The 49,736-nt window shown below is 40.1% G+C and carries 42 protein-coding genes (1 of these 42 only partly in view); 9 read left to right on the forward strand and 33 right to left on the reverse strand.

All coding sequences use genetic code 11. The annotated features are described in order from the left end of the window. A protein-coding gene (locus ABES03_RS07735; protein ID WP_430116575.1) for a DNA alkylation repair protein crosses the window boundary here: on the reverse strand, window positions 1-423 show its 5' portion. 246 nt of this gene lie to the left of the window's left edge; 423 of the gene's 669 nt are visible here — the first part of the coding sequence; the start codon lies at window positions 421-423; the stop codon falls past the left edge of the window. Window positions 424-528: 105 nt separating this feature from the next. Between ABES03_RS07735 and ABES03_RS07740 the strand changes: the two genes are divergently transcribed. Beyond that, the gene (locus tag ABES03_RS07740; RefSeq protein WP_430116576.1) at window positions 529-678 is read left to right on the forward strand and encodes a hypothetical protein; all 150 of its coding nucleotides are present in this window, start codon (window positions 529-531) and stop codon (window positions 676-678) included. 58 nt (window positions 679-736) lie between these two features. On the opposite strand, the gene ABES03_RS07745 is transcribed toward ABES03_RS07740, so the two are convergent. The 5 genes from ABES03_RS07745 to ABES03_RS07765 form a co-directional block, all read right to left on the reverse strand. Next, window positions 737-1,840: a PRK06851 family protein gene (locus tag ABES03_RS07745; protein WP_430116577.1), complete on the reverse strand. Its 1,104-nt coding sequence runs from the start codon at window positions 1,838-1,840 to the stop codon at window positions 737-739. A gap of 338 nt (window positions 1,841-2,178) precedes the next feature. Continuing rightward, window positions 2,179-2,655 (reverse strand): Cys-tRNA(Pro) deacylase, encoded by a 477-nt coding sequence (gene ybaK, locus ABES03_RS07750; protein WP_430116579.1) that lies wholly within the window; start codon window positions 2,653-2,655, stop codon window positions 2,179-2,181. Window positions 2,656-2,744: 89 nt separating this feature from the next. Further along, window positions 2,745-5,210 carry a S8 family serine peptidase gene (locus ABES03_RS07755; protein ID WP_430116581.1) on the reverse strand — a complete coding sequence of 822 codons (2,466 nt, stop codon included), beginning with the start codon at window positions 5,208-5,210 and terminating at the stop codon, window positions 2,745-2,747. Between the two features lie 213 nt (window positions 5,211-5,423). After that, window positions 5,424-6,071 carry a response regulator gene (locus tag ABES03_RS07760; RefSeq protein ID WP_430116584.1) on the reverse strand — a complete coding sequence of 216 codons (648 nt, stop codon included), beginning with the start codon at window positions 6,069-6,071 and terminating at the stop codon, window positions 5,424-5,426. Then, window positions 6,046-7,911 (reverse strand): GAF domain-containing sensor histidine kinase, encoded by a 1,866-nt coding sequence (locus tag ABES03_RS07765; protein ID WP_430116586.1) that lies wholly within the window; start codon window positions 7,909-7,911, stop codon window positions 6,046-6,048. The genes ABES03_RS07760 and ABES03_RS07765 overlap by 26 nt, the downstream gene beginning before the upstream one ends. A 470-nt stretch (window positions 7,912-8,381) precedes the next feature. On the opposite strand from ABES03_RS07765, the gene ABES03_RS07770 reads away from it, so the two are divergent. Next, on the forward strand, window positions 8,382-10,190 hold the full coding sequence (locus ABES03_RS07770) for a TIGR04190 family B12-binding domain/radical SAM domain protein (RefSeq protein ID WP_430116588.1): 1,809 nt from the start codon (window positions 8,382-8,384) through the stop codon (window positions 10,188-10,190). A 32-nt stretch (window positions 10,191-10,222) separates the two neighbouring features. On the opposite strand, the gene ABES03_RS07775 is transcribed toward ABES03_RS07770, so the two are convergent. From ABES03_RS07775 to ABES03_RS07810, 8 genes are all read right to left on the reverse strand, one after another. After that, window positions 10,223-10,930 (reverse strand): ABC transporter ATP-binding protein, encoded by a 708-nt coding sequence (locus ABES03_RS07775; RefSeq protein WP_430116590.1) that lies wholly within the window; start codon window positions 10,928-10,930, stop codon window positions 10,223-10,225. A gap of 1 nt (window position 10,931) precedes the next feature. After that, window positions 10,932-11,711: an ABC transporter ATP-binding protein gene (locus tag ABES03_RS07780; RefSeq protein ID WP_430116592.1), complete on the reverse strand. Its 780-nt coding sequence runs from the start codon at window positions 11,709-11,711 to the stop codon at window positions 10,932-10,934. Continuing rightward, complete coding sequence (locus tag ABES03_RS07785) at window positions 11,686-12,660, reverse strand: branched-chain amino acid ABC transporter permease (protein WP_430116594.1); 975 nt, start codon at window positions 12,658-12,660, stop codon at window positions 11,686-11,688. Before ABES03_RS07785 ends, ABES03_RS07780 begins: the two co-directional genes overlap by 26 nt. A 15-nt stretch (window positions 12,661-12,675) precedes the next feature. Beyond that, window positions 12,676-13,557, reverse strand: coding sequence for a branched-chain amino acid ABC transporter permease (locus ABES03_RS07790; protein ID WP_308081730.1), 882 nt, complete (start codon window positions 13,555-13,557; stop codon window positions 12,676-12,678). Window positions 13,558-13,652: 95 nt separating this feature from the next. Then, on the reverse strand, window positions 13,653-14,825 hold the full coding sequence (locus tag ABES03_RS07795) for an ABC transporter substrate-binding protein (protein ID WP_430116596.1): 1,173 nt from the start codon (window positions 14,823-14,825) through the stop codon (window positions 13,653-13,655). 318 nt (window positions 14,826-15,143) lie between these two features. Further along, complete coding sequence (locus tag ABES03_RS07800; RefSeq protein ID WP_430116598.1) at window positions 15,144-16,349, reverse strand: MFS transporter; 1,206 nt, start codon at window positions 16,347-16,349, stop codon at window positions 15,144-15,146. A gap of 196 nt (window positions 16,350-16,545) precedes the next feature. Next, the gene (locus ABES03_RS07805) at window positions 16,546-18,195 is read right to left on the reverse strand and encodes a hypothetical protein (RefSeq protein WP_430116600.1); all 1,650 of its coding nucleotides are present in this window, start codon (window positions 18,193-18,195) and stop codon (window positions 16,546-16,548) included. 140 nt (window positions 18,196-18,335) lie between these two features. Then, window positions 18,336-19,007, reverse strand: a complete 672-nt coding sequence (locus tag ABES03_RS07810) for a hypothetical protein (RefSeq protein WP_430116603.1) — start codon at window positions 19,005-19,007, stop codon at window positions 18,336-18,338. Between the two features lie 237 nt (window positions 19,008-19,244). Between ABES03_RS07810 and ABES03_RS07815 the strand changes: the two genes are divergently transcribed. Further along, window positions 19,245-21,011: a metallophosphoesterase gene (locus ABES03_RS07815; protein WP_430116604.1), complete on the forward strand. Its 1,767-nt coding sequence runs from the start codon at window positions 19,245-19,247 to the stop codon at window positions 21,009-21,011. Window positions 21,012-21,081: 70 nt separating this feature from the next. On the opposite strand, the gene ABES03_RS07820 is transcribed toward ABES03_RS07815, so the two are convergent. From ABES03_RS07820 to ABES03_RS07850, 7 genes are all read right to left on the reverse strand, one after another. Then, complete coding sequence (locus ABES03_RS07820; RefSeq protein ID WP_430116606.1) at window positions 21,082-22,935, reverse strand: ABC transporter ATP-binding protein; 1,854 nt, start codon at window positions 22,933-22,935, stop codon at window positions 21,082-21,084. 1 nt (window position 22,936) lies between these two features. Next, a complete protein-coding gene (locus ABES03_RS07825; protein WP_430116608.1) occupies window positions 22,937-24,664 on the reverse strand; it encodes an ABC transporter ATP-binding protein in 1,728 nt (575 codons plus the stop codon). Between the two features lie 135 nt (window positions 24,665-24,799). Further along, window positions 24,800-25,147, reverse strand: coding sequence for an ASCH domain-containing protein (locus tag ABES03_RS07830; protein WP_430116610.1), 348 nt, complete (start codon window positions 25,145-25,147; stop codon window positions 24,800-24,802). Window positions 25,148-25,222: 75 nt separating this feature from the next. Continuing rightward, window positions 25,223-26,020 carry an ABC transporter permease subunit gene (locus ABES03_RS07835; RefSeq protein ID WP_430116612.1) on the reverse strand — a complete coding sequence of 266 codons (798 nt, stop codon included), beginning with the start codon at window positions 26,018-26,020 and terminating at the stop codon, window positions 25,223-25,225. Between the two features lie 21 nt (window positions 26,021-26,041). Continuing rightward, on the reverse strand, window positions 26,042-26,839 hold the full coding sequence (locus ABES03_RS07840; RefSeq protein WP_430116614.1) for an ABC transporter permease subunit: 798 nt from the start codon (window positions 26,837-26,839) through the stop codon (window positions 26,042-26,044). A gap of 6 nt (window positions 26,840-26,845) precedes the next feature. After that, complete coding sequence (locus ABES03_RS07845) at window positions 26,846-27,730, reverse strand: ABC transporter ATP-binding protein (protein ID WP_430116615.1); 885 nt, start codon at window positions 27,728-27,730, stop codon at window positions 26,846-26,848. A 12-nt stretch (window positions 27,731-27,742) separates the two neighbouring features. Next, window positions 27,743-28,366 carry a TetR/AcrR family transcriptional regulator gene (locus ABES03_RS07850; RefSeq protein WP_430116617.1) on the reverse strand — a complete coding sequence of 208 codons (624 nt, stop codon included), beginning with the start codon at window positions 28,364-28,366 and terminating at the stop codon, window positions 27,743-27,745. 198 nt (window positions 28,367-28,564) lie between these two features. Here ABES03_RS07850 and ABES03_RS07855 point away from each other — a divergent pair, with 198 nt between their 5' ends. Together ABES03_RS07855 and pepT are read left to right on the forward strand one after the other, a co-directional pair. Continuing rightward, window positions 28,565-29,527, forward strand: a complete 963-nt coding sequence (locus ABES03_RS07855; RefSeq protein ID WP_430116619.1) for a nuclease-related domain-containing protein — start codon at window positions 28,565-28,567, stop codon at window positions 29,525-29,527. 347 nt (window positions 29,528-29,874) lie between these two features. After that, a complete protein-coding gene (gene pepT, locus ABES03_RS07860; RefSeq protein WP_430116620.1) occupies window positions 29,875-31,110 on the forward strand; it encodes a peptidase T in 1,236 nt (411 codons plus the stop codon). A gap of 34 nt (window positions 31,111-31,144) precedes the next feature. Here the strand turns inward: pepT and ABES03_RS07865 are convergent, their stop codons facing one another. After that, window positions 31,145-32,098 (reverse strand): phosphotransferase, encoded by a 954-nt coding sequence (locus tag ABES03_RS07865; protein ID WP_430116623.1) that lies wholly within the window; start codon window positions 32,096-32,098, stop codon window positions 31,145-31,147. 269 nt (window positions 32,099-32,367) lie between these two features. On the opposite strand from ABES03_RS07865, the gene ABES03_RS07870 reads away from it, so the two are divergent. Then, a complete protein-coding gene (locus tag ABES03_RS07870; RefSeq protein WP_308081715.1) occupies window positions 32,368-32,493 on the forward strand; it encodes a DUF4023 domain-containing protein in 126 nt (41 codons plus the stop codon). A gap of 54 nt (window positions 32,494-32,547) precedes the next feature. Here the strand turns inward: ABES03_RS07870 and ABES03_RS07875 are convergent, their stop codons facing one another. From ABES03_RS07875 to ABES03_RS07895, 5 genes are all read right to left on the reverse strand, one after another. Next, window positions 32,548-33,165 (reverse strand): hypothetical protein, encoded by a 618-nt coding sequence (locus tag ABES03_RS07875; protein WP_430116625.1) that lies wholly within the window; start codon window positions 33,163-33,165, stop codon window positions 32,548-32,550. A gap of 12 nt (window positions 33,166-33,177) precedes the next feature. Continuing rightward, entirely contained in the window at window positions 33,178-34,350 is a 1,173-nt protein-coding gene (locus tag ABES03_RS07880) for a ParM/StbA family protein (RefSeq protein WP_430116627.1), read from the reverse strand. Between the two features lie 440 nt (window positions 34,351-34,790). After that, a complete protein-coding gene (locus ABES03_RS07885; protein WP_430116629.1) occupies window positions 34,791-35,240 on the reverse strand; it encodes a DUF3052 domain-containing protein in 450 nt (149 codons plus the stop codon). 125 nt (window positions 35,241-35,365) lie between these two features. After that, entirely contained in the window at window positions 35,366-37,117 is a 1,752-nt protein-coding gene (locus tag ABES03_RS07890; RefSeq protein WP_430116632.1) for a L,D-transpeptidase family protein, read from the reverse strand. 209 nt (window positions 37,118-37,326) lie between these two features. Then, the gene (locus tag ABES03_RS07895; RefSeq protein WP_430116634.1) at window positions 37,327-38,466 is read right to left on the reverse strand and encodes a 1-propanol dehydrogenase PduQ; all 1,140 of its coding nucleotides are present in this window, start codon (window positions 38,464-38,466) and stop codon (window positions 37,327-37,329) included. A gap of 200 nt (window positions 38,467-38,666) precedes the next feature. Between ABES03_RS07895 and rluF the strand changes: the two genes are divergently transcribed. Together rluF and ABES03_RS07905 are read left to right on the forward strand one after the other, a co-directional pair. Then, the gene (gene rluF, locus ABES03_RS07900; protein ID WP_430116636.1) at window positions 38,667-39,374 is read left to right on the forward strand and encodes a 23S rRNA pseudouridine(2604) synthase RluF; all 708 of its coding nucleotides are present in this window, start codon (window positions 38,667-38,669) and stop codon (window positions 39,372-39,374) included. A gap of 16 nt (window positions 39,375-39,390) precedes the next feature. Then, window positions 39,391-40,017, forward strand: coding sequence for a hypothetical protein (locus tag ABES03_RS07905; protein WP_430116637.1), 627 nt, complete (start codon window positions 39,391-39,393; stop codon window positions 40,015-40,017). Between the two features lie 39 nt (window positions 40,018-40,056). Here ABES03_RS07905 and ABES03_RS07910 read toward each other — a convergent pair whose 3' ends face one another. The 4 genes from ABES03_RS07910 to ABES03_RS07925 all read right to left on the reverse strand — a co-directional run bounded on the left by ABES03_RS07910 (window position 40,057) and on the right by ABES03_RS07925 (window position 47,375). Continuing rightward, the gene (locus ABES03_RS07910) at window positions 40,057-41,700 is read right to left on the reverse strand and encodes a thiamine pyrophosphate-binding protein (RefSeq protein ID WP_430116638.1); all 1,644 of its coding nucleotides are present in this window, start codon (window positions 41,698-41,700) and stop codon (window positions 40,057-40,059) included. 14 nt (window positions 41,701-41,714) lie between these two features. After that, the gene (locus ABES03_RS07915) at window positions 41,715-44,519 is read right to left on the reverse strand and encodes a bifunctional diguanylate cyclase/phosphodiesterase (RefSeq protein ID WP_430116641.1); all 2,805 of its coding nucleotides are present in this window, start codon (window positions 44,517-44,519) and stop codon (window positions 41,715-41,717) included. A gap of 215 nt (window positions 44,520-44,734) precedes the next feature. Next, the gene (locus ABES03_RS07920) at window positions 44,735-46,153 is read right to left on the reverse strand and encodes an NAD-dependent succinate-semialdehyde dehydrogenase (RefSeq protein WP_430116643.1); all 1,419 of its coding nucleotides are present in this window, start codon (window positions 46,151-46,153) and stop codon (window positions 44,735-44,737) included. Window positions 46,154-46,226: 73 nt separating this feature from the next. Continuing rightward, window positions 46,227-47,375, reverse strand: coding sequence for an iron-containing alcohol dehydrogenase (locus ABES03_RS07925; RefSeq protein ID WP_430116646.1), 1,149 nt, complete (start codon window positions 47,373-47,375; stop codon window positions 46,227-46,229). A gap of 253 nt (window positions 47,376-47,628) precedes the next feature. On the opposite strand from ABES03_RS07925, the gene ABES03_RS07930 reads away from it, so the two are divergent. Continuing rightward, window positions 47,629-48,720: an HD-GYP domain-containing protein gene (locus ABES03_RS07930; RefSeq protein ID WP_430116648.1), complete on the forward strand. Its 1,092-nt coding sequence runs from the start codon at window positions 47,629-47,631 to the stop codon at window positions 48,718-48,720. Between the two features lie 137 nt (window positions 48,721-48,857). On the opposite strand, the gene rlmH is transcribed toward ABES03_RS07930, so the two are convergent. Continuing rightward, on the reverse strand, window positions 48,858-49,337 hold the full coding sequence (rlmH, locus tag ABES03_RS07935) for a 23S rRNA (pseudouridine(1915)-N(3))-methyltransferase RlmH (RefSeq protein ID WP_430116651.1): 480 nt from the start codon (window positions 49,335-49,337) through the stop codon (window positions 48,858-48,860). A 100-nt stretch (window positions 49,338-49,437) separates the two neighbouring features. Further along, window positions 49,438-49,596, reverse strand: coding sequence for a CxxH/CxxC protein (locus ABES03_RS07940; RefSeq protein ID WP_309857273.1), 159 nt, complete (start codon window positions 49,594-49,596; stop codon window positions 49,438-49,440). Window positions 49,597-49,736: the final 140 nt, after the last annotated feature.

The following is a 49,736-nucleotide window of genomic DNA, read 5'->3' on the forward strand; positions in this document are numbered from 1 at the left end:
ATGTACTGCCCAGCAGTCAATCACTTCCTCTATGATTTCTGGAAACTTCTCCGCAATTTTACCAACTGGCTTAGCCGCAATGGCATCTACCGTATCCCACCAGGATTTCTCCAATACTAATCTTTCCATTAAGGCTAAATCCTCTTTTTGTAGCTTTTTTAACGATTTTTCCAAATAAGTTAAGGCCGAATATTGATATTCTCGCTCATCCTTTTCCCAAAGCTCAATAATAAATTCTTGATCCAATGGCTCTTTCAACATTCCTGTTTCTTTAAAAAATTCCTTTTCTAGCTCTTTTCTTATAGGGGACTTGATTCCTAAAAAGGAAAAATGATTCTTTAAATACTTCTTCATCGGCTCCGCCTCTTGCTCATTGCGGTTCGCTTCAAACAATTTTGTTAGCTTTTCTATTTTGGTTGGCAAAAAAACGCCTCCTTCCTATTACTGTTTTTTTCCAGTTTACCCTTTATTTATTAGCATGAAAACACACCCAAACAGCAAACTACAAATAACAAGGAGGGATTAACCATGACTAAGAAATATAACAAAGGTAGCAAAAATCAAAATTCCCCTCAAGCAGGGCATGCGGAAGCGGAGTTTTCGACTGAATTTGTAAGTGGCGATAACAGTAAGGGCAATAAAAACAATCATACGCAAAAGAAGAAACAAAAGAAATAAATTGGAAAAGGGGTCAGACCCCACTGTAATGTAGTGAGGTTTGCCCCCTTAGATAAGCTTATAAAACAGTAGAAGCCGCTAAATCTTTTATTTCCCCAGCAATTTTACTTTGAATTTTTTCTACTACCGAGAAGTCCATTGCAGCTACATAAATTTCCTCAAGCTCATCGTGCAGCTCTTTAGCTTTAGCCAGATAGCTGGTTGCCTCAGTCATTTTATTTTTGTATTTGGCAGAAATCTTACTGATAAAATCTGCAAAAATTTCGTCTGTTCCCGGTTCAATCAAAAGCTCATACATGTCGAGGATTTCATCACCATCTCGACTTGGGAAGTATTCATGTGGAGCCGTACTATCAAAAATTGCGATGCCGAGCTCTCTAAAAATACACATATCGAGGCTATTTGGGTCAAAGCCGCAGTGATAAATCTCTACATCCACACCGCGCTCCTCGGCAGCCGCAGCTAGTTTTTTCAACATCGTTGATTTCCCAGAACCAGGTCGGCCTTTAATGAAGTAGCGTTTAGGAATCTCCTCTGTTAAGTTTGGAACGAAATCAACGGCGCCTTTAGGTGTGGCTGCACCTAAGAATCGATGACGAACATCAGGCGTTTTATTCAATTTCATTTTTCCAAAGAAGGTGTCAATTAATTTTTTTGTTAATTGATCGGCCTTTTTAAAATCCATACTATTAATGTAAATTTTTTCCCAATCATCATGAATTTCTAATGCTTCATGAAATGTCGCGTAGGCCTTTTGAAAGGACTGACTAATTTGTCTGGTTAGCTTTTGGATCACATTTTTCTGCACACTAAGTGCACGGGCATTCCAGGCTTCACCAAGGTTAATATATTCCTCCACTGCTCCTGGTGCATTCGGTTCAATAATATGTGGTGCGGTTCCATCAACAATCCCAACCTTTAATGCTGGAATGATCACGCCATCGATGGAATTATTATCAGAGGAACAATGTAAAAACTCCACATCATAGCCTTGTTCCACCCATTCGTTGCCTATTTTTTTCATCAATGAGGATTTACCTGTTCCAGGACCGCCTTTTAGAATAAACAACCTTTCTAATCCTTGAAGATTGGAATCGTAAAGGTTATGGAAACCTCTGGCTGTGTTCCCGCCAGCAAAATAATTTCTAATTTTTCCTACCACTCATCAACACTCCCTTTTAAGCTACTCAACTGCGCCTCATTCATTCTCTAGTCCTATTTAATGGCCAGTTATTAGGTGAGATATTTACACCCTATCATATGCATTTGTGGGCTATAGGTGAGTGCCTATGGAAAAATTCATCTTTTTCTCATTTTGCTCTGTTAAATTTGTCTGTTAATTTCCGCTCCAGGCACTTCGCTTTCCGCGGGGCGTTCCGGGAGCCTCCTCGTCGCTCACTCCTGCGGGGTCTCCCGTGACCGCTACTCCCGCAGGAGTCTTCGCGCCTTCCGCTCCAATCAACAGGTGTGTCAAATCAACTAATGCTTTAACATAGCCTCTTATTTTGTAATATCAATCACCTCTGCCTTTGTTATTTCTTTTAATACTATAGGCTCTAGTACTATTTGCACGCCAATCTTCCCTGCACTAACTACCATTGTGTGAAGCTCTCTGCAGCTTTCGTCCAAAAATGTCTTGTATTCTTTTTTCATCCCGATAGGGGAGCAGCCACCACGGATATAGCCTGTCCACTTTTGAATATCCTTTACTGGAAGCATCTCCATGCTTTTTTCACCAGCCGCTCTTGCTGCCTTTTTCAGATCCAACTCCTCGGCAACTGGAATGACGAATACGTAAATATTTCTGCTTGGGCCTTGTGCCACAAGTGTCTTATAGACTTCCTTTGGCTCCCGTCCGATTTTTCCCGCAACAGAAATCCCATCAATTTTTCCGTCTTTATTATCATATATAAGCATGTCATACTCCATTTTTTTCGCATCCAGTATGCGCATTGCATTGGTTTTAGCCTGTGCCATGATCATCATCCTCTATCAATTTATACTATTTATAGTATATCAATTTTTCCATAAAAAAGGAGAGCAGCTCGTGACTGCTCTCCTTCATTTTATTGAAACCATGCCTGGTAATAACGCGTTACGGCGACCGCATAATCGCCTCTTGTTACCTTTTTACTTGGCTCGAAGCTGGCCTCGACAGTTGGGACTAAATCATACGTTCCTTGTTTCACCTGGAAGGTAGCATTAAGAATATTCAGGTCAAGTGCCAACTGAACATACCCTCTAAGTGATGCCGGAATAGAGGAGCTATCCTTAATTGGAATTCGCTCATCCTTGTATAGGACCGTTACATCTCCTGTTTTTTCCTTGGCTTGTTTTTCTAAACCAAGCGCTTGAACAAGGGAGTATGCTAGTTCTGCGCGGTTGACCTCACCGTTAGGATTAAAATTGCCGTTTGCATCAAGAAGCATAAGGCCGCCCTGCGTTTGAACAGCATCACGTATAGCCGCTCCCTTTGCCACAACAGCTTTCGCGAATGGTCCATCCCCTGCTGACACATCCTTTAAAACTGGAGTCTGACTTTGCCTTACTCCAGTCCCCATGACTAAATAATGGGCTAGCTCTTTTCGTAAAAGATTTTGCTTTGGTTTAAATGTCCCATCCGCATACCCGTCAACTAACCTTTCGCTAACAGCCATTTGGATGGCAGAGGCCGCAGGGTCGCCAGAAATATCCTTCAGGCCGGTGTAGCCGCTCACCTTCGCCATAGAAACCGTCCCTTGAATTGTTTCGGGCAATCCCACTCCAACAGGGTTGGCCTCGTCGCCATGCAGCCCGTCAATTCTAACCTTCCACTCTCCAGCCATTGGTGAATTGACGGAAGCCGTCCTATCAGGATAAAGGGTGAACAATAAACTGATCCCCGAGCTATACTCTGTCCCGTCTGGTGCGACTAAAATAAGATTCACTGGGTTTCCTGTTTGCCCCAGCAATCCTGTTGCATCGATTCGAGCAGAGAGTTGGGAAACTCCTTCTGCCACCGAAAAGGAGTAGGTGTTTGACGATAATAATAATGGATTATACTCCACCTCAAAAGGAGACCTCGTGACTGTTGATTTGACATTACTATTGAATGGTTGATAGGCATTTACGGTTGATCCATATTGGTTTCCAAACAAGACAGCATCAAGTGCTGCATAGGCATTCACATAGCCGGTTCCCACTTCCCATGTTTCATAGCCAGGCATATTTGTGGCCGTATCCTGTAAAATTTTCTTGATTTCATCTGGTGACAACGTGGGCTTTGCCTCTAACATGAGTGCAGTAATCCCAGCCACATGCGGTGTTGCCATGGAGGTACCACTCATGGCTGTATAATATGGCAGGTAGGCTGGTTCAATTAGCTCCGCATCTGTTGTTGCACCTAACGTTGAGACAGGAGCGAGGACTCGAGTTGAAATAATATCTACTCCTGGTGCGGTCACACTTGGTTCATCATTCCATGTCCACGTCTTACCATCCATTTCAAAGGTACCACCGACTCCTTTTGTCCCTCTTGAAGAGAAATCTGCCAGCGATCCATCTTTTTCTCCGGCAGCCACAGAGATGACCCATGGAGCTTTCGCGTAAGGGTTGTGAGTGTTTTCCCCTGGGCCTTCATTCCCTGCTGCGAATAAGACGGTAATGCCACGGTCATGGGCAGCCTTACTAGCAATATTAATCGGATCGTTGGGATCAAAGTCGCCTGAAGAACCCCAGGAATTTGTAATCACTCGAATATTATATTCAGATTGATGGGTGATAGCATAATCGAATCCGCCAATGCCATCAAGAACAAAGAGGGCTGCACCTGAACCATATCCTATTAAGCTAGCACCTGGAGCAACTCCTTCATATTTCCCATTTGAGCTTTCTCCTGTCCCGCCAACAATACCGGCAACATGCGTACCGTGCCCGGAATTAGAGTCCGTGTTTGGGACATTTTCTACATAAGTGATTGGCAGTAAACTAGGTTCCAAGCTGTTTAAATTTGTACTGGCCATCACGTTTTGGACTAGGTGACTGCCAAATTGCAGATCTTTATGCGTTCCATCCACGCCGCTGTCGTTGATCACCACACCAATCCCTTTTCCTGTTATTGGCAATCCTCCATTTACCTTTTGCATTGCTGTATCTGTTCGGACTTTGTCTACCCCTGTTAAACTGGTCGCATCTGCATTGTAATACGTGAGTTTACGATTTAAATAAATTGAGTTTACTCCAGGAGAAGCAGCTAGTTTATTGATTTGATCCTTCGTTGCAAGTATTCCCGCCATTGGTAAAGCTTTCATTGAGAGCCCCTTAGAGATTCCTAGACTATTTAATAGATTAAGCTGGTCTTTTGTAGGCGCTCCCTGTCCATCAAAGGTCACAATGACCTGTAAGGGGTCAACGGCTGTTTCGAGTGCTTTAATCAATTTACTATCGATGAAAGCAGAGGTCCCTTCAGCGTTCGCTTTTGATAGGCCAGGAATTACAATCGATAGTAGTATAACGAGAGTAAGAAAGACTGATAACCACCTTTTCTTTTTCACATTCCATTCCCCTTTTCTACTAATAGTTGTTAGGTCTATTGTCTAAAAAAGGGGACGAAAACACTATTCAGCAAAGGGAGTAATTATGGATAGAATAAGTACTATTTTACTTTCGTACTTTAGTTATAGGACGTAGTCCGTTTAGAAGCAGCAAGGGTGTCAGGCACTATGTGAATTTTTCACACGGTGCCTGACACCCTTTACACTTTCCTTTTATGATAATGGGACGAGCTGGTTTTGGACGGCATAGATGACGACTTGGGAACGACTTTTTACGCCAAGTTTTTTGAAGATGTTGCTGACATGGATTTTTACGGTTTTATCACTGATATATAGACTTTGTGCGATCTCCTTGTTATTCATTCCTTTAACCAGACACAAGAGCACTTCTTTCTCCCGTACGGTCAGCACGGAATCAGTCTTTTCTTCGGCAGGCTCTACCTTCTGCTGGTGGAATCCTAGAAACTTCTTTGTCATAGCAGGATGAATAACCGACTGACCATTAGCAACCGCTCGAATTGCATCAATGACATGCTGTGAAGGAGCATCCTTCAGAAGGTATCCATCTGCGCCTTCGCGAATGGCTGACATAAAGAACTCATCATGATCATGCATGGTCAAAATGAGAATTTTAACAGCCGGATAACGCTCTTTTATCACACTTGTTGCTTCTATGCCATTTTTTTCAGGAATATTAATATCCATTAGAATGACATCCGGTAGAACCTCATCTACCCTCGCAATCGCATCATTCCCATTTACTGCTTCTGCCACTACTTCAATATCGGATTCCATTCCTACTATGTTTTTAAGACCATCACGCAATACCGCATGATCATCGACTAGCATAAGCTTGATCACGTAAGTCACTCCCTTCAATTCCCATTCTTGGTACGGTTAACGTAATCTCTGTTCCTGCTCCTTCTTTACTGTCTACTTGGAGCGAGGCTTGGATTTTCTCTGCAGCCTCATTCATATGCAGAATTCCAAAATGGGGGTGCTGCCTCGCTTTAATCATCGCCTGGAATAAAGAAAACCCCTTCCCATTATCCTTAATTTTTAAGAGAACATGCTCCTTTTGATAGCTTAATAAAATGTCGATCTTCGTTGCCTCTGCATGCTTAAGAGCATTCTGCATACTCTCTTTGCAGATATCGAAAATAATCTTTTCCACCATAGGGCTGAGCTGAAACTCAGGGCCGCGGGTATCAAACGATATATCCATATTTGTATCTCTTTGAATTGCCTTGATTTTTGAGGCAATCGCCGACAGCAGCCCCACGCGTTCCGTTGGATATGGGCGAAGAGCATATATGGATTCCCTGACTTCCTTTAAACTTCTTCTCAGCTTTTCCGTGCTTTCTACCATTAGACGGAACGAATCATCTGGCATTTTGGTAAATTTCCGAGTGGCTGTCTCCAAATTCATGATGGCCCCTGCTAATGATTGAGCCACCCCATCATGAATATCACGCGCAATTCGATTTCTTTCTTCTAAAATCAGCCTTTTCTCCTGTTCAGCAAACAGCCATTTCGTCTTAATTAAGACGGCTAACTGATTGGCAAGGGTAGCCGCTGACTGCATATCCTCTTCCGTAAAGCTTTTTGACCGAATCCTTCCAAAAACAAACATGCCAACCAGCTCATTTTCAAGAACTAATGGAGCATACAATAACGACCCCACTTCTTTTGAAAATATTTTGCCCGCGGGCCCCGCATCTTTTTTTGTATGATGGTAAACGGTCAACTGCCTGGTTTTATCAAACGCCTGGGCCGTTTCGGCAGTTAAAATGATTTCATCCATAACTAACCCTGAGGCAAACCTTAGGTTCCAGCCCTTTTTTTCCCTTTTCCATAAAATCCAGGCATCTACATCTATAAATTCCTGAAGATTATTAGCTAAAAAGGATAACCAATCAGGTGCTGCAATTTTTTTATTAAGTTCAGAAGAGATACTAAATAGTGCCTTTAATTTTGCTTTCTCCTTTTTTAAGTTGGCGATAATGGAACTTAATAACGCAAAACACACTAATGGAGCAAAAAAGAAAAAGAAAGAAAAGACATCGATTTCTCCTCTGTTTTGATTTCCAAGAAAATAAAAAAGGACCAGGTATCCATATGAAAGTAGGAAACTATTCAATTCCTGTAGCGTTTTTCGCTTCCATATTCGTAAGTTATAGAGCTGAGGTCTAATCGTAAGCAACACATCAACAATTAAATTATTAACAAGATAAAAAGGCAGGATGAGCAGGCTAAAGTGAAGAACCCCTTGCAGGAATCTTGACTGAAGCTCAATGGTTAAAAATGATAAAATCCATTGACTGATTAAGTGTGCAGTAAAAAAACTGACAAGTAACAAGGCAGGATTAAAAAACACAATCCGTAACGGCCTTCTTTTATATAAATTAATCATAGCCACGATACATCCATAGGATAGGATTGTATACGAAAGTCCATCCATTACATAAATGGCATACACCAGTGGAAAAGAAATCGTAACAGTGCCTTTCCAAACTGGCAATGGAAAAAACTCGACTATTAGTAAAAAAACAATTAATAAAGCAAGAATCATTGTTTCATTAGGTGCCGTTATTTTTGCTAGTCCAAATTGGATAAAGATCCAAATGCCAATAAGGGAGACGCACAGTAAAAAGTGCCTGGATAACCGTTCCTTTTTTTGCGAATTGGACGAACTATTCATTCATATCTCTCCTTCATCCGCTCACAATTTGATATCTAAATTTTCTGTTAATTACTGTTAGTTTAATGGATATATTCTATAAACACAATAAAAGAGGACCCAAGAGGATAAAAATTAATCTAAAATTTCCCAATAAATACAAAAAGAAACCCAGACCGGTCCAATGAAACACACTGACCGATACTGGGCCAAACCGTCTCCGGCTTGTAAAATGATTATGGCACAATTCCCCTTCCTTTTGTATTTGCTAAAAGGATTATTCTTTTCTACTACCTTTGTATTAATAGAGTACGAGCCAATGGTTTGGGTCCTAAATCCAGCTGGTTTTATCCACAAAATCACCCATATATTGTCACCCGTTTGTCACTCTATCAACCCATGATTATAGTAAACTTAAATTATTAACACACAACTTACATTTTATTGTGAATATATTCACAAACTAACAACCTATTTTAAGAGGTGAAATTATGAAATATGATTTAGTTCTCCTTCACGCACCCAGTGTGTACGACTTTAGGAAAAATTCTTTGCTTGCAGGCCCAATAAGTGATGTTGTCCCATCATCACCTGTGTTTGAAATGTATCCCATTGGACTGACAAGCATTGCGGATTACCTTGAAAGATATGGCCTGCGGGTAAAGATTATCAATATTGCCAATCGGATGCTGATGAATTCATCATTTGATGTCGAAGCAAAATTAAGCAAAATCCAAACAAAAGCGTTCGGGATTGACCTTCACTGGCTCCCGCATGCACATGGAAGTATTGAACTTGCTAAAATAGTAAAAACCCTTCATCCCCAAACACCCATTATTTTTGGCGGGTTATCAGCCACCTATTATCATAAAGAGTTAATTGACTATCCCTTTATCGACTTTGTTATGCGTGGCGACTCTACCGAACAGCTGATGCTTCTCCTGATGAACAAAATAGAGGCAGGGAGCACCCACTATGCTGACATACCCAATTTAACCTGGAAAAAAGGCAGCGAGTACGGTTACAATCCAATTACGTATGTACCAAAGGATTTAGATGATATTGACGTACCTGGCTATCGCTACACCATTCGCTCCGTTTTCAAATACCGAAATTTCCTTGATCCGCTTCCTTATAACGGCTGGCTTCAATATCCTAACACAGCGCTGTTAACGGCAAGAGGATGTACACAAAACTGTTTGATTTGCGGAGGCTCAAGAGAAGCCTATGATCAAAACTGTAACCGCAATTCACTTGCCCTACGATCACCGAAAAAGCTGGTAGAGGACATTCAATTTATTTCGCGGTTTAGCCGGGCACCCATATTCATTCTTCATGATCTTCGGCAGGGTGGTCGTGAATATGTAAAAGAGTTCTTTAAACGTCTTAAAACAATAAACCTAAAAAATGAAATCGTCTTTGAGCTGTTCCAGTATGCTGACGAAGAATTTTTCAAGCAAATGAATGAATGTGTGCCTAAGTATAGTATTGAAATCACCCTTGAAACACATGATGAGAAAATTAGGCGTTACAATGGGAAATTCAGTTGCACCAATGAAAAGGTCATAGACACCCTTAACTTTGCTCTAAAGAATGGCTGCAAAAAAATCGATTTATTCTTCATGGTGGGGATCCCTGGACAGACCTACCAAAGTGCCATAGAAAACATCGATTTCTGTGAAACGATTCATCTTGCTTGCCAAAAGGACCCAAGAGTCTATTACTTTGTGGCGCCGCTTGCTCCATTCCTAGATCCTGCAAGCCCGGCTTTTGAACATCCAGAGCTTCATGGCTATAAAAAATTCTGCCACACCCTTGAAGATCACCGCAAAGCGATCACTCAGCCTTCCTGGAAGCATATGCTTAGCTATGAAACAAAAGATATGACCAGGGATGATATTGTGAATGCAACCTATGAATCTGCTAATAAATTAAATGAGTTCAAACTACAATACAATCTAATTGACCAAGAAGGATATCAAGAAATCAAAGAAAAAATTGAGAAATCAATGGCCTATATAGAAAAAATCGACCATGTGTTAGCCCTACCTAAAAAAGATCAAGCAGCGGAATTGGTTAAAATTCAAAAGGAGATTGAAGAGTTAAATAAGTACAGTATTTGCGGAAAGAATGAGTTAAAGTGGGAAGTTCAAAAGAATTATGCTAATTTCTTTTCACTCGCATTAGTGGGATTAGAGCAGCTTTATCAGGATTACTCTAATATCATTCGAAATAAAGTAAGTCCGAAACAACGGTTTCAATTTAAACTGGATACAGAGCGTCAGAAGTTGAAAGTATAAAGAAAAAAAGGGGATGGTCCCCTTTTTTTCTTTTAATGTCCGCCCAAGTAGGCAGCTCTTATTTGGTCACTTTGACTAAGCTCTTCAGCCGTACCGGAAGCGACAATTTTTCCTGTTTCAATGACATAAGCACGATCGGCAATAGATAAAGCCATATTCGCATTTTGCTCTACTAATAAAATCGTCGTCCCCGTTTGATTAATTTCTTCGATGATCCTAAAAATTGTTTTTACTAACAGTGGGGCAAGCCCCATGGATGGCTCGTCTAATAACAAAAGACGCGGCCTAGCCATTAATGCACGACCCATCGCGAGCATTTGCTGCTCACCACCTGAAAGCGTTCCAGATTGCTGCTTTCGGCGCTCCTCCAGTCGCGGGAAAAGCTGATACACTTTTTCAAAATCCTCGCGAATGCCTTTTTTATCTTTTCGTAAATAGGCTCCTAATTCCAAGTTTTCCTCAACGGACATATTTTGAAATACACGACGGCCTTCAGGAACCTGGGAAATTCCTCGCTTTACGATCGATTGGGCAACCTTCCCAGCCACATGCTCATTTTCAAACACAATTTCTCCGTTTTTTGGCTTCAGGAGTCCTGAGATCGTTTTTAAAAGCGTACTTTTACCAGCACCATTTGCTCCGATCAGTGTAACGATTTCTCCTTGATTGATCTCGAGGGAAACTCCCTTCAATGCATGAATATTCCCGTAATAGACATTCATATCCTTTATTTTCAGCATATTAAGAGACCTCCTCGCCAAGATACGCTTCGATGACTTTTGGATTATTTCTGATTTGTTCTGGTGTACCTTCAGCAATCAATTGACCATGGTCAAGGACATAGATCCGTTCGCAAACTCCCATAACAAGAAGCATATCATGTTCAATTAAAAGAATCGTCAATGAAAATTTCTCACGTATTAAGGCGATTAAATTCATTAATTCTTCGGTTTCTTGTGGGTTCATCCCAGCCGCCGGTTCATCCAACAGCAATAGCTTTGGATTGGCAGCCAATGCCCTGGCAATTTCTAGACGCCGCTGCTGTCCATACGGTAAGTTCTTTGCCTTCTCATGCAATACTTCATCAAGCTTAAAGATTTTTAAGAATTCAATTGCCTTTTCTTCCATCTCCTTCTCACCAGAAAAGTGAGAGGGTAGGCGAAGTATGGAGCTAATAATGGAATGCTTAGACAAAGAATGATAAGCAACCTTAACATTATCAAGTACAGATAATTCACTAAACAAACGGATATTTTGGAAGGTCCGGCTGATTCCCTTTTTTGTAATCCGATAAGGAGCTAGACCGTTCAATTTATCTCCCTCTAATGAAATGCTTCCTTCAGTCGGAACATACACACCAGTTAGCAGGTTAAAGAAGGTTGTTTTTCCGGCACCGTTTGGGCCAATTAAACCGACAAGTTCACCCTGTTTTAATTCTAGGTTTACATCAGACACTGCCTTCAATCCGCCAAATCGGATGCCTGCATTTTCAACCTTAAGCAACTGTGTTTTTGCTGCCATGCTGTACTCCTCCTTTAGCGGATTTACTAGATTTAAAGAATGAAGTAATCTCTTTTGTGCCCATTAATCCTTGTGGACGGTAAAGCATCATTACGATTAAGACTAAACTATAGATGACCATCCTTACCTCTGGATAATTTTGAAGATAGGTAGAGATGATAGTCAACAGGACGGTAGCAATCACTGCCCCAGACATACTGCCCAAGCCACCCAATACAACAAAAATTAAAATATCAAACGACTTTAAGAACCCAAAATTCGTTGGTTGGATAATGTAGAAATTGTGGGCAAATAACGCACCCGCGATTCCTGCGAAAAAGGCACCCAGCGCAAAGGCTGCGACTTTATAATAAGTAGTATTGATTCCCATCGCATCGGCTGCAATCTCATTCTCTCTAATGGAGATACAAGCTCGTCCATGTGTAGAGTTGGTGAAGTTTGCAATCACAATAATCGTTAGTAGGACACAACCAATCACCCATGGCCATGTGGTTAAATGGGAGACAGTCATCCCGCTAGCTCCGCCAACATAATCAATATTTAAAAAGACAATCCGAACAATTTCTCCAAAACCAAGTGTAGCAATGGCTAGATAATCTCCTCTTAACCTAAGTGTAGGGATCCCAATGATGAGACCAGCTACCGCTGCCACTAATCCTCCCGTTATTAATGCGACTGGAAATGGCAGGCTTAATTTCATGGTCATAATCGCAGACGCATAGGCACCCACTGCGAGAAACCCCGCATGTCCAATCGAAAACTGACCCGTAATCCCGATAATTAAGTGAAGACTGACCGCTAAAATAATGTTAATACCCATGAAAAAGAGCGTATTCACATAAAATTGGTTAAGTGTTCCACCCGTAATTAAAAATTGCATCACGACTGAAAAAATAACGGCTAAAACGATAGAAGTCCAAAAAAACTTTGCCCGTTTAAAAATAGTCATCGTAGAAGCCTCCCCCTATACCTTTTCCCTGACATTTTTACCAAATAAGCCTGCTGGTTTGAAAATTAAAATTAAGATTAGGACAATGAATGCAACTCCATCACGCCATAAAGAATAGCCTGCCGCACTAACAAACGCTTCAATTGTACCTAAAACTAACCCGCCTGCCATCGCTCCAGGAATAATTCCAATTCCGCCTAAAACAGCAGCAACAAAGGCTTTCAGTCCTGGGATAATCCCCATCAGCGGTTCAATCTTTGTATAATACATTCCAAAAATAACCCCAGCTGCACCTGCTAGAGCAGATCCGATAGCGAAGGTAGCAGAAATAGTGTTATTTACGTTAATCCCCATCAATCTTGCCGCATCCATATCATGAGAAACAGCACGCATCGCTTTTCCAATTTTCGTTTTATGAACAATGAATTGAAGAAGAATCATTAAGACTATGGATGTTCCTAGAATAAGGATGGATTGTCCACTAATTTTTACACCAAACACATCTAAGCTCTTGATTGGGACCAAATTACTTGGATATGCTTCTGGCTGTGCACCCCGTGCATAAATCGTCCCATATTCGATAAACAAGGACACCCCAATGGCTGTAATCAGAGCTGCAATCCTCGTCGCGTTCCGTAAAGGCTTGTACGCAATCCGTTCAATTAGCACCCCAAAAATTGCACACGCTACCATGGAAATTACTAAGGCAGGAAAAAATCCTAAATCTAAAATAGTAATAGAATAAAAGCCTATAAATGCACCTACCATGAAGACGTCCCCATGGGCAAAGTTAATCAGTTTAACGATACCGTATACCATTGTGTAGCCTAGGGCGATTAACGCATAAATGCTCCCCAAGGAAATTCCGTTGACTAATTGCTGTATAAATTGTTCCATGTTCAAACACTCCCTTAAAAGGACTTCAACTATCTCTTAAAATGGGAATAGGGAGACATCTATTCTCCCTATTCATTTGCCCATTATAAAATTGATTAAGGATTTACCTTTACTTTAAATTGTTGTTCACCATTTACGTATTCAAGGATAACAGCAGCCTTGATTGGATCGTGATTTTTATCAAGCTTCATCTTTCCTGATACAAGCTCAAGTCCATCTGTTTCTGCAAGTGCCTTCTGAATTTTCTTAGAATCACTGCTTCCTGCGCGCTTAATAGCATCCGCAATAAAGTACACAGTATCATAGCCTAAAGCGTTGAAGGCATCTGGTGATTTGCCATCATATTTCGCTTTGAATGCAGTAACAAAGTCTTGTACCTTCTTGTCACTATCACCTGATGAATAGTGGTTAGTAATAAACGTATTCTTTAATGGATCCGCGCCGCCAGCAATTTTTACTAGAGTAGGAGAATCCCAGCCGTCTCCACCCATAAGTGGTACATTTAGACCAATTTCGCGAGCTTGCTTAATGATTAGGCCCACTTCTTCATAGTAACCAGGAATGAAGACATATTCTGGATTCGCCGCTTTGATATTTGTTAAAGTAGCATGGAAATCTGTATCCTTTGCCACGTATGCTTCTTCTTTTACAATTTTCCCACCATTTGCCTTAAATGCCTTCTTGAACGCATCTGCAAGTCCTTTTGCATAGTCACTTGAGCTGTCAATAAGGATCGCCGCATTCTTCACCTTCAATTCTTTTGCTGCAAAGTTCGCTGCAACCGTACCTTGGAATGGGTCAATAAAGCATGTACGGAAAACAAAGTCACTTACTTTTCCATCTTTATTTGTAATAGTAGGGTTTGTACCTGTTGGCGTAATTAATGGAATCTTATTGTCCTGTGCAATTTGTACTTGTGCAAGCGTATTTGTGCTTGTTGCCGCTCCGATAATCGCTGCAACCTTGTCTTGTGTGGCCAATTTAAGTGCACCACTTGTTGCTTCTGATGCCTCTGATTTATTGTCAAACGTAACAAGTTTTAGTTTCTTACCATCAATGCCTTTTTTATTGATTTCTTCAATCGCAAGATCGATACCTTCTTTTTCTGATTGACCGTAAGAAGCTACTCCGCCTGACAGCTCAAGGTTGGCTCCAATTTTAATTGTATCTCCTCCACCATCACCACTAGTAGTAGAGTTACATCCTGCCATTACGCCTGCAGCTACCATAAATGACATAAAAACACCAGCTAATTTTTTCTTTCTCATGGCTTTACCCCCTGTTTTTTTAAAAAATTTTCCCAAGATAGTTATGCTACTGTTTGCAATAAAGATAATATTCTGAAAACATTGTACATAATATTTGGAGGTTCGTCTAGTAGTAAAGTCCATTATTTTAAAATAATTTTGAAAATAAAGAAAATTAATCCGTTCCTGTCCTTAAAGGCTTTATTTCAGTAAAGTGGATAGAAAATTACTTTTAAATTGAAAGTAAAGCAGCAAATGAATTATTTTGTCTAAATATGATTCTTTCCTCTGCTAAAGTGAAAAAGAGATTCCTGTAAGGGAATCTCCTTCTTCTAATTATTATACTAATTCTTTCTTTTTGGTTTCCTTTCCCAAAACGAAAACGGCCAATGCACCAATAAGGATTGAAATACAGAAGATTGTAAAGATCGTGGAAATCGATACTTTTTGTGCAACGAGATTTCCTACTAACAATGGTCCTAAAACGCCGCCAATTCGTCCAAAGGAAGCTGCCATTCCTGTTCCTGTTCCACGAATAACCGTTGGGTATTGTTCTGGAGAATACGCGTACAGACCACCCCAAGCCCCGAGGTTAAAGAAGGATAACAGAATGCCCGCTGTCATTAACAGTGCCGTCGACTCGGCTGTTCCAAAGAAGTACGCACTAACGGCCGTTCCAACTAAATAAACAACTAATACAAACTTACGACCAAATTTTTCAATAAACCAGGCTGCTGTAAAATAACCTGGTAATTGAGCAATTGTCATGATCAAGACATATTCAAAGCTTTTAATTAAGCTAAATCCTTTCATGACCATAACACTTGGCAGCCATAAAAACATTCCATAATAAGAGAAGACCACACAAAACCAGACAATCCATAACATAGCTGTTTGGCGTCCATATTCTTTAGACCATAGTTTAGTAAAGCTCTGCCAAGCAGATATTTTTTCCGTTTTCTTCATTGCTTCAAAACGGGGGGAGTCCGGTAGACCCATTCGCAAATAAAGTGCATAGAAAGCAGGAAGAGCGCTAATAAATAAAGCTACCTGCCAGCCAAACTTTGGAATTACGAAATACGAAATGATGGCTGCAATCAACCAACCGCCTGCCCAAAAGCTTTCCAACAGTACAACAATCCTGCCACGTTTTTCAACGGCGACACTTTCTGATACGAGAGTAGAGGCTACTGGAAGCTCCCCGCCCAACCCCGCACCAATTATAAACCTAAACACTAAAAAGACAGCTAATGTGGAAGCAAATGCGGATGCTCCACTACCGACTGAAAATAACAATAAGGTAATAATAAAAACATTTTTCCTTCCAATTCGGTCAGCCATTAAGCCAAAGATAAGTGCCCCAACAGCCATACCAATCGAGTTAATGCTCCCAATCCAGCCCATTTGTTCAGGTGTTAACTCCCATTCCACCTTTAAGGCAGCAATAATGAAGGAAAGCATCCCCACATCCATGGCATCAAACATCCAGCCCATCCCGGCGATTCCGAGCAGCCTTCTTTCTGATATTTCTTTTTTGTTTTTCATATTGTTCCCCCTATGTTAATACCTGCACTTACATTATTCCCCAAATCATATTTATTTAGGTATAAAATGTAATCTAGTAATCAACTGTATTCTAACAGGTGTCTTTACAGTTGTCACCACTAAAAATACAAAAGGGAACAATTCTCTACAAAAAAATAAGAGAGAATGCATCAAGCACTCTCTCTTACTCTAGTAATTATTTAATCCAAGCTCCGTCTTTACCTAACTTATAACCGTTGATTACGGTATCAGCAGCCATTACACCGTTACTGTATAGGTAATACCACTTGTTAGATACTTTCACCCAGCCAGTAGCCATTGCACCGCTAGCTTTTAAATAGTACCATTTGCCATCGACTTTTACCCAGCCAGTTAACATATCGCCGTTAGCTGACATGAAGTACCAAACACCATTAACTTTTGTCCAGCCTGTTACCATCTTACCAGTAGTTGGATATAGATAGTACCAGTTTTTACCAGACTTAACCCAACCTAGTTTAGCTGAACTATTTGTTAGATAGTACCAATTGTTTCCATCTTTCACCCAAGTGTTACCAGTTACCCATGCACCACTATTTCCAAGAATATAATTCGTCTTACCTTCTTTTAATAGACCAGTTACCATTGCACCAGACTTTTTGTCAAGGAAGTACCACTTGCCTCCAACTTTTACCCATCCAGTTTGCATTGCACCTGATTTGTCAAGGAAGTACCACTTACCGTCATCGTTTACCCAGCCAGTTTGCATTGCACCTGAATTATCAAGGAAATACCACTTGCCATCTTTCACCCAACCAGTTACCATTGCACCTGATTTATTAAAGAAATACCAGTTACCGCTGATGTAATTCCAGCCAGTTACTTTATCACCTGTTGTATTAAAGTAATACCATACACCGTCAATTTGTGCCCAACCAAAGTTGCTGATAGTTACAGAGAATGGAGATTGATTCCCGTTATCGTCTGCAACGACACCATTCAAAGTTGTAATACCTGCACTGCTAAGAACTCCATTTAACATAACAACTGGAAGCATAGTAGCAGCTTCTTCCGGAACAGTAACACCAAGTCTCGCTGCCCAGTTAATTACTTTCTCTTCATCTAATGTTGCTACGTGATTAACAAACTTTACATCTGATAGATCAGAATAAAAAGCAGATGATCTTGAGAAGATTGATACAGTTGTTGCTGTATTAGAATTCAATTCGATTGATTGAAGCAACGCATCATAATCAAAACCAGCTAAGTTTACATTAAACTTGTTTGTGCCTGTTTTTGTTGCATTTAATACTTTCCCATCAACAGTTAATGAGAAGCTGTTTACGTTAACAGGTGTACCTTTAGAAACATTTAATAGTTTAGTTGCACTTAACTCTAAATTTAAATTTTCCTGCTTAGTACCAAAATCAACTACTGCTTGACCCATAACTTTGTTGTTCACAGGGAACAAGAACTCACGCACTGTGCTAAGAGCTACACCATCTTGCTGTGAATCTACTTCACCCAAAAGGTCTGCTACTGAAAATTCCACTTTATTATTTACAATCGGAAGAGCTTCTTCTGGAAACAATAATGCTCCAGCAACATCATTAGCTGTGATTGTTTTTGCTCCATTTGGAGTCTCGATGGAAATCTTCTCCACCTTGTCTGTTTCTTTTAAATTATACTGTTTTTCCAGATCATCAATATTAACAACGATTTGGTTGCTACTACTGTTAACCTTGTATTCTTTTCCACTAATAGTAACAGTTGCACTATACGTAGAAGCAGCTTGTACTGCATTCTGCGGAAGTACTGCTACCAATAACAAGAAAAGAAGACTTGTAATTGCTAGAACTTTCTTCAATATAATCCTCCTGACGAATCTATGTATTTTTCAAAAATCTGCTAGCTTGCTAGCGAACTAAAGAAATAATACTATTATTTTACATAAAAATACCATATATGACAATAATTTTAGACTATTTATCCTATTTAAAAACAATATTAATTAATATGTGACATTGCTTGATTCATAAGCGTACTTCTTCTTTGGCTTTTCACACTCACATAATGGCTTTTAATCGGGGCAGCCACCTTAGCACTGTAGCCTGAATTTTCCAATTCTTTTACAAGAGCATTATAAATATAGTAAAATGAATTATCGGTAGCAGCCTCGAGATTCTTTGCTGCACCCGTATATTTTGAATAAAAGTAGAAGTAAGAAATATCTTCTCCATTTGCCTTCTTTGATTGATATTCACTAAATGCATAGGAGAGGAGATTATTCAGCTTACCATCTGCCTGACCTTCAAGGTTTTCAAATACCGGTTGATACTTTGCCATGATGTCAGCTACTGTTAATTTTTTTGGTTTTACAACGGCTGATGCTGGCTTGTTGCTAGTAGAAACAGCATTCGTCTTATTAGCTACCGCTGTTGCTGCACTAGCATTTTCACCTGTTTGATTCGTACTTTGGCCAATATTTTCTTCGCCTCGGGTCGGATCTACCGTGCTATTTTCATCAGGTAATTGAATCTGGTAATCACTTTTCACAATTTCTTCTACTTTTGTATCAGCTGTTTTATATTCCTTTACATTTAGAAAATAATAAAGGGCTCCGCCACCGGTGGCTAACACTAAAACAAAGATACTTAAAAAAACCTTCCATTTTTTCACAATCGTTCCACCTTTGTTTTTCATTAAAATATTCATATCTACATTATCATAATTTGGTATTTGAGCGACAAATTTTTTACAAACTGGAAAATTTTACGACATTTTTCACTCTAATTCTCACTGTTTTTATTGACGAGTAGGCATTTTTATCTATATATTTAACTACTAGATAAATAGAGAAGGAAGTAACCTCTAAAACAATTAACATGTTTTTTGAGAGAAGAAACGAGGATTCATATGAAAAGAGGATTCAAACAACTATTTGGAGCAGGATTAACTGCCGTTTTCATCACTCTTTGGGCACCAGGCATTCCTGCAAAAGCAATGGAAGAAGAGCCGCCAAACCTTCAAATGGCCGTTATGAGTGATGTACATATTGATAACAATAAACCAAACAATCATTTTAAGCAGGCATTAACTGACCTGATGGGCGTTGCCCCTGATTATGATGCCATTGCTATTGTGGGAGACATGACGAATAGCGGACTAGATCCTGACTATCGACTCTTTAACCAAATCCTTCAAACCTATAAAAATCCATCTGCCGAGCAGCTGCTATCCATGGGCAATCATGAATATTTCGAATCCGACCTAGATAAAAACTCTCCATTAACGGACGAAATGCTGCAAGCTAGATTCATGAACTATACCAATGAGTCCCTTCCTAACATTTATTATGATAAGTGGATTAAAGGCTATCATTTCATCTCCTTAGCTGGGGAACTTTCACCTAGATCGTTACTTGCCTCTAGCCCCAATCCACAGGCAAGGGATTGGGCCTATATTTCTGACCAACAGTACGAGTGGCTAGAACAAACCCTGGCGATTAATGCGTCTAGCAACAAACCTATTTTTGTTTTTTTACATCAGCCTATTACTAATACCGTGTATGGAAGTATTAATTGGGGTGCAGGATTAGATAGCGAAAGATTACTAGCTATTTTACAAAAATATCCTCAAGTAATCCTGTTTTCAGGACATTCTCATTTTCTATTAAATCATCCAAAGAGTATCTATCAAGATGGCTTTACTATGGTTAATACCAGTTCTGTGCAGTACACCTGGTATGAAGGAGGCATCGTATCTAACCTTTCTCAAGGATACTTAGTCAATGTATATGATGATCGCGTGGAACTGATGGCTCGTGAATTCAGTAATGATACTTGGATTCGGACGGTCTCCATCCCTATTCCATATCGAGAAGCACCTAAAGATATCACAAACCCATCCTTTACAGGTAATTCAGGTCTAGCTGTATCAAATTTGGGGACAACAAGTTGTACGCTTTCGTGGAATCAAGCGGAAGATGATTCAGTGGTTGACCGCTATACCATCAAAGAAGCTGGGCAAGTCATTCAAACGGTTTATTCAAGATTTTGGCAGCCCGATGAAAAAGTGTCTGTTACTCTAAACAATTTAGCTCCAGATTCGGCTCATCTCTACGAAATCTACGCCATGGACGCCTATGAAAACATAAGTACAAATCCTATAAAAGTTACTGTGACCACCAACCCTTTATTAGGTTGGTACCAAAAGGACCATATCTGGTATTACTATACAAGTGAAGGGACTAAACATGTTGGATGGATGTTGGACCAGAACCACTGGTATTACTTTGATTCAACGGGAGCTATGAAAACTGGTTGGGTATTCATTAATGGCCGCTGGTATGACTTTGATACAAACGGTAGGATGAAAACAGGCTGGGTAAAGGAAGGAAGCGCTTGGTATTATTTAGAACCAAGTGGTGCCATGAAAACAGGGTGGCTCTTCAGTGGGCACAAATGGTACTTCCTTAATACAAATGGTGCCATGAAAACAGGGTGGCTTTACAATAATAATAACTGGTACTATCTAGATAGTTCAGGAGCCATGAAAACAGGGTGGCTAGCCCTGGGGAATAAATGGTATTACCTTAAGAATGATGGCACCATGGTGACCAATTGGTATTCTATGGCTGGAAAGTGGTATTACTTTGCGTCAAGTGGAACATGGATACAATAAATGAAAGAGGCTGACAAATAAGTCAGCCTCTTTGGTCCGAATAACTTTGTGAATAGTCTAATTGCGGCGCCTATCCCTCTACATTTTTAAACTGGTTATAAAACATTTGATGGTATCTACCTTGTGCCTTTAATTGTTCATCATGGCTGCCTTTTTCAATAATCTCACCATGATCAATTACCATGATGGTATCGGCATCGCGAATAGTATTCAAGCGGTGGGCAATGATAAAGCTGGTTCGATTCTCCATCAAAGATAACAAGGCCGCTTGTATATGGAGTTCTGTTCTCGTATCAATACTACTTGTCGCTTCATCTAAAATGAGTAGCGATGGCTTAGCTAGGATCACTCTTGCAATCGCCAATAATTGCCGCTGCCCTTGACTCAAATTTCCGCCATTTTCTGAGAGAACCGTTTTATACTGATTCGGTAAACGTTTAATAAAGGCATCCGCATTCGCCATTTTGGCTGCCTGCTCCACTTCTTCATCCGTTGCATCCGGTTTCCCATACTTAATATTTTCCTTAATCGTGCCAGAAAACAAATACGTATCCTGCAGCACAAACCCAAAGCATTTCCTTAGGCTATCTCTTGTATATTCACGAATATCCCGGCCATCAAGGAGGATTCTTCCACTCGTCACATCGTAAAATCGGGTTAGCAGATTCACAATGGTTGTTTTGCCTGCACCCGTTGGTCCAACCAAGGCTGTACTGCTGCCAATCTGAGCTTCAAAGCTGACATTTTTTAAAATAAGAACATCAGGCCGATACCCAAAGCTGACATTTTCAAATACCACATGTCCCCTTGGGTTCTCTAATGGCACTGCAGTTGGTAGATCTTTAGGCTCCTCTTGCTCATCCATAACCTCAAACACACGTTCAGCCCCCGCCACACCTGACTGTAGGATATTAAAAATATTAGCTAGGTCATTTAATGGTCTAACAAATTGCCTTGAATAGGTGATGAAGCTGGCAATCGCTCCAATCGTAATCAGGCTTTTCACAGCAAGAACACCGCCAATCACAGCCACGATGGCAAACCCAAGATTGTTGATGACGTTCATAATAGGCATAAGGAAGCCCGACCAAATCTGAGCTTTTAAGCCCACCGCACGAAGCTTTTCATTAACGTCATCAAACTCCTCAATCACCTTTTCCTCATGATTAAAGGCTTTGACGACTTCAATTCCTGAAATTGTCTCCTCGATATGACCATTTAACCTACCAAGCTGTATTTGTTGATTTTTAAATAAAACACTGGTTCTTTTCGCAATTGTTCTTGTCAACAAGAAAACAAGCGGAACTGTTAGTAAACTAGCTACCGTTAACAAGGGACTCAAAATTAACATCATAATCAAGGACCCAGTGATAATCATTAGACCCGACATGAGCTGTGTCGTTGACTGGGAAATGGTATTACTCACATTATCGACATCATTGGAAAGTCTGCTCATTAGCTCGCCGTGCGTCCTGGAGTCGAAGAAGGAGACGGGCAGCTTTTGCAGCTTTCCAAACAGTGAGGCCCTCAAACGTTTCACCACTCGTTGAGCCACTTCAGCCATCAGCCAGCCTTGTGAAAAAGTGAGGAGGGCATCCCCGACATACGCAAAGATAAGCACAATAATTATCACTTCAAGTAGGCTAAAATCTACTTTCCCAGACCTTAGTGTCATGGCATCCACGGCTTTTCCAATCAGAAAGGGGGCAAGGAGCATCAAGACTGAATCAATTAGGATAAAAGTAAAAATTAGGGTAAGCATTTTCCGCTCGTTCCCAAAGTACTCCCAAAGTCGTTTCAATGTTCCTTTGAAATTCTTTGGCTTGACCACAGGACCGCGGCGATGGCCACCGCCTACACCAACTGGTCGAATCGGCGGCGGGGTAGGGGCACTGTTCCCGGTTTGTTCATTTCCTTGTGACATTCTACAACCCCTCCTTGCCGATTTGTGACTGGTAGATTTCTTGATACACTTTACACGTTCCGATCAATTCCTGATGGGTCCCCACACCGACAAGTTCGCCATTATCTAGAACGACAATTTTATCGGCATCCATAATGGACGTAATTCGCTGAGCAATGAGCAAGCAGGTAAGACCTTTAGCATACTTCTTCAATGCGGCTTTGATTTTCGCTTCTGTTGCCACGTCAACCGCACTTGTACTATCATCCAGAATTAAAATCTCGGGCTGTTTGATTAGGGCTCGTGCAATCGAAATCCGCTGTTTCTGCCCGCCGGAAAAATTTACCCCGCCCTGGCCAATTCTCGTTTCGTAGCCTTCAGGGGATGCCGCAATAAAGTCATGAGCACCCGCCATCGTCGCTGCCGTTTCCATTTCCTCCCCGGTAGCATCCTCTTTGCCCCAGCGAAGGTTTTCAGCTATACTCCCTGAAAATAAGATGTTTTTCTGAGGGACAATCGCGATTTTCTCTCGCAATGCCTTGGGGCTCACCCGTTTAATGTCTACACCATCTACTTTAATCGTCCCACCAGTAACATCATAAAAGCGAGGAATCAGGTTGACCAGGGTACTTTTCCCTGAACCGGTTGAACCGATGATTCCAACCGTCTCTCCAGGATGAATGGTAAGATGAATAGCTTTTAGAATCGGTTCACCTTTGGTCCCTTCGTAAGCAAAGGTGACACCTTCAAAATCAATTCTTCCTTTTTCCACAGGCAGTTGACTACCTTCTTGATCCCATGTAAAGGATTCTTCTAGTAAAAACACCTCGTCAATTCTTCCTGCGGATGCTTTTGCCCGGACAAACATATTGAAAACCATAGAGATCATCATCAAGGAAAATAAGATTTGTGTCATATAGTTTGTAAAAGCAATGATATGTCCTACCTGAATCTCACCGGAATCAACACCTAATCCGCCGATCCAAAGGACGACAACAATCCCTATATTCACTGTCAGCATAATAGCCGGACTAAACGTAGCCATGAGGCGGCTTGCGGCGATGGATTGATCCTTAAAATGGTCATTTGCTTTGGCAAATTTACCAATTTCCACATCAAAACGATTGAATGCCTTTACCACGCGAACACCAGATAAGTACTCTCTCATAACGGAATTAACCCGGTCCAATGCCTGTTGTACTTTTAAAAAAAGCGGAAATCCCAATCGCAGGTTCAGAATAATCAATAGTGCTACAATCGGTACAACAACCGCTAATACCACTGATAAATGCAGGTTCAGCCGTGTCGCCATAATTAAGCCTCCGATGGCTAAAAGCGGAGCTTTAACAAATATGCGCATCAACCCATTCACAAATACCTGCACCTGTGTTACATCGTTTGTCAGACGGGTAATTAAGGACGCGCGGTCAAACTTATCGAGGTTTCTAAAAGCAAGGGTTTGGATTTTTTTAAATAAGTCGGACCTTAACTCTGTTCCAAAGCTTTGCGAAACGATGCTCGCTAATACACTTCTTGTTGATGCACTGACAGCACCGAACGCCGTGATCAATAGCATCAGCCCGCCCATTTTTAACACATAGTGAAGGTCTCGATTTGCTACACCTTCATCAATAATCTTTGCCATAATCGTCGGCTGCATCAGGTCGCTGATCGCCTCAAAGGTGAGAAATAACACTGCTAAGCAAAAGGTTTTCCAGTATTTCTTTACGTATTTTGACAGAAACTTCATGATTCCACCCCAACATGTCAGCCAACTTTAATAAAGCTATTATAGTTTTGTTCTCCTTTAATAAACAAATAATTAGACTCTAGAAATATTGGGATAAAAAAAGAGACTGGAATGTCAGTCTCTCGTTTAATCATATTATTCTTGAACTGGGCTGAATTCGTGAACCCATACGCGCATTTGCGGCAGCCATGGCATTCCTGGGTGGATGCTTAGGATGGATTGTTTGTATTCTTCCACATTGTTGAAGCCCTCGCGGTGAGCATCCTCGTCTGTTAGTTCACCTAAGCTTTGTGAGTAAACCTTATCAACCACGAATTGGCGGCCTTCTAGGGTCATAATTTCACCTGGATCAGCGTATCTTCCATTTCTGCGTGTCGCTGTCTTTTCTCCTGCTAAAACCTTTTTTACGTCTTCTTCCATTGTCACTAAACGGTCAACGGAACAACTCTTTGGCGGTAATGTTTGATTATCATTCTGTGTCATCAATTTATCCTCCTTTTACCATTTCATTTTCTTATATTAACACTATTGATAAATTAATAAAAGGAAGGGAGAGTTTTACCCGTTTAAATCTCTTTTTTTATAAAAAGCAAATGTACCATAAGTAAGGACCGCAGTGATAATGAGTGATAAAACAACAGATACAGCCTCCAGCCCCTCACCAACCATCATATGCTTTGCTTCGAAATATTTAAAAGGGGTCAGGTATTTAAGCACGTCCAGATCCTCATTTAAATCAATGACAACCGATAGAACAAATGTAAGCAAAAGAATGGCTGTAGCTACGGAAGCCGCTGTTTTTGGCTGCTTTTTAAAGGCAGAGATGGTGCTGCCAATCATCATAAACAGCAGCTGTAAAATAAACATTCCCAGCATTGTTATAGCGATATCTCCGTTTATCTTTTCGCCGTCACTGACCTTTCCGACGATGATCACCGAAGAAGCATACGTTACAAGATTAAAAATAACGATATTCGTTAATGCTGCCAGCAGCTTAGCGGTAATGATCTTTTCCCTCGATACGGGTTTGACAAATAAAAACTCCGAGGTTTTATCCCGTTCCTCTTTTGCAATAATGGTAGCTCCCAGCATCGCTGCATGAATGGTTGCCATCAAGACCAAATATAAAAACAGCATGCCATAATACCCACTTGCCTTGGATAAATCAAAGGCCCCGACCCCCATGATGGCTTGCATTGACTTAGGCATATCTCCCATCAAGTCATTCATCGATTGCCCTGACGAATACAAACTAGAGTATTTATTCATACCTGATGCCACCATGAGGATGACTCCAATGCACCAAAAGATGAGCGATTTTCGGTGAGATTTCAATTCTTTTCGATAAATATTCATGAGTTAACCCCTCCATTTACCTTAAACAGCATGGATATCCTTTTTGGTATAAACAAAATAACTCGCTCCGATGGCCGCCACAACTACAATCAATCCAGTGATCATAAATGATGTTTCATATCCTGAATGTTTCAAAATATAGGCCGTGTCAAAATATTTAAAAGGGGAAAGATACCGTTTTCCTTCCTCTCCCGAAGTCGCACTAAGCATGCCTAAAAAATAGAAGGCAAACACGGTGCTAAGAGATACCGTCAACACAGATTTAATCTTAGGAACGACAACAGAAATAATGATACCAATTGCTAAAAAAATCAGTTGAATAAAAAAGACGGTAAGTGAAAGCAAGATTAGTAGTTTTAAGCTGAAATCCTCCGTCTTCACCTGCGATGCAATGATTGCCGCAGCCGCAATATACACTATATTCGTTAGGACGAGGGACGAGAAGGCTGCCAACAGCTTAGAGGTTACAATCGTTGTCCTTGTAACTGGCTTCGTTAACAGGAAGTCAGCCGTTTTTTCACGTACCTCCTTGCTGATAATGGACGTTCCGAGATTCATAGCCTGAATGGCACCGCAAAGGGTGATAAACGATAAGGCATAACAATAGAATCCGAGAATGGAAAACAAATTTTCCAAATTCAACCCGATTGCTTTCCTTACCCCTTCAGGATAACCTTCCAAAAGCTTCTTGAATTCCTCTGCATCACGCGCAAACGCAGGGAACATAGACATGAACAGCAGGGTAACCAGAATTAACGATACCGTCCAAATAATCGTCGACTTCCGATAGGCTTTTAATTCATGGAAAAAGATATTCATCGTTCCTTACGCCTCCTTTTCATAGTAATGCATAAAGATCTCCTCAAGGTCTGGCTCTTCTATCCAAAGATTCACAATCTCAATATCCGCTATCTTTTTCATGATGGTATTAATATTTCCTTTAAAAATAAAGCTCGTCACATGGTCCTTTACGGTTAAATTATTCACGCCACTGATAGTAAAATAAGCAGGATCCTGTTGGACTTTTGTTTCAACTTTAAACTTTTTGTAGGTATTTTCCTTTAAGGTACTAATCTTTTCGACTGTTACGATTTTGCCTTCTTTAATGATAGCGACTCGATTACATAGTCTCTGAACTTCACTGAGGATATGTGAGGAAAACAGAATCGTCGCACCCTTTTTATTTTCTTCCTCCAGTAATTCAAAGAACTTTTGCTGCATCAACGGGTCGAGGCCGCTTGTTGGTTCGTCTAAGATGATGAGTTTTGGCTCATGGAGCAGCCCCTGTACAATCCCCACCTTCTTTTTGTTTCCTAAGGATAGGTCATCGATTTTTTTATTAAGGTCTAGGTTCATAATCTCGGCTAATTCTTTGATTCTCTTACTGCAATCCTTTTTATAAAAACTAGCTGAATAGTTTAATAGATCTTTTACTTTCATATTGTCATAGTAAAAAACCTCTGATGGAAGATAGCCAATTTCCCGTTTTATTTCCGGGGCAAACTTAATGCAATCCTTCCCAAAGATGGTCGCACTGCCGCTGGTTGGATAAATCAGCGACAGCAGTGTTCGGATGGTGGTTGACTTTCCCGCACCGTTGGGTCCAATGAAGCCAAAAATTTCACCCTCCTCCACATGAAAGCTAATATCGGTGATACCTCGTGATTTGCCATACATCTTTGTCAGATTATTAATTTCAATCACATTCATCGTTACAGCCCCCTATTTATAAAAGCACTTAATTAGTATTTCAAAATATTCTTCTGCTTCCTTTTGGACCTTTTGATAATCGATTTCATAATTAGGTAACAGCTTCGCTTTATATAGCTCCTCGTCACTCAATTTTTCAAAGGTCCAGGTGATAATCTTAAAGATTTTTTGGATATCAATGTCGTCTCTAAACTTGGAAATGTCAATGCCTTCGTAAATTTTTCCGATATTGATATGATTTAGTTCTCTGATTTTCTTTTGCATTTCCGTTTGGATGTCAGCCGAGTCATCCAAATACGCTTTTTCGACGAATTTAAAGATGTTTGGGTATTGGGCTAGGAGTTCCATTTTGATTAAAACAGACTGGCGGATTCTCTGAAAGAAGTCTGTTTCCGATAAGTCAATTTTTTTGTAAAAGTCATCTGTGATGAGTTCCACGCAAGAATCGAATAAAAAGAGAAACAGCTGCTTTTTGTTCTGAAAATAATGAAACAGTAACCCCTTTGAAATGCCTGCTTCCTTCACGATTTCATTGGTTGAAGCAATGCTATATCCCTTCTGAGCAAATTCTTGGATGGCGGCATTAATAATTCGGTTTTGTTTTTCTGAATCAAGATTGAGAAATTTGGAATACATATGTGCGTCCTCCTTGTAACACGTTGACCACTGGAGTCAATTACATTCTACTTCCGTTGACTCAGGTGGTCAATGGTGGTCAACCATTATTTTTTACAAAAATTTGTATTTATTGTGGTAGGCATAGTATGAAGTGTATGGCAGTGGTACGATGCATGGGGTAGGGTTTATTTTTTATGGAGGTGACGTATCATTTGTATGAAGAATAGAGATCACTCATTAACACTCGAAGGGCTAGTTGCCGCTCAGAGCCGTTTAACTGCCAGCCATTCTATGCTTCCTGTTTTATCAGCCAAACAAGCTGCGGTAGAGGCTGGCATTGGTGGAGAGGAGCGGGTTGCTGAGATTTTTCACCGATACTCTTTTTCATTCACCAACCACTTATTCCACGATTTGTCTCCCTCATCAGATGAAAAATTCCAAATGGACACTGTTGCTTTGACTCCTTGGTATGGTGTGGTTTTAGAAGTGAAGAATATTAGTGGGGTCCTGGAGTTCAAGGATAATCCTCCACAGTTGATTCGAACGAGGGAGGATGGGCATCAGGATGGGTTCGAGAGCCCAGTTGTTCAACTAGAGCGTAATCAGGATTTATTGGGGACGTGGCTGCGAGGGAGGAATGTTCGTCTCCCTATTTACGGGTCGGTGGTCCTGGCTTATCCAAAACAAATCGTTTCGGTTCCTCCAGCGAAGACCACACTGTTATTCCCCAACTTGCTTCCTGCTTATATTCGAAGTCTTCCACAGCAAGGAAAGAGGTTAGATCCTGACACATTCCACTGGCTTTCAGCTGAACTTCTCCAAAGTCACCAACCTTTTATCCCAAAGCCCATTTCTGAAGCGTATAGGATTCCGTTGAAGAATTTTAAACCAGGAGTAAGGTGTGGAGTATGCGGCAGGATAGGGATGGTGAAGCTTCCCCGAACTTGGTATTGCCCTTTTTGTGAGGCAACTGATCACCTGGCCCACGAGCGAAACCTAAGGGAGTGGTTTTTGATTTTTAAGAGGACGATCACGAATAGGGAGTGCAGGGAGTTTTTGGGGGTGGATGATATTGACACAGCCAAACGTATTTTGCAGAGCATGGATCTAACGCCTGAAGGGAAAAACAGATACCGTTTATATAGGATAGATCCTAGTAAACTTATTAAGAAACCTTAGTTACCTATTTTAGAGGATGTGCGCTGATTGAAGTGTGTTATCCGCTGATTGGAGCACGTTATCCGCTAATTGAGACACCCTATCCGCCAATGAGATCGCTTTGCGCTGATTAAAACTCGTTATCCGCTGATTGGAGCACGTTATCCGCCAATTGCAACTCGCCATCCGCCAATGAGATCGCTTTGCGCTGATTGGAGCACGTTATCCGCTGATTGGAGCACACCATCCGCCAATTAAAGATCGCAGCACCTAGTCTGGACCGCCACACTTGTTTTGATTTGATGTAACCCCTCCCAGAAAGTGGTATGATAACCTAGAATCATACTTAAAAAGGGGAGTGCAGTGAATTGAAAAATGAGCTTATTGAAAGATTTACTTCCTATGTAAAAATCAACACACAATCCGATGAGAGCAGCGAGACCTGTCCATCGACAGAGGGGCAATGGACATTAGCCCAGATGCTCGTCAATGAATTAAAATCCATCGGCATGCAGGACGTAACAATCGACGAGAACGCCTACGTGATGGCGACCTTACCTGCCAACACTGAGAAGGCAACAGTACCGACCATTGGCTTCCTTGCACACGTCGATACAGCCACCGACTTCACTGGAAAAAATGTCAACCCGCAGATCGTCGAAAACTACGGTGGCGGTGAAATCATCTTAAATCAGGCACTAAATGTAGTCATGTCACCAAAGGATTTCCCAAGCCTGCCTACCTATAAAGGACATACATTAATCACTACAGATGGCACAACCCTTCTGGGTGCGGACAACAAAGCGGGCATCACTGAAATCATGACAGCTATGGCGTACCTCATCAACCATCCGGAAATCAAGCACGGTGCCGTCCGCGTTGCGTTCACACCAGACGAAGAAATTGGTAGAGGGCCACATAAGTTTGACGTTGCGGCATTCAATGCGAAGCACGCCTACACAGTTGACGGCGGTCCGCTAGGGGAGTTAGAGTACGAAAGCTTTAATGCTGCGGGAGCAAAGATTATCATTAAGGGCAACAACATTCACCCAGGATCAGCCAAAAACAAAATGGTCAACTCCATGAAAATTGCCATGGAATTACATAGTAAGCTACCGGCAGGGGAGGCGCCAGAGCATACTGAAGGATACGAAGGCTTCTATCATCTGATTTCATTTACCGGTGATGTCGAACTAACAAAGCTGAACTACATTATCCGTGACCATGATCGCGAAACCTTCCAAGCTAGAAAGGCAACTCTTGAAGGCATTGTGAATGAGCTAAAAGAGAAATATGGCGAGGGCACCATCACCCTTGAGCTAAATGACCAATATTACAACATGAAAGAAAAAATTGAACCAGTCATGGAAATCGTTGACATTGCTCACGAAGCGATGGTGAGCTTAGGCATCGAACCAATCACCAAACCAATTCGTGGCGGTACGGACGGCTCACAGCTTTCCTATATGGGACTGCCTACACCGAATATTTTTACCGGCGGCGAAAACTTCCACGGCAAATTTGAGTTCATTTCCGTCGATAACATGATCAAAGCAACTCAGACAGTGGTTGAAATTATCAAGCTTACCGAACAAAAGGCATAAGATCCAAAAAAGCTAATCCATCATAACAAACGGGTTAGCTTTTTTCACATATGAAAAGGGCGGCAGCGCACTGCTCAAGGCTCAAAATCGTCTCTTTAAATTGTCGCTCCAATAGTTCTCTTGGCCACTTGGTATCCTTTGCATTTAAATCTTTTTGAATAAGATGAAGCATCCAAACAGAGAATACAGCAGAGAATAAATGATATTCCTTTAAGAACTGCTCTTCGTCTATTTCAAATTCAACTTGGGCCATATACGCTTCCAAGATTTGTTTTCGAAACTGAGGCGTAATCCTCTTTGGAAAAAGAGGGTGAGACATATCAATGACATGGTACAAATCCCAGTGAGGCGTATTTAAGTGCGTATGCTCCCAATCCAAGACCATCAATCTCTGATCGACAACAGCAAAGTTCCCTACATGCAAATCTCCATGGGATAAAACCAAGCTATTGGAAAACTCAAATGTCTCGAGTGTCGTGTACACTAGCTCAATCAGCCGATGGTCTAATTGCAAGCCTGGCAATTGCTGCATGAAGTCATGTTTCATGTGAAGCACATCTGTTACAATGTCTTCCAAGCGAGGCTTCAGTCCTGTTGACGGAACATGAGCAAGGTTATCAATCGAGAGGGAGTGCCACCAGGCCACCCACTTAATCACACCTAAAACACTTTCCTCATTAAAAGTGTGGGTAAGCGTGCCAAGGTCCTCCAGGATCATCCAATTTAATTCTGGCTGCTCGCTGATGGTATGTAGAATAATTTTAGGAAAAATAGCAGGGAACTGGGGGAGGACATTCTCGTGTACCCACACCTCCTGCCCTAATTGACCATTATTCGTCAAAGGTTTAAAAATATAGCTCACCGTTGGAGACAAATAGAATCTTTCTACAAACCTTCCATTCATCCCTTTATAGAGTGGTTCTTTTCTCAAGATTAATTCATCATTTAACGTGCCGTCGGCGCGGACAATATTAGCAGGCAGCTCCATCAACCCACCACCCTGTTCCTCTATTAATAGTTTCATAGATTTGTTTTTGGAGAACGTTTCTACTATGAATATAATGTTAATCTAACACTCATGGCAAGTAAATTTGCTTGTCAGTAAAAAATCCCCATTATTTATTCATATGATTCCACTTTCCATTTCAATCCAAAATTTTTTTCATATAAATCAAGGTGGGAGACAGCTGATTACATAATTCTTTCACATCTGGTCACACTAACAATGGTTCAGTTTACAAAAGGAGGATAATGCAGATGGATAACAAAAGTACGCATGAATTCGTTGAAGACCTACATGAAAAACAACAAAAAGATGAGAAAAATAAAGAACGCCAAAGTAGGGCACATCAAAGCCAACGGCTGCCAAATAAACAGCACTAATCCGATAAATGCAAACGGCCAGACCCCTGTGCAGGGTCTGGCCGCTTGGCTTCATCACTTATTCATATTCGCCAAAAACCCGCCAAGCAGGTCTTCGATATCTTCTTCTTCATCCTTCTCATCTTCTATAACCTGATCTTCCACTTTTTTAGCGCTATCCCAATCAAACTCGCTAAGATCGTCATCCATATCACTAAAATCGATCGGAGAGGGCGGCTCGTCCACAGTAGCAGCAGTTTCACGAAAACCAACAACTTCTACAGAAGAATCTGGTTGTTTCTCGGGAAATATTTTTTCCTGAAGATATAGGGCTTCCTCAATGTCCAGCGATTGGCTATTTAAAGAGGCAAGTAACGATGTCGCTCGTACAGGGTCCGAAATGAGCTGAAAAAGTATACTTCCCAGCAATGCTTCCGAGTGCTCGTGCTTTAACCAGTCCCTTTGGGCTTTCGTTAATTTATGGGGTAGGGGAATGGTTATGGTTTCTTTTTCTCTTGAATAAGAGTGGCCCACACCCTGCATTACGAATTCGGCAATTTTACTGGAAAAGTTTCTTCGCTCGGTTTCTTTTAATTTTTGCAAATGCTTAACAATATGTTCCGGGGTATCAGAGGGGACGCGAAAGGAAATCGCTTGGCCTCTCTTTATTTCATTTGCAGCAACTTTTTTCATAGCATCACCTTATTAACTTTTTACTGGTGTTTTATCTGGTGTTGCTTGTTGTTTTTCCGTTTTTCTCACATAGTCCATGATTAATTTGTAATACGCATTGGCCATCATCCAAATACTTTCTTTTTCATCCTCAAAGAAATCAATGTTGTAGCCATCCAAGTTGTTATTTAATGTCTTAAGATATTCTTTTAACACATTGGCCCCGCCTCCAACGAAATAACAGATTTCCGTTTGGGAATTTCGCTGCCATACATTACGTAATACACGGTATTGCTTTTTGGCTAAATCAAGCAAAATTCGGTCAGTGATGTCATGAACACTCGTCCGGCTTCCTTTCACCATAATATGGTTACGGTCATTTTTCTTCGTGATAATTTCTACCACATCGCGGCGACTATCAAGCTCGACCCCGTGCTTCGTTCGAATCTCTTCACGAATGGCTTCTAGTGATTCAGACACTCCTAGGTTGAACCCTTGGGCTTTATCATCATCTACATTTCGATTTTTGATTACGGCAATATCAGTTGATAATCCACCAATATCCTGGATTAAAATGCGTTTATCAAGTAAGTCCTTATTGATAATTTTCCCGCTATTATCCATAACAAGGTTAATGTAAGCAGCAAATCCTTCAGGATAAACCTTTACTTCATCAAATTTTATATTCACCTTTAGTCCTTGGTATTTTGGGGTTACGAGAAATTCAACTTGATGAACGGAGCCTATAAGTTTTGAACGGTAACCGGCATCTTTGCCTTCCTTTACCTCGCGTAGGGGGAGACCGGTCCCTAATGTATAGTTCGCATCAATCACATTTTTTGTTTTAGCAAAAGGAGTTCCTTCCTTTACTGCATCCAATGCCAAAGTAGCAAACAACATGACGAGTGTTTGATCTTCCTCGGACTTGCTGCTTCCAGGGTCTAATTCAGTAGCGTTGTTACTTTTGGTTGCTAAATGACCAATACGGTAAATGGCATTATTCTCCTTCAGGGCAGGGGAGTGTACCTTGATGTGAATTCCATCTAATGGGTTCTTATTATCTAGTTCCTCAATCCCGATTACAGGACGGTCCTCTGTGTCTCTAGCTATAATATTAGGAATATTTAATTCATACTCTAACTCCCCGAAAATGGCTTTAATTGAGTCATTTCCAACATCTACTGCTGCAACTCTGGACTTAGTCATAAACATCATCATTCCTTTTCATTTAATAGATTTATTCTTAAACTCTAGCTTCTTTCTATAAGGCTAAAGTAGATTAATAGATTGTTCAATGAGACTGACCGAAAAGAAATATAAGTGTAAAGAAGTAAACAACATGTAAACTTCGCGAATGAAGTATACCTTTTTGTAAACAAAATAAGCAAAGCTGTACACATGTTGATACACATAGAAGTAAACAACTTTGTATACTTGTAAACACTTTTGTAAACAAAATGTATACAAAAAGTATACGTGTGTACAGCTTTGTAAACAGCGCTGAATTATTACAAATATTACATTGACATCACCCTCTAATCGTAAATGGAAATGGAGGATCATAACCAATATTACTTCGGCGAAGAAAATAAAAACCTAAAGCATTATTTGCTTTAGGTCATAGTAGTGGTAAATGTAGGGGGCCTTTAATGTTCTGTACGTTGTTTTCCTTCTTCTGTTACAGCAAAGCTCCGTTTCATGGACTTGATTTTCTCAGGTTTACGAAATCTTAGCGCGGACCAGTCCTCATCAATAGCAATATGTCTTACAGGTTCGTAGCCTTCCTCTGCAAGCAAATACATGACTGTTTCACGGCTGCAGTCCGCGCCCTTATAGTTCTTAGAAGATTTCTTCGGATAACAGAGCCAAAATAAACCATCATCCTTCACACTGCCTTCCACACTCTTAGCAAAGGCTTGGAGTTCTTCATTACTTGTCCCAAAAACTTGAACAAAGTCATAACCCTCAGGATTTACAGCCTTATTATGTACTTCACCTTCGAACAGCGCCATTACTTCTTCGTAAGCCTTTGGTGCATTGATCACTAACACGGCTTGTCCCTGGTCTTTAAACTGCAGCTTTTTAATAACCGACACGTCGTTTCATTCCCTTCCATTGCTTTTCCTTTATTAATTTTAGCATTAGGAATGCATTGATTCATCATGAAAAAAATAGAGGCACCTTCATTAAAAGGTGCCTTTGCCTTTATCCTATTCTCTGATTACTGCATTACCTTCCAGAATTCACCTGCAACCACTTGATAGCCTGTTAAACTTAGGTGAATATTCTGTGGGTTTGGCAGGTATTCTGCGAAATTAGCGGTATTGATGACTTGAGCCGTTGGAACGAAAGTATCACCATGTTGGACCGCTGCCGCTTGAATTTGCCCATTAAAACCGGTTAAAATTGGAAGCAACTGTGCCTGTTGTGCTTCCGGAAGATATGGGAATGGGTTGTAATAGCCCATTACATATACTTTTACCTTTGGATTTAAACCGTCGATTGTGGTTAAAATTCCGTTTAATTTTGCTGCTATTGTTCCAATCGCTACTGGTGCATCAGCAGGATTTTTTTGAATATCCGGAAGAACTGCAAGCAGATCATTTGCCCCAATATCAATTGTAAGATGTGTGGCTTCCTTAATTTCTTTTTGGACCTCTGGCTTTGCTAGATCAGCAATCACATCATCTGTTTTATAACCTGAAACCCCTAAGTTATCGAAATCAAGTAATTGATAAGACTTTGTAAAGTTCTCTGCGATATAGTTCGGATAACCCCAGTTAGGATCCACTCCATTTACCGGTTTACTATCTTCTCCTAATGGAGTCATACCAGCTGCTAAGGAATCCCCTAACGCTACATACTCAACTTGAATCCATGCGCCATCAGCACCTAGCTTATAGCCGTTAATAACTGTATTTGCAGCCATTAAGCCATTGCTGTTGAAATAGTACCATTTTCCTTCAATTTCCTTCCAGCCTGTAATCATTGCGCCATTACTGTTTAGGAAGTACTTTGAACCTGATAATTCTAACCAGCCCGTTTTCATGGCTCCACTTTTTTCTAAATAGTACCATTGGCCTTTTACTAACGCCCAACCTGTTTTCATCACACCATTAGTCTGAAGATAATACCAATCATCCCCATCTTTAAGCCAGCCTATTTTCATGGCACCTGACGATTGAAGATAGTACCATTTATTTTTTTCCTTAATCCAGCCTGTTTTCATCGCACCAGATGAATCGAGATAGTACCACTTTCCACCATCAGACAACCAGCCCTTTTTCATGGCTCCATTTTTATCTAAATAGTACCACTTTCCGTTATAGGATAACCAACCAGTCTTCATGACACCCGATCCGTCAAAGTAGTACCATGTGCTGCCTTGGGAAAACCAGCCTGTTTTAGCTGCTCCATTCACATAGTAATACCATTTGCCACCATTCAACACCCAGCCATTTGTACTTACAGAGTAACCATTGGCTTTGGCAATGGAGTCAAAGCTGCTGCTAGAATAAGTGATAATGACTGTTGTATAAAGTTGAACTTGATCATACAGCCAACGAACTTCTTCATTATGCATTCGTACACAGCCGGAGCTGACATATTTTCCAATAGAGCTTTCATTGTTGTTACCATGGATACCATACGTTGTTCCATATGTACCTCTTGCTTCTAATCCCATCCATCGATCACCCAGTGGGTTTCGTGGGTCTCCTCCAGGAATTCCTCCCGTGTAATAGGGACGATTTTTAATCTTTGTGACAATCCTAAATTTCCCTTCAGGGGTTAGATCTCTCGACCTCCCTGTAGCTACCCTAAATGTTTTTACTAGTTTCCCATTATCGTAAAATGCTAGGGTGTTCGTTTTCTTGTTGATAATAATTAATTGTGAACTTGCAGCCTCTGAGTGCGGCAGGTTAAAGAAAAAGATACTAAATAAGAGTACAAAAATGACTGATAATTTTTTCATATCTATCTCCTCACTAATGGTAATTACTAATAAATTAACATTTTAGAACTACTTTTTTTGTCAGAATTTGGAGGAGAACCCGTAGTTTTTTAGTATTTTTTTAAAAAAATAGTAAAATAGTCTTTGAATCGTTCGACATTCTGTTTTTTTATGTTAAAAACGACCAAAATAGTAAAAAAAGCATCCATATGTAAGGATGCTTAAAAAAATTAGTAAAGTTTTTCAACGATGGTTTCGATTTCTTTGTTTGTTGGAATTCTTGGATTGGTTGCCGTACAACCGTCCTTCAATGCTGCTTCACTGATAGCAGCCAATGCTGACATCACTTGTTCTTTTTTCAGACCGCATGCCCGCAAGCTCGTTGGCATTTGAAGCTCTCTTTTTAATTGGTTAATATGCTGAATCAGACTATTAATACCGACTCGAACGTTTGCTGCTGAGAGACCTGATACTCTCGCTAGTTGAGCATATTTTTTTGCTGCCGCACTAAAAGATTGGTGAGTTAACCCTTGCAGCCCGGCATTATATTCAATAACAGGTGTCAGTAAAAGCGCATTCATTCTTCCATGTGGAATATGAAATTGTGCACCACACACATGGGCAATACTGTGATTGATTCCTAACCCAACCATATTAAAAGCTAATCCTGCTAAACACGAAGCGTGATGAACTTTCTCCCGTGCCTCTAAATCATTACCGTCCTTATAACAGCGCGGCAAATAATCAAAAATAAGCTGAACAGCTTTTTCTGCAAAAGCATCCGAGAAATCATTTGCCTTCGTTGATACATATGCCTCAATCGCGTGGGTTAAGACATCCATTCCTGTATCGGCTGTAACAGCTGGAGGTACAGACTTAACAAGATGGGTATCTAAAATCGCCTCATCTGGTAATAAAGCATCAGAAACGAGTGGATGCTTCACATGATTTACTTCATCCGTAATAACCGAGAAGGACGTCACTTCTGTTCCTGTGCCGCTTGTTGTCGGAATGGCAATAAATTTCATATCCTTTTGCTGCGTTGATAATCTAATCGCAAAATCTTTCATCGCCTTGGCTGCATCAATAGCTGAACCTCCGCCAATCGCTATCAGTACACTAGGATTGAACTCCTGAATCACTTTTACTCCTGCTGCCACTGTTTCAATCGGAGGATCTGGAACGATATCACTGAAAATTTGATACTCATTATCTTTAGACTGAAGTCGCTTGGTCACTTCTACTGTCATTCCAGACTTTTCTATAAAGGGGTCAGTAACAATAAAAATGCGTTCCGCTGTTATTTGGGTGAGTCGGTCTAATGCATTTTCCCCAATAAAAATCTTTGTTCGAAAAGATATCTCTTCCATTCAAATTCTCCTTGGAATATAGTCAAATAAGGGATCTCCTATTACTAATCTACTAATTTTACTATACTATTAGGTCTGACCTGATTCAAATGACATTTTCGTGTATAAGAGGGTGTCAGGCACCAATGGGAAGCTTGAAAATCCAACCATTGTCCGTTATTCTTAATCATACAATTATCCACTTAAGGGTGTGTCGTACTATGCGTATTAATAAGTTTATTAGTGAATCTGGAAAGTCTTCAAGGCGTGGAGCGGATAAATTAATTAGTGAGGGGAGAATCACCATTAATGGAAAGGTGGCACAAATCGGGAGCCAGGTTGAGCCTGGAGATGATGTGCGAATTGATGGCAGTCCCATTAAGGTCACAAACAATTATGTATATATCGCTTTAAATAAGCCTGTTGGTATTACTAGTACAACCGAACGGCATGTAAAGGGCAATATTGTTGATTTCGTTAATCATCCTTTACGAATATTTCATATTGGGCGACTGGATAAAGAGTCAGAAGGGTTAATCCTGCTTACGAACGATGGCGATATCGTCAACGAGATTTTACGTGCGGAAAATAAACATGAGAAAGAGTATATTGTCACTGTGGACAAGCCAATTACCCCTGAATTTTTAAAAAGGATGTCTGAGGGAGTAGAGATCCTAAATACCAAAACACTCCCTTGTAAGGTGACACAGCTATCTAAATATGTCTTTCAAATTATTTTAACTCAAGGGCTTAACCGCCAAATTCGACGGATGTGTTCAGCTCTCGGTTACCAAGTGGTTAGACTTCAGCGAACTCGAATCATGAATATCCATTTAGGAAATTTGCCCGTTGGACAATGGCGGGACTTATCTAAAAAAGAACGCAATCAATTATTCCTAGAGCTTAACTATGAACCAAAAGAATGGTAATTGAGGGGAGAACACAATGATTCAAACAGACTCAAACATGTCCAAGATAGAAATGATGGATCACTACCTGAAATCCTATGAAGGAAACTTTGGTTATACAGAGGTGCGTCATATCGTCAAATCTCTATTCGGGCTTGATTTAGAGACAAAAACGGTGATCTCTAGAGAATTTATAACATCTTTGTCATTTGGAGAAGCTTCCCATTCAGCCAGATCAGCATTAGATAGTTACATCCATCAACAGGAGAAAGAGTTATCTGGTGCAGACATTCGCAAAACAATCAATGCACTTTTTGGCATTAATTTAGATGCTATTTCTTCCTTAGAGCGAGCGAGAATTTCCATCTATTCAAAGGGACAGTGGGTCGTTCAAAAAGAAAATGACTTATTTGTTGTACATACAGGCCCAGGAGACATCGATGTCAAAATCTATCCAACTGAGTATTTTGCTGAAAAAACAGGACTATCGGGGGTTCCGATAGAATTACAACAAGCATTAACAGGACTCGGCTACAGCTACGATAAAGAAAACACCTGTAGCTTTTTCAGTAACCCTACAGGTGAAGCGGTACAGGATGAATTTAAAGGCCTGACCATGGGAGCCATTATGAAAGCCATTCAGGTTCATTATTCTTATCTGTAAAAAAAATCATATAGGGTTTCCCTATATGATTTTTCCTTTTTATTTCCCAAAGGATGATAAAAACTTGACCCGGTCACCCATCGGTGGAACATTATTATCTGTCAACGCTATTTCTAGCAAGGCAGGTCCCTTTAGATCTAATAAGCTGTTAATGACATTCTGATTAAGGTCATCTAGAGCAGAAACTCTAAAGCTTGGAATATTCATTGCAGCTGCCATTGCACTAATATTGATTGACTCCTGTTCAAAGGATGGATGGGTACGGTTGAATTGTAATGAATGTCCGTGATACACCATTCCTAAACGAGCATTATTCATGACGACAAACAAAATAGGAAGGTTATTTTCTTTCGCTGTTAAAATTTCCATTCCATGCATGAAAAAGCAGCCATCCCCAGTAATACATACGACAGGGCGTTCAGGTTCAGCTAGTTTACTTCCGATAGCTGATCCAATTCCAGTCCCCATAGCGCCAAAATGAACATTTATATTAAAACTATCCGAATCGATTACCTTCATATAATGAATGACATAGGACATAAATTCGCCAATATCAATAGTATATCTAGTAGATGAAGGTAAGCAGTTTTGAAGAGTTAACAAGACATTTTTCGTATTATACTCTTCCATATTCAGAACAGTATCTTCCCGCTTTTCAACGACACACTTTCGCTCTTTCCTCGTTACCCCAAGCGTTCTTAATTCTTCTATTAAAAATAATAAGCTTAAATGAATATCACCTAAAATTGGCAAATCAATGGGGTATTTTCGATTAAATACGGTTTGGTCGAAATCCATTTGTACGGTGAAGCGATTCTTTGTTAAGCTGCCATTATAGTTATTGGTCGCCGTTTCACCTAAGCTTGAGCCAATAATTAATAAAGCTTCGCCATCACCTTCCGTGATTAATTTCGATGCAGCCTCATGTCCGGCAAAACCGAACACTCCTACTAAAAGCGGATGGTCTTCAGGGATGTATCCCTTTGCTTGCGGCGTAGTCACAATCGGCCAATCTAGCATTTCTGCTAACTCTATTAATTGCTCCGTAGAGTTTCTCATTCCCTGTCCTGCAAAAATATAGCCCTTCTCTCTAACCAGCAGTTCTTTCGCAGCCATTTTTATGAAATCAAGCTCCGGGACAATTGGATTTCTCTTAGGTGGATTCGGGATATCATGATCTTGTACTTGTTCGTGTTGAATATCAATTGGTATCGCAATATGGACAGGACCAGGCACACCTGATAATGCTATTTCCGTAGCTATTACTACTTGGTTTAGTAACTCACTGGAATCCTTAACTGTTACACTATATTTAGTAACCGAACGGAAGATAGGTTCGGCATCTAGTTCCTGGGAGGCATTTAGTCCTTCTGTGTTGACAGGTACAGCACCCGTTATAAACAACACAGGTAAATGTTCTCTCATGGCGTTCGCCGCACCTGTTACTAAATTGGTTCCTCCTGGCCCACTGCAACCGATGACAACACTTAATTGATCACTATATTTTGCGTAAGCTGCAGCCATGTAAGAAGCTGCGCCTTCATGCTTCGTGACAATTGGTGTGATTTCGGGCATATCATATAATTCATCAAATAATGCATTGACTGAACCCGCCGGAATACCAAAAATATGTTTTACCCCATACCCTTTTAAATATTCTAATACACTACGTGCTGCCTTCATGACAATCCCTCTTTTCACTTATCTTTATCTACTGTAGAGAAAAAGTTTTGTATTATTTCCTGAGCTGTTACTGGTCGGCTGAAAAAATAACCTTGCATCATATAACAATTTCGAGCGGCTAAAAATTCTGCCTGTTCCTTCGTCTCGACACCTTCAGCAATGACATTGAGGCTTAAATTTTGAGCCAACATAATAATTGTATTGGTGATGGCTGCATCATCATTGGTCATGTCTTGTACAAAGGACTTATCAATTTTCAATGTATCAATTGGAAGGTTCTTCAAATAACCTAGTGAAGAATAACCTGTTCCAAAATCGTCAATGGCAATATTAATACCTAAACCTTTTAATTTCTTCATGGTCTTTAAGGTTAACTCAGTATTTTTAATAATTAAATTTTCAGTAAGCTCTAGGTGTAAATACTCAGGCGATAGTTCAACCTTTTTTAAAGCATTTTTGACAATCGAGAACAAGTTGTTCTGTTCAAACTGTCGTACGGAAAGATTTACAGACATACTGATAAAAGGATATCCTTGGTCATGCCATTCCTTTACCTGTCTGCAAGCCTCCTTCAGCACCCATTCACCAATAGGCACAATTAAACCCGTTTCTTCCGCAATCGGAATAAATTGATCTGGTGCAATCATGCCATGCTTTGGGTGATTCCAACGAAGTAAGGCTTCTACTCCTTCTAGCTTTTTCGTTTGATAATTTATTTGCGGCTGATAATACAATACTAATTCTTTCTGTTCTAACGCCTTATACAAGGCATTCTCAAGTTTAATCGTCTCAAACGTTCGTGTATCCATTCCCTCACTAAAGAAATGATAACTATTACCCGAAATTTCCTTCGATTTATACATTGCCGTATCAGCATTTTTTATTAAAATTTCTGTTGTATCACCATTATCAGGGAACAAACTGATCCCAATGCTTGTTTTAATATAGATTTCATTATCTATTAAGTTAAAAGGCTTTGAAAATGAATCGATGACTCGATTCACTACCTTTAACACTTCATTTTCATTCTTAATATTAGGTAAATAAATCGTAAATTCATCGCCACCCTGCCTTGATACGGTGGCTGTTTTTGGCACACAGTTACTCAAACGCCCGGCAACCTCACGTAGCAACAGATCCCCAAAGCTATGACCAAGGGTGTCATTGACGAACTTAAACCGGTCTAAATCCAAGTAGAGAACGGCTAGTTTTTCTCCATTCATCTGCGCGTAAGTAATTCCTTGATTAAGCCTGTCTTTTAACAGCACTCTATTTGGTAATTCTGTTAAACTATCAAAATAGGCATGGTACTTAATCTCTTCTTCCAATTGTTTCCTTTGGGTGATGTCCTTAAAGGTAACAACTTCCCCTACAATGTTGTCACCCTCTTTAATAGGAGTAATTACATATTCAACCGGGAAGCTAGATTTGTCTTTTCGGATGAACCTATCATCTTTATAATAATGATCCCAGTTTCCATCAAAAGTGGGGGGCACATTATTTTGTCCATTTTGGTCATTTCCATTTGAAAAAATTCCCGTGGCAGATTTCCCTATTAAATCGCCTTTTGCCTCGTAGCCTAACATGGAAGCTCCCGCAGGATTACAAAAAGTAATATTTCGCTCAAGATCTAACCCAAATATTCCATCACCCGCAGAGTTAAGAATCAATTCCTTTTCACGGCTAAGCTGTTTTAACTCAGTCACAACTTTTTCAAGTTCTTGATTTTTCTCCGTTATTTCTGAAGTTCTCTCCTCAATAATGACTTCTTGTTTCTCCATATATAAGAGGTTCGATAATGTGGAGGCTGTCGCATCAACAATGGATTGAGCCAGCTGTATTTGCGTTTCGGAAAAAGAGAAATGATCCTCACCAAGATCGACAACAGAAATTTGCCCTAACACTTCACCCATAGAAACTAAGGGAATCATAAAAAGACCTTTCATCCCGAAATTGCGGCATACATCATGGTTCGGTCTTTTATCTGCATATACATCTGGAATGAGGATTGGTTTTTTTGTTTCAATAACCTCTTGCATCACCGCATCATTGCTTTGGTCAATTTTTATTTTTTCATGGGTCCTAATCCATTCTTCTTCAGTCCAGTCACTATCTTTACTTAATTTCGCCGGCCGAATTTTTTTTTCTGCTAAAGGATCGAGCAGGTGAACCCCTATATTGTAATTATCTAATACCTTTCCTATGTAGGAAAAACACGTATCTAGGCTTTCTTGCATGGAAGAACACATCGATAAATCACGTGTTACATCAAGAAGCAATTGCTTTTCTGAAATAAGATTCTCTTTATGTGTTAAGTTGTTGGCATTTTGAATGGCAACAGCAGCCATATTGACGTAGGCTTCGACGGTTTGAATTTCATTCTCTGTTAAATTCATCGGAGTTCCATAATCAAATAAAAAAACCAAGCCAAATAGCTCTTCTTCGAAAGAGATGGGAAGAACTAATAATGATTTAATTTGAAATCCCTCCACAGCCCTTGGATCAGGTCGATCATCCTTTGAAGTGTCAGGTATATAAATGGCCTTGTTTGTTTCAATTACTTCTTTTGCTAACAAATCATATTCCGTATCTATGATATGCATATCCAATGTCCAGCCATTAATTACTTCCGGCTTACCTACATATCCTCTGAATTTCCCATCCTCCTGTGGTAAATAAATCCCAACAGAATCACATTGAACGATTTCTTCTGAGATGGCGATTGTTACTTGCTCCAATACTTCGCGTAAATCAAGCTTCGTATTAATCATTTTAGTTATATTGGCTAGTCGTGAATATCTTGTCTGCTCCTTTAACATTCAAACACTCCCGGTCATACTTTTTCGACAAATTTCCCTATGTTTTTCATTCTACACTAGGTCCCTATTCATTTAATACAGGGATTACATATTTATCATAAATTTTCCTTATTTCCATACTTTTTACCTACTTTATAACCATAAACTAATCTTAGGATTTAGTAAGTTAGTACTACAAAAAAAGAACCCACAAGAATGGGGTTCAGAATAATAATTTATAGGCCTAACGAAATATATTTTACTTCTAAATACTCTTCAATCCCGTGATGTCCTCCCTCACGACCGAGGCCACTTTGTTTGAATCCACCAAATGGAGCTTGCGGGGTGGATGGTAAACCATCATTTAGACCAATAATGCCATATTCTAATCCTTCCGCAATTCGAATCGCTTCAGAAATATTTTCTGAGAATACGTAAGCGGCAAGACCAAAAATGGAGTTATTAGCACGTAAAATCACTTCATTTACGCTTGTATAGGAGGTAACAGGAGCCAAAGGACCAAAGGTTTCCTCCGTCATGCAAAGCATATCATCGTTCACATTCGAAAGGACAGTTGGCTCAAAGAAAAGACCGTTGGCTATTTTTCCGCCTGTCTCTAGCTTTGCACCTTTTTCGACCGCATCATTTACATGCTTTTCTACTTTTGCAATAGCAGCTTCATCAATTAGCGGACCAATTTCAATCCCCTCATCTAGTCCATTTCCGATTCGTAATTCCTTTACTTTCGCTGTAAATCTTTGTGTGAATTCCTCTTGACGATCCGCATGAACATAAATTCTATTCGAGCATACACAGGTTTGCCCTGCGTTACGGAACTTTGCCGCAATCACACCATTTACTGCTTTGTCCATATCAGCATTTTTTGTAATAATGACTGGCGCGTGTCCACCTAGTTCAAGTGAAATTTTCTTCACTGTTTCTGCCGAGCCGCGCATCAGTAGTTTTCCTACTTCCGTTGATCCCGTAAAAGTAAGCTTACGTACACGTTTATCTTCTAGTAAAACCGCCCCAATTTCCTTTGCATCCCCTGTAATGACATTAATAACTCCCTTAGGAATCCCTGCTTTTTCAGCTAGTTCAGCAAGCTTTAAAGCAGTAAGGGGCGTTTGCTCTGCCGGCTTCACCACAACCGTACAACCTGCAGCTAAAGCAGGTGCCACCTTGCGTGTAATCATCGCAGCGGGGAAATTCCAAGGTGTAATAGCCCCTACCACACCAACTGGCTGCTTAAGCACAAATAAACGTTTATTGCGCTGCGTCGCTGGAATGGTCTCTCCATATATACGTTTACCTTCTTCCGCATACCAGGCAAGGAATCCATTCGCATATTGGACCTCACCAAGCGCTTCCTTCAAGGGTTTGCCTTGCTCAATCGTCATCGTTCTCGCTAAGTCCAGTTCATTTTCTTTAATCAGCTCATACCATGCACGAATATAATCGCTTCGTTCATAGGCCGACAGTGCCGCCCATTCAGGAAAGGCCTCATTTGCTGCATCAACAGCGTGTCTCGCTTCGTTTCTCCCTCCGAAGGGAACCGTTGCAATAACCTCGTTCGTTGCTGGATTATTCACTTCAATCACTGGAAGATCATTGCCAATCCACTCACCATTGCAATACATTAAGTATTTTTCCATTATGATTCTCCTTTTTTTTTTATTTTCTCAATCATTAAGTATTTGATGATTGTTTCATCACTTTTTTCCTCGGTTAATAAGCAGATCGATAGATTTGTTCAATATCTAATTTAGACAGCAGACGTGGGTTATTTTTTAATAACCGATTATTTTTACTCGCATCTTCAGCCATATCCGGGATGGCTTCCTCAGGAATATGAAAGGCATGTAACCCCTTTGGTATATTAACCTCAGAACATAACCGTTTCATGGCTTGCACTGCTTTATCTGCTGCTTCACTATCCGATAATCCATCCGTTTTTTCGCCAAGTGCTTCAGCAATGTCCCGGAATCGTTCGACACAGCTAATTTTGTTCCATTCCATCACAAATGGAAGCAACAAAGCATTGCTGACTCCGTGGGCGATATGATATCTGCCGCCTAATGGATACGCAAGTGCATGTACTGCTCCCACACCTGCATTTCCAAATGCCATACCGGCCATTAAACTGGCAGTTGCCATTTGTTCACGTGCTTCCACATTGTTAGGATTGGCGTATGCCTTCGGTAAGCTCTTGCCAATCATTTTCATAGCTCCAATGGCGAGTGCATCCGTAATTGGTGAAGCATTTACAGATATATAGGCTTCTATCGCATGGACAAGCGCATCAATTCCACTTGCTGATGTAACAGAGGGAGGCATAGTCAATGTCATTTCCGGAGCAACGATTGCCACATCTGGAAGTAAATAGTCACTAACGATTCCCTTTTTCAGCTGTGCGTCCTTATCGGAAAGAATCGAAATATTGGTTACTTCAGATCCTGTTCCAGCTGTTGTTGGAATAGCAATAATCGGTGCCCCTTTTACAGGAACTAAATCTGTTCCCACTAGCTCAATTAGATTTCCTTCAAATGGAGAAAAGGCAGAAACAGCCTTTGCGGTATCTATGGCACTTCCACCACCAACTGCAATCAATCCATCATGCATGCCTTTTCTAAAAACTTCTGTACATTCTTCTACAACATAAAATTCAGGTTCAGGTTCCACACCTGTAAAAACCCCATAGGAAATCCCTTTTAAAAGTGATTGAATCTTTTCAATCACACCTATTTTTTGCAAAATTTCATCCGTAACAATTAATGGATTCTTCATTCCAAGACGCTCAACTTCTTGTAAAAGACATTCAGTTGCTCCATTCCCCGTAATTAATTTGTTAGCAATCTTAAAAGTTGAAATATTCACAAAAAACTCCCCCTTTACTATATGATATCTCGTATGAATAAAATGAGGAATTGTAATGCCTTATATTTCAATCGATATTTTCTTTAAATACACCAAAAAAACCGTACCTATTTATGGTACGGTTCTCCGTAATGAATCTAAATGAGGTTTTCAAGTTTTAATTGATGTTAGTTTTAATATATTTTATATGATAAATTATAATGTGAATAAGTATGTATACTTTCATAAAGTGATTAATAGGAGACGGTGTAGTGTGAGGTTAGTGTCATTAAGTAGGTGTAAAGCAGGGACAGAGTTAGCCAAATCAATCTATGATAACAATGGCTTAGTTTTACTAGCAGATGGATATAAACTAACGGATAAAGCCATTTCTAGATTAAGACATCTTGGTATTTTTGCGGTATATGTAAAAGACAAATATAGCGATGGTTTAATAGAGGATTTTGGTATTTCACATGAATTAAAACAAAGGTCGTTAGTAGAAATAAAAACTTCCTTTAACAGTTTGAAATCTAATTTAAAATTGACTGGTAGATTTAACCCGAAAATTTTAAAATCATTTCAAAATATATGTGATGATGTGTTATCTGAACTTATTTCAAACAAAAAAACATTGAATTTAATGACATCCGTACAAGTATATGACAATTATCTATATAATCATTCATTTAATGTAATGGTCTATACTTTGCAATTGGCCATAAACTCAGGGGTTAGGCCCAGAGATTTAAATGAATTAGGTATAAGTGGGTTACTTCATGACGTTGGTAAAATGGTGATTCCTATTGAAATTTTAAACAAACCAGAGAAATTAACGGCAGAAGAGTTTCAACTTATTCAAACACACACATCGGTGGGTTATAAATATTTAAAAAAACAGCATGAAATACCTATATTGGCATCCCGTTGTGCATTTGAACACCATGAAAAGATAGATGGTACTGGGTATCCACAAGGATTAAATGGGAAGGATATTCATCCTTATGCAAAAATAATGGCTGTAGCAGATGTATATGATGCAGTAACATCTAGTCGTTCATATAGACCAGCGATGTTGCCACACAAAGGTTTTGAAATTCTCTATAGTGGTGCGGGCACACATTTTGAAACGGAATTGGTCCAAATTTTTAAAAAGTCGGTTATTATGTATCCTGTTGGAATAACAGTAACACTGAGTACTGGTGAAACAGGTTTTGTAGTTGAAAATAATAGTAATTTCCCAGAACGCCCTATTATTCGTGTTATTGAAAAAGATGGTGTAGCTTTACAGGAATCAGAAGTACATGATATCGATATGTTAACAAATTTAACTTCTAATATAGTTTATAGTGATGTGGTTATGTAAAGAAGAGTAACCAAACGCTGTGCTCAAGGAATCGATGCACTAATTCGTTATTCACTATTTTCACAAGCCAAAATAGACAAGTTTATATATATAACTTAGTATTTTGGCTTGTTTCTTATTGTATCTAAAATCCTCATTTACTTATGGTACGGTTCATTTCTATTAATCCGAAAAGCACGATAAATCTGTTCAACCAGAATCAGTCTCATCAACTGGTGGGGGAAGGTCATCCGGGAAAAGGAGAGCTGCTCGTTCGACCTTTTCAACACTTCCTCACTTAACCCTAACGAACCTCCAATCACAAAGGCAATCTTACTTTTGCCGTAAGTTGCTAATTTATCTAACGTATCTGCAAGTTCTTCCGATGATTGCAATTTCCCTTGGATTGCTAAAGCAATCACATATGTATCTGCGCTGATCTTAGCTAGAATTCTTTCTCCCTCTTTTTGCTTCACCTGCACCATTTCTAACCCACTTAATTCTTCTGGCGCTTTCTCGTCAGCCACTTCTACTACATCAATTTTTGCATACGCAGAAAGTCGCTTTACATATTCCTCAATCCCAAGCTTTAAATATTTTTCTTTCAATTTACCAACCGTAACGATCGAGATATTCACAATCCACAACCCTTTTATTTTTATTACAAACAGTTTACAAACAACTTATCCACAGAAGTTATACACATATCCACATTTTCTATCCACATATTGTATGGAATCACTTGTTCGCTACCATATATACAGCTGTATTTTGGCAGTATTCACAACTTGTTGATAAGTTATCCACATCAATTTTTGTTAATACCGGAAAAGTTTCGTATTCATCCACAACCGTATCTAAAGCAACATCTACATGTTCCTCACAACAATAAATCATTTTCCCTTCACCTTCCTAAACCGAATAAATCTGTTATTCCTATTGTTAACTTTATGAGCAGTTGTCATACAACTGCTTAAATAACTCATACATCATACCATAAGAAAAAAAGAAAAGCGCAAGCGCCTTGTTCAGCCCCG

Origin of the sequence: Neobacillus rhizosphaerae, from assembly GCF_050477885.1 — a bacterium.
Classification (GTDB): Bacteria; Bacillota; Bacilli; order Bacillales; family Cytobacillaceae; genus Neobacillus; species Neobacillus rhizosphaerae_A.

Bases quoted from the DNA above. Each gene is read 5' to 3' on its own strand.
- ABES03_RS07740 (WP_430116576.1), top strand. From the start codon at position 529: ATGACTAAGAAATATAACAAAGGTAGCAAAAATCAAAATTCCCCTCAA.
- ybaK (WP_430116579.1), bottom strand. From the start codon at position 2,655: ATGGCACAGGCTAAAACCAATGCAATGCGCATACTGGATGCGAAAAAA.
- ABES03_RS07765 (WP_430116586.1), bottom strand. From the start codon at position 7,911: ATGAATAGTTCGTCCAATTCGCAAAAAAAGGAACGGTTATCCAGGCAC.
- ABES03_RS07770 (WP_430116588.1), top strand. From the start codon at position 8,382: ATGAAATATGATTTAGTTCTCCTTCACGCACCCAGTGTGTACGACTTT.
- ABES03_RS07775 (WP_430116590.1), bottom strand. From the start codon at position 10,930: ATGCTGAAAATAAAGGATATGAATGTCTATTACGGGAATATTCATGCA.
- ABES03_RS07780 (WP_430116592.1), bottom strand. From the start codon at position 11,711: ATGGCAGCAAAAACACAGTTGCTTAAGGTTGAAAATGCAGGCATCCGA.
- ABES03_RS07785 (WP_430116594.1), bottom strand. From the start codon at position 12,660: ATGACTATTTTTAAACGGGCAAAGTTTTTTTGGACTTCTATCGTTTTA.
- ABES03_RS07790 (WP_308081730.1), bottom strand. From the start codon at position 13,557: ATGGAACAATTTATACAGCAATTAGTCAACGGAATTTCCTTGGGGAGC.
- ABES03_RS07795 (WP_430116596.1), bottom strand. From the start codon at position 14,825: ATGAGAAAGAAAAAATTAGCTGGTGTTTTTATGTCATTTATGGTAGCT.
- ABES03_RS07800 (WP_430116598.1), bottom strand. From the start codon at position 16,349: ATGAAAAACAAAAAAGAAATATCAGAAAGAAGGCTGCTCGGAATCGCC.
- ABES03_RS07815 (WP_430116604.1), top strand. From the start codon at position 19,245: ATGAAAAGAGGATTCAAACAACTATTTGGAGCAGGATTAACTGCCGTT.
- ABES03_RS07820 (WP_430116606.1), bottom strand. From the start codon at position 22,935: ATGTCACAAGGAAATGAACAAACCGGGAACAGTGCCCCTACCCCGCCG.
- ABES03_RS07825 (WP_430116608.1), bottom strand. From the start codon at position 24,664: ATGAAGTTTCTGTCAAAATACGTAAAGAAATACTGGAAAACCTTTTGC.
- ABES03_RS07830 (WP_430116610.1), bottom strand. From the start codon at position 25,147: ATGACACAGAATGATAATCAAACATTACCGCCAAAGAGTTGTTCCGTT.
- ABES03_RS07835 (WP_430116612.1), bottom strand. From the start codon at position 26,020: ATGAATATTTATCGAAAAGAATTGAAATCTCACCGAAAATCGCTCATC.
- ABES03_RS07840 (WP_430116614.1), bottom strand. From the start codon at position 26,839: ATGAATATCTTTTTCCATGAATTAAAAGCCTATCGGAAGTCGACGATT.
- ABES03_RS07845 (WP_430116615.1), bottom strand. From the start codon at position 27,730: ATGAATGTGATTGAAATTAATAATCTGACAAAGATGTATGGCAAATCA.
- ABES03_RS07850 (WP_430116617.1), bottom strand. From the start codon at position 28,366: ATGTATTCCAAATTTCTCAATCTTGATTCAGAAAAACAAAACCGAATT.
- ABES03_RS07855 (WP_430116619.1), top strand. From the start codon at position 28,565: ATGAAGAATAGAGATCACTCATTAACACTCGAAGGGCTAGTTGCCGCT.
- ABES03_RS07865 (WP_430116623.1), bottom strand. From the start codon at position 32,098: ATGGAGCTGCCTGCTAATATTGTCCGCGCCGACGGCACGTTAAATGAT.
- ABES03_RS07870 (WP_308081715.1), top strand. From the start codon at position 32,368: ATGGATAACAAAAGTACGCATGAATTCGTTGAAGACCTACATGAAAAA.
- ABES03_RS07875 (WP_430116625.1), bottom strand. From the start codon at position 33,165: ATGAAAAAAGTTGCTGCAAATGAAATAAAGAGAGGCCAAGCGATTTCC.
- ABES03_RS07880 (WP_430116627.1), bottom strand. From the start codon at position 34,350: ATGACTAAGTCCAGAGTTGCAGCAGTAGATGTTGGAAATGACTCAATT.
- ABES03_RS07890 (WP_430116632.1), bottom strand. From the start codon at position 37,117: ATGAAAAAATTATCAGTCATTTTTGTACTCTTATTTAGTATCTTTTTC.
- ABES03_RS07895 (WP_430116634.1), bottom strand. From the start codon at position 38,466: ATGGAAGAGATATCTTTTCGAACAAAGATTTTTATTGGGGAAAATGCA.
- rluF (WP_430116636.1), top strand. From the start codon at position 38,667: ATGCGTATTAATAAGTTTATTAGTGAATCTGGAAAGTCTTCAAGGCGT.
- ABES03_RS07905 (WP_430116637.1), top strand. From the start codon at position 39,391: ATGATTCAAACAGACTCAAACATGTCCAAGATAGAAATGATGGATCAC.
- ABES03_RS07910 (WP_430116638.1), bottom strand. From the start codon at position 41,700: ATGAAGGCAGCACGTAGTGTATTAGAATATTTAAAAGGGTATGGGGTA.
- ABES03_RS07915 (WP_430116641.1), bottom strand. From the start codon at position 44,519: ATGTTAAAGGAGCAGACAAGATATTCACGACTAGCCAATATAACTAAA.
- ABES03_RS07920 (WP_430116643.1), bottom strand. From the start codon at position 46,153: ATGGAAAAATACTTAATGTATTGCAATGGTGAGTGGATTGGCAATGAT.
- ABES03_RS07940 (WP_309857273.1), bottom strand. From the start codon at position 49,596: ATGATTTATTGTTGTGAGGAACATGTAGATGTTGCTTTAGATACGGTT.